Consider the following 56,216-nt stretch of genomic DNA (forward strand, 5'->3'; position numbering starts at 1 on the left):
AGTCAGACGGGCATTACGGTGGGACACGAAGGCCTCCGTGCGGTGAAGATTCGACACCTCCACCACACACGGAGGCCTTCGCCATGATCAAGACCTGTGAGTGTCAACAACGCTCATGAGCAATACAGCTAGGACGTGTCCGGCGCGGGGCGGCGGTGCCGCGTGGGCGGCACCACCCTCACTCCCCCACGGCTCCGTCGGCCAGTTCGCGGACGACGTCCAGCTGGCCGACGTGGCGTGCGTACTCCTGGAGCAGGTGCAGCAGGATCCAGCCGAGCGTCGGCGCGTCCTCCGCCGCCGGGAAGCGGCCGCCGACGGCGGCACGGTCCTCCAGCCCCGCCCCGGCGGCGATCGTCCGTGACCGTGCGCACTGGGCGGTGAACTCCGCCCGCAGCTGCTCTGCGGTGACGCCGTCCGGCACGTACCAGCGGCCGTCGGGCCCGTCGTCGGCCCAGGGGTCGGGGACCTGCTCGGCGGCGAAGCCCCAGCACAGCCAGCGGCGTTCGACGTGCGTGAGGTGGCGCAGCAGCTCCAGCGGCGTCCAGCCGGAGGGGAGCCGGGCGGCGCGCAGCTCCCCGTCCGGCATGCCGTCGAGCTTGTGCAGCAGCGTGGCCCGGTAGTAGTCGAGCTGGCCCGCGAGCAGTTCCCGCGGGTCGGCGAGGCGGTGCGACGGTTCGGCGCGGCCGCGGGCGTCCGTCACGTGTCCTCCTTCAGGGGGAGCGTCGGCACGTCGTCCCGGTCGATGCCGAACGTCTGGGCGTACAGGGAGAGTTCCGCCTCGACCGCGCGGACGATGGTGTCGGCTCGGCGGAAGCCGTGGCCCTCGCCCTCGAAGGCGAGGTAGGCGTGCGGGACACCCCGGCCGGCGATCCGCTCCAGGAAGCGCTCGCACTGCACGGGCGGGCAGATCACGTCGTCCAGCCCCTGGAGCAACAGGAACGGACGGTCGACGCGGTCGGCGTGGTGGACGGGCGAGCGGTCGTGGTAGCGGTCGGCGTCGGCCTCCGGGTCGCCGACGAGGGAACGCAGGTACTGCGACTCGAAGTCGTGGGTCTCGCCGGTGGCCCAGCCCTTCAGGTCGAGGATCGGGTAGGTGATGGTGGCGCAGGCGTACACCTCGCCGGCCGGCGAGGTGAGCGAGGCGGCGCTGGTCCAGCCGCCTGCGCTGCCGCCACGGATCGCCAGCCGCGCCGGGTCGGCCGTGCCCTCGTCGGCCAGCGCACGGGCGACGGCGGCGCAGTCCTCGACGTCCACCACGCCCCACTGGCCGCGCAGCCGGTTCCGGTACGCGCGCCCGTACCCGGTGGAGCCGCCGTAGTCGACCTCGGCGACGCCGATGCCGCGCGAGGTGAAGTAGGCGATCTCCAGGTCCAGGACCATGGGGACGCGGCTGGTGGGGCCGCCGTGCACCCAGATCACGTACGGCGGCAGTTCGCCGGGCGGACCCTGGTGGTCGGGGTGCCGGGGCGGGTAGACGTGCGCGTGCACGTCCCGCCCGCCGGGTCCGGTGAAGGTGCGCGCCTGCGGGTGCGGAAGGTGGGCGGGGTCGACGGCGGGCCGGTGCTCCTCGGCGACCACCCGGGCGTGTCCGCTGCCGGTGTCCAGTTCGACGATCTCGTACGCGCTGTGCGCGCCGGCGGCGATGCCCACGACGCGGGTGTCCGCGACGGCGAGCGCGGGCGCCCACTCCGTCCACGGCCCGGGTGCGTCGGCGAGTTCGCCGGTGGCGGGGTCGAGCAGGCCGAGCGCCTGGCCGCCCCGGCCGTGCAGGACGGCGACGAGTCCGCCGGGGAGCGGCGCGAACCAGCGGAGGCCGATCTTCCACAGGCCGCCGCCGAACTCCTCCTCGCGCGGGCAGAGGTTGACCGCCTCGCCGGTGGCGGGGTCCACGCGGTGCAGGTTCCACCAGCCGGTGCGGTCGGTGGCCGCCAGCAGGGTCCGCCCGTCGGCCGCCCACTCGACCTGCGCGACGGATTCCTCGGGGCCGCCGAGGACCGTGCGGGCTCCGGTGAAGGCGCCGTCGCCGGTGACGTCGGCGACGCGGACCAGGGTGCCGTCCCAGGGCATGGCGGGGTGGTCCCATGCGAGCCAGGCGACCCGGCGGCCGTCCGGGGAGAAGCGGGCGCCGGTGAGGAAACGGTGTGCGTCGTCGGTGAGTTCGCGCACGCGGGTCCGGTCGTCGGCGGCCGAGCCGTCCAGCGGGACGGAGGCCAGCGTGCGGCGGACGTCGGTGGGGCCGTCGCCGGTGAACTCCTCGAGCACGCAGACCACGTCCCCGTGGGCGGGCCGGACGACGGGGTCGCACCAGCGCAGGCCGCCGCCGGCTCCCGAGACGGGCGTCAGCGGCACCGGCTCGGCCCGTGCGCCGGGGCCGGCCGCGCCGGTGGCGTCGCCGTCGGGGGCCGAGTCGGGGCGCAGCAGGTGGAGGCGCTGGTCGGGGAAGTGGGTGAAGACCACGAGCGGGCCTTCGGTGCCGGGGGTGCCGGGAGCGCCGGCCCATGGCCGGCCGCCGTACTCGATGACCCGGTTGCGGACGTTCCACGGCGGCGGGAGGACGGATTCCGGCTCGGCGCCGGGGCGCTGCCGGATCAGCGCGCGACGGCCGCCCTCCTCGGGGCGGGGCGCGGTCCACCACAGTTCGTCGCCCACGGCGCCGAGGTATTCGGGGCGTCCGTCGTGGGCGGCGACGAGGCGCGCGTCCACGGGGGACGGCCAGCTGCCGTAGGGGGCGGTGCGGTGCGGCATGAGCAGCGGCCTTCCGTGCGTCGGGGGTGTCTGGCGCGGTGCGTCGCGGTGCGGGGTGCTGGGGTGGGGTGGGCGCGGGGCATCCCCCGGCCGGGGCCGAGGTGCGCGGACGGGGTCAGGGGGTCCGGTCGAGCGCCTCTACAGGGCGCGCAGGGCGCGGTCGAGGACGTGGACGCCGAAGTGAAGCGCCTCGACGGGCACCCGCTCGTCCACGCCGTGGAACATGGCCTGGTAGTCGAAGCCCTCCGGCAGTTTCAGCGGCGAGAAGCCGTAGCCCTGGATGCCCAGCCGGGAGAACTGCTTGGCGTCGGTGCCGCCGGACATGCAGTACGGCACCACTCGGGCGGTGGGGTCGAAGTGCTCCAGGGACTCGCGCAGCACGGCGAAGGCGGGCGCGTCGACGGGGGCCTGCAGCGGCACCTCGCGGTGCTGGAACTCCCAGTCGACGTGCGGGCCGGTGAGCCGGTCCATCGTGGCGGTGAACTCGTCCTCCGCGCCGGGCAGCATCCGGCCGTCGACCTGTGCGGTGGCCTGCTCGGGGATGACGTTGACCTTGTAACCGGCGTTCAGCATCGTCGGGTTGGCGCTGTTGCGGACGGTCGGGGCGACCAGGGCGGCGGACCGGCCGAGCCGTTCCAGCAGCGCGTCGACGTCGAAGTCGGCGGCGTCCAGGTCCGGGGGCTCCACTCCGGCGGCGAGGGAGAGTTCGATCAGCGCCGCGCGCACGGTCGGGGTCAGCCGCACCGGCCAGGCGTACTCGCCGATCCGGTGCACGGCGGCGGCGAGCCGGCTCACCGCGTTCTCCCGGTTCACCTTGGAGCCGTGGCCGGCGCGCCCGCGGGCGGTGAGGCGCATCCACGCGGTGCCCCGCTCGCCCGCCGCGACCGGGTAGAGCCGCAGGCCGTCGCCGGCGTGGAAGGTGAAGGCGCCGGACTCGCTGATGCCCTCGGTGCAGCCGTCGAACAGTTCGGCGTGCTTCTCGGTGAGGTAGTCGGCGCCGTACTCGGCGCTGTCCTCCTCGTCGGCGGTGAAGGCCAGCACGATGTCCCGCCGCGGCCGGACGCCGGCCCGAGCCCACGCCCGTACGACGGACAGCACCATCGCGTCCATGTTCTTCATGTCGATGGCGCCGCGGCCCCACACCACGCCGTCCCGCACCTCGCCGGAGAACGGGTGCACGGTCCAGTCGTCGGGCCGGGCGGGCACGACGTCGAGATGGCCGTGGACGAGCAGGGCGTCGGCGGAGGGGTCGGTGCCCTCGATGCGGGCCACGACGTTCGTCCGGTCCGGGGCCTTCTCCAGGAAGACCGGCTCCAGCCCGGCCTCGCTCAGCCGTTCCCCGACGTACTCGGCGGCCGGGCGTTCCACGCCGTCGCCGCCGCCGTGGTTGGTGGTGTCGATGCGGATGAGCTGGGAGGTGAACGTGACCGCCTCGTCCAGCGCCCGGGTGTCGATGTGTGCCTCAGCCATACTGCTCCTCCACTGCGGACGAGACGACGGTGGTGACCGCTTTGAAGCAGCGGATGCCCTCGTACATGGTCGGCGCGGTGTAGGCGACGCGCCGTTCGCCGGTCTGCTCGACACCGGGCACGACGGTCGCGGCACCGGCCAGGTGCTCGGCGTCGAACTCGAGCGCCACCTCGTGCGGCCCGGAGGTGACCGGTTCGTGGCGCACGGCCAGCTCCGCGGCCTCGCGCGCCGCCGCGTGGATGTCCCGGGCGGTGCGGGCGGGCGTGCGGCAGACGGCGGCGTAGCGGGAGACGTAGTCCTTCACGGCGACCGTACGGGCCTGTGGGGCGTAGCCCTTGGCGTCCTCGCAGGTGCGGTCGTCGCCGGTGACCAGGACGACGGGCACGCCGTACTCGGCGACGACCAGGGCGTTGAGCAGGCCCTCGCTCGCGCGGGTGCCGTCGACCCACACGCCGGTGAGCGAGTTGGCGAGGTAGGTGTGGGCGAGGACGCCCTCGGCGCCGGCGCCGGTGTGGTAGCCGACGAAGGCGATGCCGTCGACGTCGCCGTGCTGCACGCCCTCGACCATGCTGAGGGACTTGTGGCGCCCGGTGAGCATCTGGGCCCGGTCGTCGAGTCGTTCCAGCAGCAGGTTGCGCATGGTCCAGTGGGCCTCGTTGATGAGGACCTCGTCAGCGCCCCCCTCGAGGAAGCCGGTGACCGCGGCGTTCACGTCGGAGGTGAACATCGGTCGGCAGCGCTCCCACTGGGGGGTGCCCGGAAGCACGTCCGCGGGCCAGGTGACGCCGGTCGCGCCTTCCATGTCCGCGCTGATCAAGATCTTCATGAAGCGTCACGTTACGCCGTCGCGAACGGCGGAGAAAGCCCTGTGGACAGCCAGTGGTCTACACCACTCGACCGGACTCCGCGACACCCGGGACCACGCTTGCCCCTCGTACCCCGTAGGGGTATAAAGGAGAATGTGAGATACCCCCTACGGGTATAAACTCCGGGAGGGCCGGCCGCCCCGGATACCATGCACCCGAGGAGCACGCACATGACCACCACCACGCCCACGCCGCGCACCGCCGAGGTCGAACTCGCCATCGGCGGAATGACCTGCGCCGCGTGCGCCGCGCGTGTCGAGAAGAAGCTCAACCGCATGGGCGGCGTGCAGGCGAGCGTCAACTACGCCACCGAGAAGGCGCGGGTCAGCTACACCGAGGACCTGGCCGTGGCCGACCTGATCGCCACCGTCGAGGCCACCGGCTACACCGCCGCGCCTCCTCCGCCGCCGCGCTCCCCGTCCGCCCCGGAGCCGGGCGCACCGGCGGAGGCGGAACGCGACGAGCTGCGGCCGCTGCGCCTGCGGCTGCTCACCGCCGTGGTCCTCGCGGTACCCGTCGTCGCGATGGCGATGGTGCCGGCACTTCAGTTCACCTCGTGGCAGTGGCTCTCGCTCACCCTCGCCGCGCCCGTGGTCGTCTACGGCGGATGGCCCTTCCACCGCGCCGCCTGGACGAACCTGCGGCACGGCGCGGCCACCATGGACACGCTGGTCTCGGTCGGTACGGGCGCGGCCTTCCTCTGGTCGGTGTGGGCGCTGTTCCTCGGGACGGCCGGCATGCCGGGCATGACGCACCCCTTCGAGTTCACCGTCTCCCGCACGGACGGCGCCGGCACCATCTACCTCGAGGCCGCGGCGGGCGTCACCGCCTTCCTCCTCGCGGGCCGCTACTTCGAGGCCCGCGCCAAGCGGCGGGCCGGCGCGGCGCTGCGCGCACTGATGGAGCTGGGCGCGCAGGAGGTCACCGTCCTGCGGGACGGCCGTGAACAGCGCGTGCCCGTCGGTGAACTGGCCGTCGGCGACCGTTTCACCGTGCGCCCCGGCGAGAAGGTCGCCACCGACGGCACGGTGGTCGAGGGCTCCTCGGCCGTCGACGCCTCCCTGCTCACCGGCGAGTCGGTGCCGGTGGAGGTCGCCGCGGGCGACCCGGTGACCGGTGCGACCCTCAACGCGGGCGGGCGGCTGGTGGTCGAGGCCACCCGCGTCGGCTCCGAGACGCAGCTCGCACGCATGGCGAAGCTGGTGGAGGACGCGCAGAACGGCAAGGCGGCCGCGCAGCGGCTCGCCGACCGCATCTCCGCCGTGTTCGTGCCCGCGGTGATCCTTCTCGCCCTCGCGACACTGGGCGTCTGGCTGGCCGTCGGCGGGTCGGTGACGGCGGCTTTCACCGCCGGGGTGGCGGTCCTCATCATCGCCTGCCCCTGCGCGCTGGGACTGGCGACCCCGACCGCGCTGATGGTCGGCACCGGGCGCGGCGCACAACTCGGCATCCTCATCAAGGGGCCCGAGGTGCTGGAGAACACCCGCCGTGCGGACACGGTCGTGCTCGACAAGACCGGCACCGTGACCACCGGCCGGATGACCCTGCTGGCCGTGCGGACGGCCGGGGGCGAGGACGAGGAGGAGGTGCTGCGGCTGGCCGGCGGGCTGGAGCACGCCTCCGAACACCCCGTCGCCCGCGCCGTCGCGGCCGGCGCGGCCGCACGGGTGGGCGACCTCCCGTCTCCTGCGGAGTTCGCCAACATCCCCGGACTCGGCGTGCGGGGCGTCGTGGACGGCCGTGACGTGCTCGTCGGCCGCGCCCGGCTGCTCCGCGACCGGTCGGTGGCGCTGCCGGCCGAACTCGCCGCCGCCCGGGACGAGGCCGAGGGGGCGGGCCGTACGGTCGTGGCGGTCGCCTGGGACGGCCGGGCGCGCGCGCTGCTCGAAGTGGCGGACGCGGTCCGGGACACCAGCACCGAGGCGGTCCGCAGGCTCCGGGACCTGGGGCTGACCCCGGTACTCCTCACCGGTGACAACGCGGCGGTCGCCGAGGCGGTCGCGGCCGAGGTGGGCATCGACGAGGTCGTCGCGGAGGTCCTGCCCGAGGACAAGGTCGACGTCGTCAAGCGGCTTCAGGCCGAGGGGCGTTCGGTGGCGATGGTCGGCGACGGGGTGAACGACGCGGCAGCCCTCGCGCAGGCCGACCTGGGGCTGGCCATGGGCACGGGTACGGACGCGGCCATGGAGGCGGGCGACCTCACCCTGGTGCGCGGCGACCTCCGGGTGGCGGCCGACGCGATCCGCCTGTCCCGCCGCACCCTGGCGACCATCAAGGGCAACCTCTTCTGGGCGTTCGCCTACAACGTCGCGGCGCTTCCGCTGGCCGCGGCGGGCATGCTCAGCCCGATGATCGCCGGTGCGGCGATGGCCTTCTCCTCGGTCTTCGTCGTCGCCAACAGCCTGCGCCTGCGCCGCTTCCGGGCCGGCTGACGGGCCTTCGGGAGGTCACCGCAGGAACGCGGTGACGACGGCGGTGAACCGCTCCGGGTCGTCCAGCCACGGGAAGTGGGCCGCTCCGGGCTGCACCACGCACTCCGCCCCGGGGAAGAGCGCGGCGAGTTCGGCCATGGCGGGTGCCGGGGAGTTCAGGTCGAACTCCCCGGCGAGCACCAGCACCGGTGCGGTGAGGGCGGCGAACGCCGCGCGGGTGGCGTCGGGGTCGAACGCGCCCGCCTCGTTGTGGACGGCCGCGGCCTCCCGGTTGCGCTGCCGCTCGGCGGCCGCGGCGTGGGCACGGGCCGTCTCGTCCCAGCGCCCGTAGGCGAACGGGGCGATGGCCTGCCAGGTCTCGTCGGTCGCCCTGCCCGCGACGACCGCCTCCAGCGCGGCGTAGGCCTCGGGGAACCAGGGCTCGTCGCGGCGCAGTCGCGCGCGCTCCAGCCGCATCTCTCCCGTCACGGCGACGGCGGGGGCCACGACGCTCGGTGTGACGAGCGCCAGCCGGGAGACCCGTTCGGGATGGCGGGTGGTGTACAGGGCCGCGAGGTTGGCGCCCGCGGAATGCGCGAGCAGGTCCATCCGGTCCAGGCCGAGGTGTTCCCGCAGCGCCTCCACATCGCCCACGAGCCGGTCGCAGCGGTAGGACGCGGGGTCCTCCGGCACGGCGGACCCGCCGGTGCCGCGCAGGTCCGGCCGGATCAGCGTCCGGTGGGCGGCGAGTGAGCCGAGACCGCCGAGGTAGGCGGAGTCCTGCATCGGACCGCCGGGCAGGCAGACCAGGGGCGCGCCCGCCCCGGACACATGGTGCACGAGGGCGGTTCCGTCGGGAGCGGCGAAGGTGGGCATGGCGGGAGCCTGTCAGCGGCGCCGGGCACGGGCAACGGATTTCCGCCGGTGGGAGGCTCGCCCGTGGCCCCCGGGCGGGCGTCAGTCGCCGTGGCAGAGCTGGAGGTCGCGGTCGGTGCGGGTGCCGGGGGCGACCCGCAGGACGGTGGCGACGGGCGGGTAGCCCGCGGCGACGACCGTGTACTCGCCCGACGCGAGGTCGACGAACCGGAAGACGCCGTCCGGGCCGGTGACCGCGGTGTCGACGACGTTTCCGGCCGCGTCCATCAGCGTCACCCGGGCGTCCTCCACGGCACGGCCGCCTCCGGCGCGCACCGTCCCGCGCAGCACGGCGCTGCCGGCCAGCTCCACGTCCTGACAGGTCTCGCGGGACGCCTGGACCGTCAGCGGCATCGCGACCGGGCGGTACGCGGGGGAGCTCACCGCGAGGGTGTACTCGCCCGCCACGAGGTCGGGCATCGCGTACCGGCCCTCGCGGTCGCTGCGGCAGGCCGCGACGACCTCGCCGCGCGCGTCGGTGAGGGTGACCGCGGCGTCCCGCACCGGGGTGCCGTCGGCCGTGAGCACCGTGCCGACGAGCCGCCCGGCACCGCCGAGGACCAGGTCCAGTTCCACGGCCCGTTCGCCGACCGCGACGCTGACGGCCTGCGGCTGATGCCCGCCGGCGGCGGCGATCAGCACGTACGCCCCCGCGCCGGGCGTACTCAGCGCGTAGCGGCCGTCCTCGCCGGTGGCGCCGCGCCCGATCTGCCGCCCGGTGGTGTCGATGAGGGTGAGGGCGGCGCGCGGCACGGTGCTGCCGTCGGGGTGACGCACGCTGCCGCACACCGGTACCCCCGCGGGGTGCGGAAGCGGGTCGGCGGTACCCGTGGCGCGGGCCGGCGCCTCGGCGGCGGTGCGGGCTTCGGGGACGGAGAGCTCGGGGGTCACCAGGGGTTTCTCCTTGAGGAGCAGGGCGAGCAGGAAGCCGAGGACCAGCACCGGCACGAGGTGGAGGAAGATCCGCGGCATGGCGTCGGCGTACGCCAGCACGTAGCCGTCGCGGAGCGCGGCGGGCAGCGCGTACACGGCGTCGGGGGTGATCGCCTCGGGCGGCGGCAGCCGCACGCCGGGGGGCGGTTCGGGAACCTCGCGGGCCAGCGCGTCGGCGAGCCGGTGGGTGAACAGGGTGCCGAACACGGCGGCGCCGACGCTGCCGCCGATCTGCCGGAAGTAGTTTCCGGCGCTGGTGGCGGTGCCGAGGTCGGCGGGGCGCACGGAGTTCTGCACGGCGACGATGAGCACCGGCAGCACCATGCCGATGCCCGCCCCGAGCACGGCCATCCAGACGCTGTACGTCGCCCGGGCGGTGCCGGCGTCCAGGAGGGAGAGGAGCCACATGCCGACTGCGGAGACCAGGCAGCCGAGCACCGGGTACGCCTTGTACCGGCCGGTGCGGGAGACGAGTTGGCCGCAGACGACGGAGGTACAGACGATGCCGCCCATCATCGGCAGCATCAGGAGACCGGACTCGGTCGCGGTCGCCCCGTCGACCATCTGGAGGAAGCTCGGCAGGTAGCTCGCGGCGCCGAAGAGGGCGACGCCGACGACGGCCCCGACCAGGCCGGTGACGTTGAAGACGGAGTCGCGGAAGAGGTGCAGCGGCATCAGCGGCTCGACGGCGAACCGTTCGACCACCAGGAAGAGCACGGCCGAGGAGGCCGACCCGGCGCCGAGGGCGAGCACGACCGGGTCGTCCCAGTCGTACGTGGTGCCGCCCCAGGTCGTGAGGAGCACCAGGCAGGTGGAGAAGGCGGTGAGCAGCAGCGCCCCGAGCACGTCGAGTCGGCGGCGGCGGCGCGGTGGTGGGGGCAGGCGCAGGACGAACGCGGTGACCAGCAGGGTCAGCAGGCCGAACGGGACGTTGATCCAGAAGCACCAGCGCCAGGACAGCTCGTCGGTGAACCAGCCGCCGAGCAGCGGCCCCGCGACCGAGGCGAGGCCGAACGAGGCGCCGATCAGCCCCATGTACCGGCCGCGTTCGCGGGCCGGGACGAGGTCGGCGATGATCGCCTGAACGCCGATCATCAGCCCGCCCGCGCCGATGCCCTGGAGGGCGCGGAAGGCGATGAGTTCGTCCATCGAGCGCGACCAGCCGGCGAGTGCCGAGCCGGCGACGAAGACGACGATGGCGAAGAGGAAGACGCTCTTGCGGCCGTAGAGGTCGCCGAGTTTGCCGTAGACGGGGAGCCCGATGGTGGCGGCGAGGAGGTAGGAGGTCACGGCCCAGGCCATGCGGTCCAGGCCGTGCAGGTCGCCGACGATCTCGGGGAGCGCCGTGGCGACGATGGTCTGCTCCAGCGCCGCGAGCAGCAGGGCCAGCATCAGGCCGGTGAACACCAGGCGGACGCGCGCGGGGCCGAGCGGCGCCTGCCCCGTGCCGGGCGCCCCGGAACCGGGTGCTCCGGGAGGAGGCGGCGCCCCGTCGGCGGGCGGTGCGGGCGGCTCCGTGGCCTCGGCGGCGGAGGAGGCGGTGGCTTCGGCGGGAGCAGCTCCGGCGGCGAACGACGGGATCTCGACGGTGACTTCGACCCCGGCGGGCGCGCCGCCCCGACGGACGCCGCTCAGCGTCGACCCGCTCATCCCGTCCGCCTCTCGCCCGTTGCGCCGCCCGCGTTCCGGCCGTTGGCACGGCCCGGACGTCTCATGGGGAGCATTCTGTGCATTCGGCGACAAGGGTGGGCAAGTCGGCGCCACGCGCACACGGAGCAGCACCGGAGCCGCTCAACTCCGTTGCCCGGGGCATTCGTCGGCGCCCCATCAGGAGATTCGGCACCGGGGACGCCATACCCGAGGCCCGCCGGGCACATCCCGGCGGGCCTCGAAGTCCACTCTTTCCGGTGAGAGCGCGGCGGCGGCTACTTCTCCGTCGCGGCGGCGAGGTTGGCGAGCAGCGCGTCGTAGATCCGGCCGAGGCCCTTGGGGGCGAAGGTCTTCTCGAAGAAGCCCCCGATGCCGCCCGCGCCGTTCCACACGGTGCGCACCACGACGACGGCGGTGCCCTCACGGCCGCCGGGGGTGACCTTCCAGGTGGTGACCATGGAGGAGTTGCGGTCCGTTTCGACCAGCTCGTCGTCGGCGGGCTCGGTCACGTCCAGCAGGCAGTCGCGGACCCGCTTGCTGGTCGCCTGGAGCTTCCAGTGGACCAGCGTGCCCTCGCCGTCCCCGCCCTCGCGGACCTCGTACTCGCTGAAGTGCTCGGGCAGCAGCTTCTGCCGGGTGCCGCTGTAGTCGGCGAGCGCGTCGAACACGTCGTCCGGCTTCGCGGCGATCTCTCGCCGCGTCACGGCCTCGACCTGCGCCATGGGTCCTCCTGTGGTGTGCACTTCGGTCGCTTCGAGGAGCCGTCCGCGGGCGCCGCGGCGGTCTCCACGGCAAGCCAACCACCCTCGCGCCGGGGGCCCAAATCCAGGTTGACAGAACCGAAGGGAACAGGTGTTCTATTCTTAGGGAACGCGAGCTCCCGGCACGGCGGCGCGACGGAGGAGGACTTCATGCGGTGGGAGAACCTGAACGGGGACGGCCCGGCCGGCCTCTTCGGTACCGACGTCGTGACCAGGACGTTCGACACGCCCGAGTTCCGGGGGGTGACGTTCCACGAGGTGCGGGCGCGCTCGATCGTCAACCGCGTGCCCGGGGCGTCCCGGATGCCGTTCGAATGGACGGTGAACCCCTACCGCGGCTGCACGCACGCGTGCGTGTACTGCTTCGCCCGCAAGACGCACAGCTACCTCGACCTGGACACCGGGACCGGCTTCGACACCCAGATCGTCGTCAAGGTCAACGCCCCGGAGCTGCTGCGCCGCGAGCTGGGCGGACGCCGCTGGCACGGCGAGCACATCGCGATGGGCACGAACGTCGACTGCTACCAGCGCGCCGAGGGCCGCTACCGGCTGATGCCGGGCATCCTCACCGCCCTGCGCGACTACGCGAACCCGTTCTCGATCCTCACCAAGGGCACGCTGATCCTGCGCGACCTGGAGCTGCTGCGGTCCGCCGCGGCCGTCTCCGACGTCGGCGTCTCGGTCTCCGTCGGCTTCACCGACGAGGAGCTGTGGCGCACCGTCGAACCCGGCACGCCCGCGCCGCAGCGCCGGCTGGACGTGGTGCGGGCCCTGAGCGAGCACGGCATCCCGTGCGGCGTGCTGATGGCGCCGGTGATCCCGTTCCTGGGCGACTCCCCGGCACAGCTGCGCACCACCGTGCGGGCGATCGCCGCAGCCGGCGCCACGTCCGTCACGCCCCTCACGCTGCACCTGCGGCCGGGCGCCCGCGAGTGGTTCCTGCAGTGGCTGCAGGCCCACCACCCGCAGCTGGTGCGGCACTACGAGGCGCTGTACGCGGCGGGCGCCTACGCGCCGAAGTGGTACCAGCGCCGCATCACCGGACAGGTGCACGAACTGGCCGCGGAGTACGGGATAGGCCCCTCCTCCCCCGGCGCGCACCGGCTGCCGCCGGAGCACGCCGAGGAGGACCCGCCGGCGCCGGGCCCGGAGGCCACGCAGCTCACGCTGCTGTGACCACCGGGCAGGAGGGGGAGTGCGCCGGCGGGCGTCTCTCGCGGCAGGTGCTGCCCGGCAGGTGCTACCCGGCCGCCTGCGCGGCGTCGCGGACCTCGGTGAAGGCGCGCACGGCGCGCCGCACGTCCTCGGTGGAATGCGCGGCGGAGAGCTGGACCCGGATGCGGGCCTTGCCCTGCGGCACCACCGGGTAGGAGAACGCGATCACGTAGATCCCCTTCTCCAGCAGCGCGGCGGCCATCTCGGCGGCGAGCGCGGCGTCGCCGACCATCACCGGGGTGATGGGGTGGTCGCCCGGCAGGATGTCGAATCCGGCCGCGGTCATCTCGGAGCGGAACAGCGCGGTGTTCTCCCGCAGTGTGCGACGCCGGTCGCCCGAGGTCTCGAGCAGGTCCAGGATGCGCAGCGAGGCGCCGACGATGGACGGCGCGAGGGAGTTGGAGAACAGGTAAGGGCGGGAACGCTGCCGGAGCAGCTCCACGATCTCGGCGCGCGCGGCGACGTAGCCGCCGCTGGCGCCGCCGAGCGCCTTGCCGAGCGTTCCGGTGACGATGTCGACCCGGTCGGCGACACCGAAGAGTTCGGGCGTGCCGCGGCCGCCGTCGCCCATGAAGCCCACGGCGTGCGAGTCGTCGACCATGACCAGGGCGTCGTAGCGCTCGGCGAGGTCGCAGATCTCGTCCAGCGGCGCGACGTATCCGTCCATGGAGAACACGCCGTCGGTGACGATGAGGCGGTGCCGGGCGCTCGCCGACTCCTTCAGGCAGCGCTCCAGGTCCGCCATGTCGCGGTTCCGGTACCGGTGGCGGGCGGCCTTGGACAGCCGGATGCCGTCGATGATGCTCGCGTGGTTGAGCTCGTCGGAGATGACCGCGTCCTCGGCGGTCAGCAGGGTCTCGAACACGCCGCCGTTGGCGTCGAAGCAGGAGCTGTAGAGGATGGTGTCCTCGGTCCCCAGGAACTGCGAGAGGCGGCGCTCGAGCACCGTGTGCGGCTCCTGGGTGCCGCAGATGAACCGGACGGACGCCATGCCGAAGCCCCAGTCGTCCAGCGCCTGCTTGGCGGCGGCGATGACGTCCGGGTGGTCGGCGAGGTCGAGGTAGTTGTTGGAGCAGAAGTTGACGACCTGCTCGTCGCCGACGCGGATGCCGGACGACTGCGGGCTCGCGATCACCCGCTCCGACTTGTACAGGCCCGCTTCGCGGATCTCGTCGAGCGTCCTGCGCAGGTCGTCGCGCATGGTTCCGAACACTTCGGTGTCCTCCTGGGGTTCGTGGCGGGTCGGCGGCCGTGGGGGCAGAGGTCAGCGGCCGGCGGACTGCCCCGCGAGGGGCTGGGTCCAGTCGATGACGACCTTGCCGCACTGGCCGGAACGGGCGGCGGCGAACGCGTCCGCGTGCTCCTCGTAGCCGAACCGGTGGGTGACGACCGGGCCGATGTCGAGACCGCCCTGGAGCAGGACGGACATGGAGTACCAGGTCTCGTACATCTCACGACCGTAGATGCCGCGCAGGGTGAGCATGCGCTGCACGATGGTGGCCATGTCGACCGGCACGTCGCCGCTGCCGGTGGGCAGACCCAGCACCGCGATCCGGCCGCCGGGCCGCATCGCGGCGATCATGTCACGCAGCGCCTCGGTGCGGCCGGACATCTCCAGGCCGATGTCGAAGCCCTCGGTCATGGACAGTTCGGGCATGACGTCCTTGATCGAGGCGGTGCTCACGTCGAGGGCGAGCGTCGCGCCGATCTTCCGCGCGAGCTGGAGGCGGTACTCGCTGACGTCGGTGATGACGACGCTGCGGGCACCGGCGTGCCGGGCGACGGCGGCGGCCATGATGCCGATCGGGCCGGCGCCGGTGATGAGCACGTCCTCGCCGAGCACGGGAAAGGCGAGGGCGGTGTGCACGGCGTTGCCGAACGGGTCGAAGATCGCGGCGATGTCGAGGTCGACCTCGTGCCGGTGCACCCAGACGTTCTCCTCCGGCAGCACCACGTACTCGGCGAACGCGCCGTCCGTGTGCACGCCGAGACCGATGGTGCGGATGCACAGGTGGCGGCGGCCGGCCATGCAGTTGCGGCAGGTGCCGCACACCAGGTGGCCCTCTCCGCTGACCAGGTCGCCCACCTGCACGCCGGTCACGCCCGCGCCGAGCCCGGCGACCTCGCCGACGAACTCGTGGCCCAGCACGCGGGGCGGCTCGACGGAGCGGGCCGCCCACGCGTCCCAGCCGTCGATGTGCAGGTCGGTGCCGCAGATGCCGGTGCGCAGCACCTTGATCAGCACCTGGCCGTCCCCCGCCTCCGGGGTCGGCACGTCGGTCAGCTCCAGGCCGGGTGCGGCGGCCGTCTTCACCAATGCCCTCATGGCCGAATACTGTCCCTCGCCGAGGGCTGTGCAGTCCATCAGCGTTTTCGGAGGTTGATCGTGAAGGCGGGCTTCACGGTCGTGCGACACTGGCCGTGTGACCATCGATCCGCGCAGGTTGCGGGTGCTCCGGGCACTGGCCGACCACGGTACGGTCACCGCCGCCGCGCAGGCCCTGTACCTCTCCCCCTCCGCCGTCTCCCAGCAGCTCGCCGCACTGGAGACGGAGGCGGGCCAGCCACTGCTGGAACGGCACGGCCGGAACGTGCGGCTGACCGCGCCCGGCGCCGTGCTCGCCGCGCACGCCACCACGATCGCCGCACAGCTGGAGCGGGCCGAGGCCGACCTGGCCGCCTGCGCAGCGGGGCTGGTCGGCGAGGTGGTGCTCGCGGCCTACCCGACCGCGATCACCGAGATCGTCGCCCCTGCGGTCGCCGTGCTCCGGCGGCGGACGCCGCAGGTCGCGTTCCAGGTCAAGGACGCCGAGGGCCATGCGAGCCTGCGCCTGCTGAGCGACGGCGACGCGGACGTCGCGGTCGCGGTGGAGCACCGGGAGACGCTCGGCGACGGCGGCGCCTCCGGGGACGGCAGGCTGCTGCGCGAACCGCTCTACGCCGAGCCGTTCGACGCCGTGCTGCCGCCGGGGCACCGCCTCCTCGGCGCGGACCGGGTGCCGCTCACCGAGCTGGCCGACGACCCCTGGATCACCCCCTGGCCCGGCAACCCGGTGCACGACGTGGTGCTGCACGCCTGCGTGCAGGCCGGTTTCCAGCCACGTGTCGACTCGCTGTCCGACGACTTCCGCGCGGTGAGCGCCCTCGTCGCCAACGGGGCGGGGGTCGCGCTGGTGCCCCGTACGGCGCTGCGCGGTATCGAACTGGGCGGTGCGGTGATCCGGCCCCTGGAGGGCGACCGGCCCACGCGCCGGGTGTTCGCCGCGGTGCGGCGCGGCAGCCGCACCCACCCGCTGGTCGAGCTGGCGCTGGCGGCGCTGCACGAGGAGTCCCTCGACCTGGTGCGGCGGACCGGCCCGTAATCGCCTCGCGCGGGCACCGGCGTGTGCCGCACCATGCGGGCATGGCCGAACTCACGCACATCGCCGCGCCCGAGGGCGTCGCCCCCGCTTCCGGCTACGACCACGTGGTGTGGGGCGCCGGGCGCTTCGTCGCGGTCTCCGGGCAGATCGCGCTCGACGAACACGGCGCGCTCGTCGGCGCGGGCGACCCCGCCGCGCAGGCGCGGCAGGTCTTCGCGAACCTGCGCCGCTGTCTGGCGGCCGCGGGGGCGACCTTCGACGACGTGGTGAAGCTGACGTACTTCGTGACCGACGTCGCGCATCTGCCGGCCGTCCGGGAGGCGCGGGACGAGGCGCTGGGCGCCGGCCGGCGCCTGCCGGCGAGTTCGGCGGTCCAGGTGGCCGCGCTGGTCCGGCCCGACCTTCTGCTGGAGATCGAGGCGTTCGCGATCGTCTGACCCGCCGCCCGGTCCTGCCCGACGGCATGTCCCGTCAGCCGGCCGCGTCGTAGGCGGCCTGCAGGCCCTTGATGTCGAGCTTCTTCATCTCGAGCATCGCCGCGAACACGGCCTTCGACTTCGCCGGGTCCGGATCGCCCGTCAGCTCGGTCAGCTGCCGGGGCACGACCTGCCAGGAGAGGCCGTAGCGGTCCTTGAGCCAGCCGCACTGCACCTCCTGGCCGCCCTCTCCGAGCTTGTACCAGTAGTGGTCCACCTCGTCCTGCGTATCGCAGTCGATCTGCAACGAGATCGCCTCGCTGAAGGTGAACTCCGGGCCGCCGTTGAGAGCGATGAAGCGCTGGCCGGCGAGTTCGAAGGTGACGGTCATGACCGACCCCGGCTCCCGCGGCCCCGCCTCGGTGTAGTGCTGCACCTCGACGACGCGCGAGCCGTTCCCGAAGACGGACACGTAGTGCCGCGCGGCCTCCTCGGCCTCGGTGTCGAACCAGAGGAAAGTGGTGATCTTCTGCATGGCTGCGGCTCCTGCCTACCCGCGGGGACGCTGTCGTACGGGTAGACCGCCCCGGCCGGCGAAACTCATCGGCAGCGACGATCCCTCCCGGGTGTTCACGCGGCCGGGCCGTCGGGTAGCCGGGAGGCATGACCGACACGCGCGACGAGGTGGTCGTCTACTGGCGGCCCGGATGCCCGTTCTGCATCGCCCTGCGGCTGCGGCTGCGTCGCACCCGGCTGACGTACCGCGAGGTGAACATCTGGCAGGACCCCAAGGCCGCCGCCTTCGTACGGTCCCTCGCCGACGGCAACGAGACGGTCCCGACCGTCGACGTCGCGGGCCACCCGCTGGTCAACCCCTCCAAGCGTCGCCTGCTCGCCACCGTCCGCGACCACGCGCCCCACCTCCTGCCGGGCTGACACCGCCCGCACGCACGCGTGGGGCACGCCGCGTCTCCACGGAGCGGTCGCGCGTGAGGCGAGCCCCTGCCACGGCGTGCCCCCCGCGGACCTGCTCGCGGCTCACTGCGTGGGAGTACCGATGCGCAGGCGGTTGCCGTCGGGATCGCGGAGTTCGGCCTCCGGGCCCCACGGGGCGTGCTCGGTCGGCACGCCGAACTCCGCCGCGACGGCTTCGACATCACGCACCCGCAGGTACACCAGCGTGTCGGGCAGGGCGTCCCCCTCGTGCTCGGAGAGGAACAGGCGTACCCGCCCCCGGGCCACCTCGGTGAAGACGGGCAGCCCGGGCTCGAACCGGTGCTCCCACTGCTGCGTGAACCCCAGGCGGGCGTACCAGCGCACCGCCCGGCCGGCATCGGTGACCCGCAGGATGGGGATGGCCTCTTCGTCCATGCCGTGATCCTCCCTCAGCCCGGGCCGGGCGTCGCCGAATCGGTCCCGCCCGGATCACACGGTGCCGGCCGCCGCCGAAGGCGTCGTACCTCCCGCCCTCGATCGCCGGGCCCTGCGGCCACCGGATCGGCGGCCCGCAGCGCGGGCCCGTTCACGCAGACGACGCGACCGGGGGCCGCAACCCGAGCCACTGTTCGGCGTCCCAGGCGTGGAATCGCTCCACCTCGGTGAACCCCAGCTTCGCCGCGAGCCGCATCGAGCCGGCGTTGGCGGTCTGGGTGGCGAGCACCACGGGCTCGCCCGGAAGGACGCCGCCGAACCAGCGGAGTGCCGCCGCGCACGCCTCCGCGGCATACCCGAACCCCCACGCCCGCGGCAGGAACAGGTAGCCGAGATCGACCTTCCCCACGGCAGCCGGACGATGCTCCGTCGCCCTCCTGAGCAGGATCTGGCCGATCATCGCCCCGTCGAGATCGACGACGAAGCTCCCCGGCCACTGCCCGGGCACCTCGGGCATCTCGCGCTCCAGCTCGTCACGCGGGCGGGGGCCTCCGAGGTAGGTGTGCACCTCCGGCGAGGCGTGCAGCTCGATGAACGCCGCACGGTCCCGTGCCTCGGGTTCCCGGAGCACCAGCCGCTCGGTCTCGATCGGGGCGGGCGGCCAGGCGACGGGGCCCAGGTCAGCCATGCCGACCCACCGGTCGCGTCGCCGTTCGTGGGCCCGATCGGCTCACTCCCGCCTGCGCACGCCCTGCATGCTTCCGCATCCGCCCTCTCCCACGGGAGTCGGTGAGCACCTGTACATCGACTCACTGTAGGGGGCGCCGTCGGGCGGGCCCGAGGGACGTCGAGCCCGCCCGGGGCGCTGTGGTGCGGGACGGTCAGTACAGCGTGAGACCGAACGCCGACAGCACCTCGTTCAGGGGCTGGAAGAAGCTCGTGCCGCCGGATGAGCACGAACCCGAGCCGCCGGAAGCGATGCCCAGCGCCTGGTCGTTGGGGCCGAACAGCGGAGTGCCGCCCCCGGCGCCGACCGGGAGGCAGATGTTCGTCCGGATGAGGCCGTGGATGACGCCGTCGGGACCGTAGTCGATGGTGGCGTTGAGAGCGGTGATGGTGCCGCTGTGGATACCGGTCTGCGGCGTTTTGATGTACACCTGCTGGCCCACGTACGGGGTACCGAGGCTGTATCCGCCCTCGGGGGTCAGGTCGGGATTGTCGTAGCGGATGAGGCCGTAGTCGTTACCCGGGAACGACGAGGAGACCGTCGGGCCGATCGGAACGGTGAGCTGCGGGTCCGCGTACCAGGTGGAGCCCACCGAGGTGCAGTGGCCCGCGGTCACGATGAAGACGTCCGTGCCGTCGGTGACGTTGAAGCCTGCGGTGCAGCGGGCTCCGCCGCTGAAGATCGGGTCACCGGGCGCGATGGTCTGCGACGACGCGTCCGGGCCCCGGTCACCCCGTGGGGTGGCGGCGTCGGCAGCCGCCGTCCCGGCGGCCCCACCGCCTGCGAGTACGGGTCCGGGCTCCGCGACGGCGCCGGGAGCCCACACCGTGAGCGCGGCCAGCAGGCCCGCGAGGACGGCGACCAGCCGGCCCTTGCGTCGTGACGGGCTTCTTCGTGGGGTGGTGCGCGAGGTGGACATCGTCCTTCTCCTTCGTGTCCTGCTCCGGTCCCGCCATCCATGGCATGACCCTGACATGCAGTCAGGTTCGAGCATGGACAGTGCACGGCCCGTGCACAAGAGGACCCGTCCATGGCGCCACGCCGCGCCCCCGCACATCCCGCCTGCGACGGACTCACCCACCACGGAGGGGGAGCGACGCGCGCCGACGGGCGGCGGGTCATTCGGGGTCGAGCTGGTGGTCGGCCCAGACGTAGGTCTCCGGCAGCAGGTCGGCGACGGGGACCGTGCGGGTCCGGCCGCCTCCGCCGACGATCACCCGGAGCGCGGGGAAGTAGTCCAACAGGACCTGGCGGCACCGGCCGCACGGAGGCACCACCCCTCGTTCCCGGTCCCCCACGGCGACGATGGTGTCCAGCTCGTCGACGCCCTGGGCGGCCGCGGCACCGACGAGGACCAGCTCGGCACAGGGGCCGCCGGTGAAGTGGTAGGCGTTCACCGCCGTCACGATCCGGCCGTCCCGCGCGCGTGCCGCCGCCGCCATCGTGTGGTTGTCGCCGCGGCAGCGGGTGCGGGCCACGTGGGCCGCGGCCTCGACGAGTTCGTGGTCGACGTCGTCGGTCTGCGGGGTCATCCTCTTCTCCTCCGTCGGGTTTCCGGGAACGTCGCGCTGGAACCGCGAGGGAGCGCACGCGGGCATCGGCGCCTCGCCCCTCCCCCACCGAAGCATCTCAGGGGTTGACCGCAGGTCAGGGGTTGATGGCGAGGAAGAGGAACGCCGCGAGCAGGACGAGGTGGATGCCGCCCTGGAGGCGGGTGGCACGGCCGGGCACCACGGTGAGGCCGCTGACGAAGGCGGTCAGCAGGAGCAGGACGAGCTGGGTGGTGCCGAGACCCAGGAGCAGCGGGCCGTCGAGCCAGAGGGACGCGACCGCGATGGTGGGGATGGTCAGTCCGATGCTGGCCATCGCCGAGCCGTAGGCGAGGTTGAGGCTGATCTGGATGCGGCCGCGGAGTGCGGCGCGGGAGGCGGCGAGGGTCTCGGGGAGCAGCACGAGGAGGGCGATGACCACACCGACGAACGCGTGCGGGAAGCCCGCCGCCTCGACGCCGGACTCGATCGCGGGTGACTCCACCTTGGCCAGGCCGACCACCGCCACGAGGGCGACCAGCAGCAGGGCGAGGCTGCCGAGCGCCGCCCGGCGCGAGGGCGGGGGCGCGTGGTCGCCCTCCTCGGCGGCGCGTCCCTCGGAGGTGACGGGCAGGAAGAAGTCCCGGTGACGGCGGGTCTGGGTGAAGACGAAGAGGACGTAGAGCACGAGGGACGCGGCGGCGGCGAACCCCAGCTGGGCGGGGGAGAACTGCGGCCCCGGCTCGCTGGTGAAGGTCGGCAGCACCAGGCTGAGCGTGGCCAGCGTGGCGACGGTGGCCAGTGCGGCGCCGCTTCCCTCGGGGTTGAAGTGCGCGAGACCGTGACGCAGCGACCCCAGCAGGAACGCCAGGCCCGCGATGCCGTTGGTGCTGATCATGACCGCCGCGAACACCGTGTCACGGGCCAGCGTCTCCGTCTCGGAGCCGCCGGAGACCATGAGGGTGACGATCAGGGCGACCTCGATGACGGTGACGGCGACCGCCAGCACCAGCGAACCGTACGGTTCGCCGACCCGGTGCGCCACGACCTCCGCGTGGTGCACGGCCGCGAGCACCGCGCCGGCGAGGATGACGGCGACGACCACGACCCAGAAGACCGGCAGGTCGCGTCCCCAGGTGAGGGCCAGCACGGCGAGGGCGAGCAGGGGGACGACGCCGGTCCACGACAGGCGCAGCCGCAGGGAACGGCGAAGAGCGTGCACCGTCTCACGGTAGCCGCGGCAACGGGCCGTTCCGGGGAACGGCGGGGCACCCCGCGGGTCCTGCGGAGCCCGCTGGCGGAGCCGCGCGGCACGGCCGTACGCCGCACGCGCCGGCGCGCAGGCACGCAGGCATGTGACCGTCCCAGGATTCACTCGTTTGACGTGAGGACGAGGCCGGCAGGCCGCCACGTACGGGCGAGGGGACGGTCCCGCCATGCAGCACCACGACCACGACGAGCACGCACCGGGCGACGGGGGGTCCGGGCCGGTCGGCGCCCCCGCCGTCGCCGTGGCCGACGCCGAGGCGGCGCTCGTCGAGCACTACCCGCACCTGGTCCGGCTGGCGTACCTGGTGCTGCCCGCCGAGATGGGGCGGCACCGCCGGGTGCTGGCGGCGCACCGTGCCGTGCAGCGTGCCCTCCCCCGCGGGGCGCGCCGCCGCCGGTCGCGGGCGGTGCCGTCGTCCGGCCCCAGGGGCGGCGCAGCGGACAGGGCGTACGGAGAGGTGCGCGCCGCGGTGCTGCGCGGCGCGCTCCGCCAGGCCCGGCAGGCGCCCCGGGCCGGCCGCGCCGGGGAGGCCCGGCGGCGCGGACGGCGGCTCCGGCCGGGGCTGCCGCTGGTGTGGGGGCTGCGGCTGTTCCCCTCGGCGGCCGGGCCCGAGGAGGCCGCGCTGGACCGTGAACTGGCGAACCTGTCCCCCGGTGGCCGGGCTGCGTTCGTGCTGCGTCACCTGGAGGGACTGTCCGAGCCGGACGTACGCGCGCTGCTGCACGCCGCCGGGGACGCCGACGCGCAGGCCGCCTGCGCCGCCGCACACCGCCTCGGCCGGGAACGTGACGGGGCGTCGGCTCTGCTGGCGTCCGCGGAGTTCGACTCGCACGCCGTGCAGACCCGGCCGACCGATCTGCTGCGCCGCCGCGCGCTCGCCCGCACCGCGATGCTGGCGGCCGGGGCGCTGCTGCTCGCGCTCGTCGCCGTGCCGCTCACCGGCGACGGGACGTCCGGGCCGGGCACGGAGCCGGTCGCCGGGCCCGCCGCGCCGGGCAGGGAGGGGCCCGTCGGGGCGCGGATCGCCCCGGCGGAACTGCGGCGGACACCGGCGGAGTACTGGGCGGACACCTCCCGCGTCGACTTCGGCGCCTGGCCCGCCCGTGGCGACCGCACCGGGGACGCCGCCCTGCTCGGCAGGGCGCTCGACGCCTGGGCCGTGGCGGGGGCCGGCGACAAGGGCTCGGGGACCGGCGAAGACGGAGACGTACGGGTCGCGGTCACGCCCGGCACGTCCGCCGCCGCACCGCCGGACCCGCCCCAACTCCTCTTCGCCGGGGAGGTGGAGGGCGCGGCGGTGGTGCTGCTGCACGACGGCCGGCGGCTGGCCCGCTACACCGAAGGGCCGGACGCGTCCCGTCCGATGCTGACCATCGCCCGCGCCGACGACGCGGACGTCACGACCGCCGCGGCCGTCGTCGTCCACCGCACGGCGACCTCGCTGCGCTACCTCACCGCGCCCTGGATCGCCGGGACGGCGACCCTCGACCTGCTCGACCCGGACGGCGCGCCCGAGCGGCTGGCGCGCTCGGAGGCGGGCGTCACCGGCTCCCTGCCGGTGCCCCGGGCCGGCGGATGCACACGCCGGCCGGTGCTGTGGCTGCGGTCCTCCGAACGGATCGTCGAGAGCCACGCCTTCCTGGTCACGGACCTCGGCGAGGTGACGCCCGCACACCTCACCTACACGCCGCCACCGGAGAGCGGTCAGCCGGCCCGGGCGCCGCGCGAGGCGGTGAGCGCGGAGGCGCGGCGGGTGTGGGCGCGCGGCGCGTGCGCCCTGGGGGACCTGCGGGACAGCGGGGTGCGGGCCGTCTACAACTGGGAGTTCGGCCGCCAGGAGCTGCCGCGGGGAGCGGGACGGGCGGCCTGGGTGTGCCGGCGCACGGACACCTGGGCCGGGCGGGCGTCGGTCTCGGTGCGCTTCCTGCCGCCCGCACGCGAGGTGTCGGACCCCGGCCGGGAGGTCGCCGTGGCCGAGGACACCGCGCTGTGCAGCCGCTTCGGCCAGCATCTCGTGGCCCGGACGACGTGGCGGGCGCCGGACGACGAGCCCTACCTGCTCGTCGCGGGGAGCCGGGAGGTGACCGGCCTGCGCGTGACGGGCGAGGTGCGCGCCGCACGGGACGGCCGCTACCTCGCCGTGCCCCTCGACGGCGACGACACGCCGTCCGGGACCCGGGTGACCGCACGCCTGACGGACGGCACCACGCTGCGCCCGCTGCCGTGACCTGCCCAGGAGTCGGCCGTCGGCTACGCCTCCTCCTCCCTCGGCGGTGCGTCGTCGTTGCCCCGCCGGATCGTCCGGACCGGGACGCCGGGGCGCCAGACCTCCATGCACATGTCGGGCACGTCGAGGTAGGTGCGCACCACCTCCGTCAGGTCGACGCGGAAGAGGTGGAAGACCTCCGGCACCTCTCCCTCGGGCTGCTCGCCGGCGTAGTCGGCGAGCTTCGCCGGGTCGGTCACCTCCACCGCGCGTCCGGAGACGCGCGCGTCGCCGTGCTCCATCTCCGCTCCCTCCCCCGGGTTGGCGTGCAGCGCGAAGCGCGGGTCGCGCAACAGGTCGCGCGCCTTGCGCGAGTTCGGCATCATGCCGAGCCACAGCTCGCCGTGCCCGAAGCCGGCCTCCAGGCCGGTCACGCGCGGCGCGCCGTCCGCCCGCAGCGTGGCCAGCACGTGGTGCCGGTACATCCCGAAGCGCTCCCGCACCGTCGCCGCCAGCGCCGGCGCCTCTCCTTCGAAATCTCCCCAACTCGTCGTCATCCCCTCATCGTGACCGGTGGGTCCGACAATCCCCGCGACGCGGGGCGCGCGCGGTGCGACCATGGCGCGATGCGGATTCGGGAGACGGCTCAGGCCGATGCCGGGGCGGTGGCGGCCCTGCGGATCGCCGGCTGGCGGTACGCCTACGCGGGACTGATGCCCCCGGCACACCTGTCCGCCATGGACGCGGCCGAGGACGCCGTCCGCCACCGCGCACGCCTGGCCTCGCCCGCCCCCGGTCTCTGGGATCTGGTCGCCGAGGACCCCGGGGGCGAGGTCGTCGGCTGGGTGGCGGGCGGCCCGTACCGGGACGGTGAGCGGCGTACGTCCGACGCGGAGCTCTACGCCCTGTACGCACGACCGGACGTGATCGGCACGGGAGTCGGCCGGGCGCTGACCGCGGCGGCGCGCGAGCGCGCCCTGAGGTCGGCGGCTCCGCGGCTGTACGTGTGGGTGGTGGAGGGGAACGCCCGGGCACGCCGCTTCTACGAGCGGGCGGGGTTCGTCCCGGACGGCGGGCGGGAGGAGTCCGACGCGGGCGGCTGGACCCTGACCGACCTGCGGTACGTGCGCGCGCCCGTCTGAGGAGGCGCCAGGATGCCGCCCTCGGCGGACGAGTCGTTGCCTCATGCATTCAAGAAGTGGCGAGAACCGGGCCATTGACGCGTTCCCCGGCTCCATCTATAAGACTCTGAGAGCGCTCTCACATTCGTCATGGCCCCCACTCCGCAGGAGGTGCTCCCTCATGAGCACGACCAGCAGTACCGCCCCACCGCTCTCCGCAAGATCAGGGCCCGGCCGCCCCCGCGCCGCGCTGTACGCCGCGCTCGGCGCCGTCGCCCTCGTCTGCGCCCTGCTCGCCTCCGCGTTCGGCGCGCAACCCGCCCGGGGCGACGTCCCCGGCGCGCCCGGCTGGGACCTGGCGTGGAGCGACGACTTCGACGGGGCCGCGGGCTCCCTTCCGTCGTCGCAGAACTGGCAGCTGGACCTCGGCCACGGCTACCCCGGCGGCCCGGCCAACTGGGGCACCGGCGAGATACAGAACTACACGGACTCCACCGACAACATCGCCCTGGACGGCGGCGGCAACCTGCGCATCACGCCGCTGCGCGACGGCGCGGGCAACTGGACCTCGGCCCGCATCGAGACCAAGCGCGCCGACTTCAAGGCGCCCGAGGGCGGCACGCTGCGCATCGAGGGACGCGTGCGGATGCCGGACGTGACGGGCGAGAAGGCCCTGGGGTACTGGCCCGCCTTCTGGGCCCTGGGCGCACCGTACCGGGGGAACTACTGGAACTGGCCGGCCATCGGCGAGTTCGACGTCATGGAGAACGTCAACGGGATGAACCGCGTGTGGGGCGTGCTGCACTGCGGCGTGAACCCCGGTGGTCCGTGCAACGAGACCAACGGCCTCGGTGCCAGCCGGGTCTGCCCGGGTCCGGCCTGCCAGGCCGACTTCCACACCTACCGCTTCGAGTGGGACCGCAGCGGCGCCGAGGAGGAGCTGCGCTGGTACGTGGACGGGCAGGAGTACCACAGCGTGACGGAGGGCCAGATCGGCGCGTCGGCCTGGTCGGACATGACCAGCCACGCCGGCTACTTCATTCTGCTGAACGTGGCGATGGGCGGCGCGTTCCCCGACGGCGTGGCCGGTCACGCCACCCCGACCGCGGCGACCGAGCCGGGGCACTCGATGCTGGTCGACTACGTCGCGGTGTGGACCCGCGGCGGCGACGGCGGCGACCCCGGCGACCCGACGGACCCTCCCGGCGGTGACGCCTCCACCGTCTACCTGGGCGCCGACGGCGGGCTGAACTCCGGGACGACCTCCCCCGGCACGGTCACCCTGGACCCGGCGGGCGGCGGTAACCACGACGGGAACCCGCACCGGCAGCAGACGTTCACTCTCGAAGGCGTGGACGGGAGCTACGACGGCGGGGAGACCCGGTTCGACCTGTTCGTGGACGCGGGCGAGGCGGTCGGCAACGGCCAGCAGGTCCGGATCTCCTACGACCGGACCGGCGACGGCAGTTGGGACCGCAGCGAGACCTACCACTACTTCGCCACCGACCCGGTCCCCGGCTTCGAGCACTACACCGAGGGCCGCGGGCTGAAGTCGTCGAGCGGGGCCCACGGCGCCATGGACGGCGGCACGGTACGCGTGGAGGTGTGGAACGCCATCGGCAACGGCTCCAGCACCCTGGGCACCGGCGACCGCTCCGTGCTGCACCTGCCCTTCGGCTGACCCGGGTCCGGCCGGCGTCCTGCGCGCCGGCCGGGCTCGCGACCGGCGCGGCCGCCCTCCCGGTAGGGAACGGCGGTCGCGCCGTTCACGCTCTCGCACGCGAACCGCCCCCGTATCGCTCGCACATGTGCACGCCCCCCACACCGCCGTCCGCAGTGGCCTGTGCCATACTCGCCCGACGCCCGCCGGGAAGCGCCCGCCGCCGGCGACGCATCGCGAGCAGGGGAACGGGGACACGCAGTCATGGGAGCCGAGGCCGGACCGAGACCTCGCGAGGGCGGCGACGCGTGACCGGCATACCCCTCGCGGCTCCGTATCTGGACACCAGCGCCGACGAACTCTCCTTCGCCCTGGGCCTCTCCGCGCACGACGCGCTCGCGGTCACCGAAGTCGAGACGACCGCCGGACTCACGGTGGAGCTGCGGCTGCTGGGCGCCTCGCACCAGGTCTTCGCCGGACCGGTGCGCGAGACGGTGGCCTGCCTGCCGGGCGGCTCGCGACGACTCCCGGAGACCGTGACCGAGGAGTTCCCCGGCTGGGTCTACCGCTTCACCGCCCGCGTCGAGCACCACCCGCAGACGGAGTTCGCGCGCCGCGTCGCCGAGGTGCGTGCGACGGCGCAGGGACGGGCCGACGCGCTGTGCGGCGTGTTCCCCGGCGACGCCGACGCGGTCACCGCGCTGGCGATGGACCGGGGCCCCGGCGTCGGCTGGCGCACCTGGCACACGTACCCCCATACCGGCCACGTGGTGGCCACGCACACCCGGATGGAGAAGAGATGAAGCGGATCGGGCCGGCCTCGGTGGCGATGGCGGCGGCCGTCGGCATCCTCGCGACGGGCTGCTCCAGCAGCGCCCCGAACGAGGTGCCGGACCAGTGGATCTCCAGCACGTACGAGTACGAGCTGGGCGACTACGTCGACCCCTCCGACGCCCCGCGGAAGGTCGCCGACGAGATCGACGGGCACACCGCGGCCGCCGACCGCCTGAGCGACGACGGCATGGTGTTCCTCCGCTACGAGGACGACATGGTCGCGATCAGCCCCCGGACCTCCGGTTCCGGCAGCGTCATCGACATCGACGACTACGACGACGGCTACGACCGCTGGGGCAGCCACGTGCGCAGCAAGTGGCCGGCCCCGGGCAGCGGCAGCTTCCGCGGCGGCGGCCCCGGCCTCGGCAAGTGACCGCGCGGCGCACGACCGCCCCGCACGCAGAGCCCCGCACCACCCCGCACCACCCGTAAACGCCCGGTAGGACACCCGGAAGGAAAGCAGAACAGTGGGATTCATCTTCGAGTCGGCCGGTATCGCGTTGCTGTACGGCCTGGTGGGCTTCGTCGTCATGCTGGCGGGCTTCGTCGTCCTCGACCTGCTGACGCCCGGCAAGCTGGCCGCCGTGGTGTGGACCGACCGCAACAAGGGTGCGGCCGTGGTGCTCGGCGGCCAGATGCTCGGCCTGGGCTGGGTCATCGCGCAGGCGATAGGCGCCAGCGAGTCCGAGGCGGGTCTCGCCGAGGGTCTGTTCAGCACCTTCCTGTACGGCGCCGCGGGCGTCGTGATGATGACGCTGGTGTTCGTCATGGTCGCCGTCCTCACGCCCGGCAGGCTCGGCGCGACGGTGTTCGACGACGAGGGCGGCCGTCCGCACCCGGCGGCGTGGGTGCAGGCGACCATGTACCTCGGGACCGCCCTGATGATCGGCGCGGCGCTGACCTGACACGCGCGCACGAGACCCGGCCCCGCCCGATCCGTACGACCGATTCGAAGCCCGTGGACGCACAACCTCCCGTCGCCACCTCCCGCCTGCCGCGCTTCCTGCTGCTGTTCGCGGTGTTCCTCTGCGCCGCCTGCGGGCTGGTGTACGAGCTCGCGCTCACCGCGCTGGGCAGCTACCTCATCGGCAACTCGGTGCTGCAGACCTCGATCGTGCTCTCGGTCATGGTCTTCGCGATGGGCGTGGGCTCACTCGCGGCCAAGCCGCTGCGGCGGCGCGCCGCGGGCGCCTTCGCCCTGGTCGAGGGCCTGCTGGCGCTGGTCGGCGGGCTCTCGGTGCTGATCCTGTACATCGCCTACGCCTGGCTGCGGATCTACACGCCGGGCGTGGTGGTCATCGCCTTCGTGGTCGGCGTGCTCATCGGCGCGGAGATCCCGCTGCTGATGACGCTGCTGCAGCGCATCCGCAAGCAGGAGGCGGGCAGCGCGGTCGCCGACATGTTCGCCGTGGACTACATCGGCGCGCTGATCGGCGGTCTGTGCTTCCCCCTGCTGCTGCTGCCGACTTTCGGGCAGATCAAGGGCGCCCTGGTGGTCGGCTGCGTCAACGCGCTGGCCGGCATGGTGGTCGTGCTGTGGATCTTCCGCAGACAGCTCCGGCGGGTGGTGCAGACCGGGCTGCTGGCCGGCATGGCCGCGGTGCTGGCGGTGCTCGGCGGCGCGTACGCGCTGGCCGACGACATCGAGGTGACGGCCCGGCAGCAGCTCTACCGCGACCCGGTCGTGCACGCCGAACGGACGCCGTACCAGCAGATCGTGGTCACCGAGTCGCCGACGCTCTCCGGCGACGGCGACATGCGGCTGTTCCTCAACGGCGACCTGCAGTTCTCCTCCGTCGACGAGTACCGCTACCACGAGGCGCTGGTCCACCCGGCACTGTCGGGGAAGCGTTCCTCCGTGCTGGTGCTCGGCGGCGGCGACGCGCTCGCCCTGCGCGAGGTGCTGCGGTACGACGACGTGGAGAAGGTCACCCTGGTCGACCTCGACCGCGCGATGACGCGCCTGGCGCGCGACTTCGAGCCGCTGCGCCACCTCAACGACGGGTCTCTGTCCGACCCGCGCGTCACGGCGGTCAACGCCGACGCCTTCAACTGGCTGCGGGACACGCGTCAGCGGTTCGACGCGATCGTCATCGACTTTCCCGACCCGGACACCGCGGCGCTGGCCAAGCTGTACTCGGTGGAGTTCTACAGCCTGGTCTCGCGGGCCCTCGCCCCGCACGGCAACCTGGTGGTGCAGGGCGGCTCGCCGTTCTTCGCACCGAAGACCTTCTGGGCCGTGGACGAGACGCTGAAGGCGGCCGGGTTCGCCACCACGCCGTACAACGTCGACGTGCCGAGCTTCGGCAACTGGGGCTTCCTGCTGGCCCGGCCGGCCGCCGAGGCGCACGGCGAGGCACCGGAACTGCGCCTGGCGCCGGACGCACCGGAACTGCGTTTCCTGGACGAGGCGGTGCTGCGGGCGTCCGAGGTCTTCCCCGTCGACCGCCGTTCCCGGGACGTGCGTCCCAGCACCCTGATGGACCCCACCGTCCTGGAGTACCAGCGCCACGAGTGGAACGCGTACTAGCCTCCGGCGGGTGACCGGCGGAACGGGCCTCCGGGGGCGGGCGGCTTGCCTGCCGTTGACACCCCCTCTCCCGCAGCCGTGCAGGGCCCGGCGCGGGCCTCCGCATGCGGGCCGGCGCTCCCACGCAACGCAGCGTCGGGCCCGTCGGTGCCCGTCACGTGAGGGCGCGGTCCGGTGCCGCCTGTGTGCACGACGCCCGGACGGACGACGGGGACGGCGCTTCAGCCGCCGGTGCGGGCGAGGGCCGCTTCGGCGGCGGGCCGGAGGCGGTGCTGCGCGGCGGCACGGGCGAGGACCGGCCGGGCACGGGGGTCGCCGATGCGGCCGAGTCCCTCGACGCAGGCCAGCGCCACCGGCCAGTGCGGATCCGGCAGCTCCAGCAGGCGGTCCAGCACCGCGACCAGCGTCGGCACCGACTCGGGGGCACGCAGTGCCACCAGCAACCGGACCGGATGCAGCGCGTAGGCGGTGCGCAGCTCGTTCGTGGCGAGCGCGGCGGCGGCGCGTGCGGTCCTGGGGTCGCCGAGCCGGACCAGGGCGTGGGCGGCGGTGCCTCCGCGCACCGGGTCCCGGTAGTTGAGCAGGAAGACGAGCGTCTCGAAAGCCCGGCGGTCCCGTGCGCAGCCGAGGGCGAAGGCGGCGATCTCCAGCGCCCACAGCGGGCGTCCCGTCTCACCGAGGACCCGCGCGAGTGCGTCGCCGGCCTCCGGCGGCCCCTCGCCCGCCCCGGTACCGGCCGCCCGCGCGCCGGGCACGGCCGCGCGGGCGAGCCGCAGCAGCCGTTCGCACTCGCCGGCCGCGTCCGGTCCCCGCGCCTCCGCCCTGGCCCGCCGTTCGAGGTCGGTGAAAGGGGCGTCGTCCCGGAGACGTGTCACTGCGGCCGTTCCTCCCGCCGGTCGGTGCGGTCCAGGCCGGGGCCGGCGGACCTGCCGGAAGCCTTGACCGGCGGCACCCGCGGCAACCCTCCGGAACCGGCCGAATCCTGGTGGCACTCAGTGCCAAATTTTTGCCGTTCCCCTCTGGCGTTCTTGTTACCGGCGAGTTAGCCTGCTCATCAGAGCGGCACCCCCGCTCAGGCGGCCTGGTGACGCAGCCGCCGAGAGTGCAGTCGGTTCGGCAACCTTCCTCCAGCCGGCGCGGCCCCGGGACAGGGCCGCCGGCTCCCTTCCTCCGCTGCGCGCGCGTTCCTGCGCGGCGGCACCCTCATCAGTCGTCACCTGGGAGTCCGTCATGGACCGTCCATCTCTGCACACCATCGCCGTCGTCGGCCTGGGAACCATGGGCACCGGCATCTCCGACGTGCTGACCCGCGCCGGCCGCGAGGTCGTGGGCATCGACACCGACGAGGCGGCCGCCCGCCGTGCGGTGGCCGCCCTGGAATCCTCCACCGCGCGCGCCGTCGAGCGCGGACGCATGACCGCCGAAGAGCGGCGCGACGCGCTGTCCCGCTTCCGCACCTTCCCCGACCTCCAGGCGGCCGCGCAGGCCGACCTGGTCATCGAGGTCGTGCCCGAGGACTACGACACCAAGTGCCAGGTCTTCGCCGCCCTGGACGCCGTGGTGCGGCCGGACACCATCCTGGCGACCGGTACGAACGCGCTGTCCGTGACACGGCTCGCGGCGGACTCCGACCGGCCCGAACGGGTCCTGGGGCTGCACTTCTTCAACCCGGCCCCGGCGATGAAGCTGGTCGAGGTGGTCTCCTCGGTTCTCACCTCCCCCGCGGCCGTCGCCGCCGTCACCCAGCTCGCCCGGGACCTGGGCAAGGACCCGATCGCCGTCGGCGACCGTCCCGGGTTCGTCGCGGACGGCCTGCTCTTCGGCTACCTCAACCAGGCCGCAGCCATGTACGAGTCGCACTACGCCGGCCGCGAGGACATCGACGCAGCGATGCGGCTCGGCTGCGGCCTGCCCATGGGGCCGCTCGCGCTGCTGGACCTGATCGGCATCGACACGGCGCGCACCGTGCTGGACGCCATGTACGCGCAGTCCCGCGACCGCCTGCACGCCCCGGCGCCGATCCTGCGCCAGCTGAGCGAGGCGGGCCTGACGGGCCGCAAGTCCGGAGCAGGCTTCTACACCTACGAGGCCCCGGGCTCGGCCGCCGTCGTCCCGGACGCCCGTACGCCCGACCCCGGCGCGGGCCAGGGCGCCGGCCGGCCGGTGCACGGCGTCGGTGTGATCGGATCCGGCACCATGGCGGCCGGCATCGCGGAGGTGTTCGCCAAGGCCGGGTACCCGACGGTGCTCGCCGCCCGCAGCGAGGAGAAGGCGGAGCGGGCCAAGGCACGGGTCGCCACGTCCCTGGGGCGCTCGGTGTCCAAGGGACGGCTCGGCGAGGCGGACCGCGACGCGGCGCTGGCCCGCATCACCCCGGCCGGCACGCTGGACGCACTCGCCGACGTGGACCTGGCGGTGGAGGCGGTCGCCGAGGACCTGGACGTCAAGCGGGAGCTGTTCGGCGCCCTGGACAAGGTGTGCAAGCCGGGGGCGGTGCTGGCGACGACCACCTCGTCGCTGCCGGTGGTCGCCTGCGCACGGGCCACCGAACGCCCGCAGGACGTGGTCGGCATGCACTTCTTCAACCCGGCCCCGGCGATGAAGCTGGTCGAGGTCGTGCGCACCGTCCTGACCGCGGACGACGTGCACGCGACCGTGCGGGAGGTGTGCACGAAGGTGCGCAAGCACCCCGTCGACTGCGGCGACCGGGCGGGCTTCATCGTGAACGCCCTGCTGTTCCCGTACCTGAACAACGCGGTGAAGATGCTGGAGGAGCACTACGCGTCGCTGGACGACATCGACGCCGCGATGAGGCTGGGCGGCGGCTACCCGATGGGACCGTTCGAACTGCTGGACGTCGTCGGGCTGGACGTCTCGCTCGCCATCGAGCGGGTGCTGCACGACGAGTTCCGCGACCCGGGACTGGCACCCGCGCCGCTGCTGGAGCACCTGGTCGCGGCGGGCTGCCTGGGGCGGAAGTCCGGTCGCGGCTTCCGTGAGTACGCGTCACGGTGAGCCCGGGCTGGGGCGGCCTCCTGGAACCCCCGGGAGGCCCGCCTTCCGCGCAGGTCACACCGTGTAACGTGCACCACATGCCGGAGTCCGTGAAGCCCGCCCGCACCCCCGCCGCGTCGACGCAGCGGCTGAAGATCCGACGCGAACTCGCCGCAGCGGCGATGGAGCTGTTCGCGACCAAGGGATACGAGGCGACGACCGTCGACGAGATCGCCGCCACTGCCGGGGTCGCCCGGCGGACCTTCTTCCGGCACTTCCGTTCCAAGGAAGAGGCGATCTTCCCGGACCACGACGACACCCTGGTGCGCGCGCAGGCGGTGCTGGAGGCCGCGCCGGCGCACGAGCACCCGCTGGACACGGTGTGCCGCGGCATCAAGGAGGTCATGAAGATGTACGCGGCCTCCCCCCAGGGGAGCGTCGAGCGGTACAAGCTGACGCGCGAGGTGCCCGCGCTGCGCGAACGGGAGATCGCCTCCGTCGCGCGGTACGAGCGGCTGTTCACGCGCTACCTGCTCGGCCACTTCGACGAGGCGGCGCACCGCGACGCGGGGGACGGCGCGACGAGTTTCGACGAGCCGCTGCTGGCCGAGGTCGCGGCGTCGGCCGTCGTCACCGCGCACAACCACGTGCTGCGGCGGTGGCTGCGGGGCGGGGCCGTGGGAGACGTGGAGGCGCAGCTGGACCACGCCTTCGCGATCGTCCGGCGGACGTTCGGCACCGGGTTCGCGGCGGACCGCCCGACGGCGACGGCGACGGTGCGGCCCGCGGCCGGAGGCCCGGGGCGGGGCGACGTGCTGGTCACCGTCGCCCGAACGGACGCATCGCCGGCGGAGATCATGACGTCGATCGAGGCGGCGCTGCGCGACCGCCGCTGAGTCCTCCGCTCCCCACGGCTCCCACCGCAGACGGCCCCCGGTTTCGGGAGAGGCCGGGACCGGGGACACATTCCGGCGCACGACCCGGAGTCCCGCTCAGGTGTGCGCCGGAGGTGACACGTGAGAGAAAATCATGGCACCTAGTGCCTTGTGCGCTGGCACTGGGTGTCATACGGTGAAGGAGTCCGGGCGCGCTGTCCCGTACGGCGCACCCGCCACGCGCTCCCGGACGCCTGCGTCACAGGCACCCCCGCGCCCACCACGGCGCACCGCCGAACATCCGCCGAACCGACGGCACTGCCTCAGCACCGACGTTCCCTCAAGCGTTCTCCCGTTACGCGCTTCGCCGGAGGCATTACCGTGAACAAGATCCTCGACGCGATCCTCGCATCCGACTCGACGCCCGAAGACTTCGCGGCACTCGAGCTTCCGGAGTCCTACCGCGCGGTCACCGTGCACAAGGAGGACGAAGGGATGTTCGAGGGGCTGCCCAGCGGGGAGAAGGACCCCCGCAAGTCCCTCCACCTCGACGAGGTGCCCGTTCCCGAGCTCGGTCCGGGCGAGGCCCTGGTCGCCGTGATGGCGTCCTCGGTCAACTACAACTCGGTGTGGACCTCGATCTTCGAGCCGGTCTCCACCTTCGCCTTCCTCGAGCGCTACGGGCGCCTGTCGCCGCTGACCGAGCGGCACGACCTGCCGTACCACATCATCGGCTCCGACCTGGCCGGCGTCGTGCTGCGTACCGGCCCCGGGGTCAACAAGTGGCACCCCGGCGACGAGGTCGTCGCCCACTGCCTCTCCGTCGAGCTGGAGAGCGCGGACGGCCACAACGACACGATGCTCGATCCCGAGCAGCGCATCTGGGGCTTCGAGACCAACTTCGGCGGCCTGGCCGAGATCGCCCTGGTCAAGACGAACCAGCTGATGCCCAAGCCGGACCACCTCTCCTGGGAGGAGGCCGCCGCACCGGGCCTGGTCAACTCCACCGCCTACCGCCAGCTGGTCTCGCAGAACGGCGCGGGGATGAAGCAGGGCGACAACGTGCTGATCTGGGGCGCGAGCGGCGGTCTGGGCTCCTACGCCACCCAGTTCGCGCTCGCCGGCGGCGCCAACCCGATCTGCGTCGTCTCCAGCGAGGACAAGGCCGAGATCTGCCGGAAGATGGGCGCCGAGGCGATCATCGACCGCAAGGCGGAGGGCTACCGGTTCTGGAAGGACGAGCACCACCAGGATCCGCGCGAGTGGAAGCGCTTCGGCAAGCGCATCCGCGAACTGACCGGCGGCGAGGACGTCGACATCGTCTTCGAGCACCCGGGCCGGGAGACGTTCGGCGCGAGCGTGTACGTCACGCGCAAGGGCGGCACGATCGTCACCTGCGCCTCCACCTCGGGTTACGAGCACACCTACGACAACCGCTACCTGTGGATGTCGCTGAAGCGGATCGTCGGTTCGCACTTCGCCAACTACCGGGAGGCGTGGGAGGCCAACCGCCTGATCGCCAAGGGGAAGATCCACCCCACGCTCTCCCGGAGCTACGCGCTGGAGGACACCGGCCAGGCCGCGTACGACGTGCACAAGAACCTGCACCAGGGCAAGGTCGGCGTGCTCTGCCTGGCCCCCGAGGAGGGCATGGGCGTCCGCGACCAGGAGAAGCGGGCACGGCACGAGGAGGCCATCAACCTGTTCCGCGACGCCGAAGGCGAGCGAACCGACGGCCGCAGCCGGAACGTGTGACGGAGGTCCGCACATGACGGAGCGGAAGAAGGACCGGCCGTGGCTGATGCGCACGTACGCCGGCCACTCCACGGCGGAGGCGTCCAACGAGCTGTACCGCCGCAACCTGGACAAGGGACAGACCGGCCTGTCGGTGGCGTTCGACCTGCCGACGCAGACCGGCTACGACCCGGACCACGTCCTGGCCCGCGGAGAGGTGGGCCGGGTCGGCGTACCGGTCTCCCACGTCGGTGACATGCGGCGGCTGTTCCAGGACATCCCGCTGGAGCAGATGAACACCTCCATGACCATCAACGCCACCGCCATGTGGCTGCTGGCGCTCTACCAGGTGGTCGCGGAGGAACAGGGCGCGGACGTCTCGAAACTGTCCGGCACGACGCAGAACGACATCGTCAAGGAGTACCTGTCCCGCGGGACGCACGTGTTCCCGCCGGTGCCGAGCCTGCGGCTGACGACCGACATGATCGCGTACACGGTCAACCACATGCCGAAGTGGAACCCGATCAACATCTGCAGCTACCACCTGCAGGAGGCCGGGGCCACGCCGGTGCAGGAGGTCGCGTACGCGCTGAGCACCGCGGTCGCCGTGCTGGACTCGGTGCGCGACTCCGGTCAGATCCCGGCCGAACGGTTCGGGGACGTCGTCGGCCGCATCTCCTTCTTCGTCAACGCGGGCGTCCGGTTCGTCGAGGAGATGTGCAAGATGCGGGCGTTCACCCGGCTGTGGGACCGCATCACCCGCGAGCGGTACGGCATCGAGGACCCCAAGCAGCGCCGCTTCCGGTACGGCGTGCAGGTCAACTCTCTCGGACTGACCGAGGCGCAGCCGGAGAACAACGTGCAGCGGATCGTGCTGGAGATGCTCGCCGTCACACTCTCCAAGGACGCCCGCGCACGGGCCGTGCAGCTGCCCGCCTGGAACGAGGCGCTGGGGCTCCCCCGGCCCTGGGACCAGCAGTGGTCGCTGCGCATCCAGCAGGTCCTCGCCCACGAGAGCGACCTGCTGGAGTACGACGACCTCTTCGCCGGCTCCCACGTCGTCGAGGCGAAGGTCGGGTCGCTGGTCTCCGACGCGCTGACCGAGATGGAACGCATCGAGGAGATGGGCGGCGTGATGGCGGCCGTGGAGTCCGGCTACCTGAAGTCGCAGCTGGTCTCCTCGCACGCGGAGCGGCGGGCGAAGATCGAGTCCGGTGCGGAGCGGATCGTCGGCGTCAACTGCTACGAGGGCACCGAACCCTCCCCGCTCACGGCGGACCTGGACGCCGCGATCCTCACCATCGACCCGGCGACCGAGGCCCGCACCGTCCAGGCGGTCAAGGACTGGCGGCGGACGCGGGACGAGCCCGGGGGCACCTCCCGGGCCCCCGGGCCGAGGGGGAACGTGTGGCCGCCGTCGGCGACCGCGCTGGAGCTGCTCAAGAAGGCCGCCACCACGGACGCCAACCTGATGGAGGCGACCCTGGAGTGCGCCCGCGCCGGGGTGACCACCGGCGAGTGGGCGGGCGCACTGCGGGAGGTCTTCGGCGAGTTCCGCGCCCCCACCGGCGTGTCCGGCGCGCCGGTCGCGGTGACCGCCGAGGAGGGCTCGACGCTCGCCGAGGTGCGTCGCCGGGTGAGCCGCACGGCCGACGACCTGGGCGGCGGGCGGCTGCGGCTGCTGGTCGGCAAGCCGGGGCTGGACGGCCACAGCAACGGCGCCGAGCAGATCGCCGTACGCGCCCGGGACGCCGGCTTCGAGGTGGTCTACCAGGGCATCCGGCTCACCCCGGAGCAGATCGTCTCCGCCGCGGTCGCCGAGGACGTGCACTGCGTCGGCCTGTCCATCCTGTCCGGCTCGCACGCCGAGCTGGTGCCGGACGTGCTCCGGCGGCTGCGCGAGGCCGGCGCCGACGACGTCCCGGTGGTCGTCGGCGGCATCATCCCCTCGGCCGACGCCGCCGCTCTGAAGGCCGCCGGAGTGGCCGCCGTCTTCACACCCAAGGACTTCGGGATCACGGAGATCATCGGCCGTATCGTCGACGAGATCCGGTCCGCGAACACGCTCGAACCACTGGAGGTCCCCGCATGACAGCCCCCGCCGGTCCCCCGGAGACCGCTGCGAAGCCGCTCCGCCCTCGCCGCTCCTGCCTCGCGGTGCCGGGCTCCAACCCGCGCTTCCTGGAGAAGGCCCAGGGCCTCCCGGCCGACCAGGTCTTCCTCGATCTGGAGGACGCCTGCGCGCCGCTGGCGAAGCCGGACGCACGGCACACCATCGTGAAGTTCCTCAACGAGGGCGACTGGACGGGGAAGACCCGGGTGGTGCGGGTCAACGACTGGACGACGCACTGGACCTACCGGGACGTCATCACGGTCGTCGAGGGCGCCGGCGCGAACCTGGACTGCATCATGCTGCCCAAGGTGCAGGACGCTCAGCAGGTGCAGGCGCTGGACATGCTGCTCACCCAGATCGAGAAGACCGTCGGCCTGGAAGTCGGCCGCATCGGCATCGAGGCGCAGATCGAGAACGCACGCGGACTGGTGAACGTCGACGAGATCGCGGCCGCCTCGTCACGGCTGGAGACGATCATCTTCGGCCCGGCTGACTTCATGGCGTCCATCAACATGAAGTCCCTCGTGGTGGGCGAGCAGCCGCCCGGCTACCCGGCCGACGCCTACCACTACATCCTGATGCGCATCCTGATGGCGGCGCGCGCCAACGACCTCCAGGCGATCGACGGCCCCTACCTCCAGATCAAGAACGTCGACGGCTACCGCGAGGTCGCCGGCCGTGCGGCGGCACTGGGCTTCGACGGCAAGTGGGTGCTGCACCCGGGCCAGGTGGAGGCGTCGAACGAGATCTTCTCCCCGTCCCAGGACGACTACGACCATGCGGAGCTGATCCTCGACGCCTACGAGTGGTTCACCTCCGAGGAAGGCGGCAAGAAGGGCTCGGCGATGCTCGGCGACGAGATGATCGACGAGGCCAGCCGGAAGATGGCGCTGGTCGTCGCGGGCAAGGGCCGCGCAGCCGGCATGACCCGTACGTCCGCCTTCCAGCCCCCGGAGGCCTGATCATGCAGTTCGGGCGCACCTACGAGGAGTTCGAGGTCGGCGACGTCTACAAGCACTGGCCGGGGAAGACGGTCACCGAGTACGACGACCACCTCTTCTGCCTGCTGACCATGAACCACCACCCGCTCCACATGGACGCCCACTACGCGGAGCGGACCACCGATTTCGGCCGGAACGTCGTCGTCGGCAACTACGTCTACTCGCTGCTGCTGGGCATGTCCGTGCCGGACGTCTCGGGCAAGGCGATCGCCAACCTGGAGATCGAGTCGCTCCGGCACGTCGCGCCGACGTTCCACGGCGACACGCTCTACGGCGAGACGACCGTGCTGGACAAGACGCCGTCGAGGTCAAAGAACGACCGCGGCATCGTGCACGTGGAGACGAAGGGCTACAACCAGGACGGCACGCTGGTCTGCACCTTCCGCCGCAAGGTGATGGTGCCGACCGCGACCTACGTCGAGGCGCGCGGCGGCGAACAGCCCGGACGTCCCGAACTGCGGGAGCCGGCATCGAAGGGGGCGAAGTGACATGGGACGGCTCGCACAGACCGAGGGCCTGACGGACGTCCAGCGGGAGATCGTCTCCACCGTCCGGGGATTTGTCGACAAGGAGATCCTTCCGGTCGCCACCGAACTGGAGCACCGGGACGAGTACCCGACCGAGATCGTCGAGGGCCTCAAGGACCTGGGCGTCTTCGGCCTGATGATCCCCGAGGAGTACGGCGGGCTCGGCGAGTCGCTGCTGACCTACGCGCTGTGCGTGGAGGAGATCGCGCGCGGCTGGATGAGCGTCTCCGGCATCATCAACACCCACTTCATCGTGGCGTACATGCTCAAGCAGCACGGCACCCGGGAGCAGAAGGACCACTTCCTGCCGAAGATGGCCACCGGCGAGGTCCGCGGCGCCTTCTCCATGTCGGAACCCGGACTGGGCTCCGACGTCTCGGCGATCTCCTCCAAGGGGGTCCGCGACGGCGAGGAGTACGTGCTGACCGGCCAGAAGATGTGGCTGACCAACGGCGGCTCGTCCACGCTGGTCGCGGTGCTGTGCCGGACCGACGAGGGCCACCCGGAGGGGACGGCGCCGCATCGGTCGATGACAACGTTCCTGGTGGAGAAGGAGCCGGGGTTCGGCGAGGTCCGGCCGGGCCTCACCGTCCCGGGCAAGATCGACAAGATGGGCTACAAGGGTGTCGACACCACCGAGTTGATCATGGATGGCCTGCGCATTCCGGCCGATCGCGTACTGGGCGGGCAGACCGGACGCGGCTTCTACCAGATGATGGACGGCGTCGAGGTCGGCCGCGTCAACGTCGCCGCGCGTGGCTGCGGAGTCGCCCAGCGCGCCTTCGAGCTGGGCATCGACTACGCGCAGCAGCGGCACACCTTCGGCAAGCCGATCGCACAGCACCAGGCCATTCAGTTCAAACTGGCCGAAATGGGCACGAAGGTGGAGGCGGCACACGCCCTCATGGTCGGCGCGGCGCGCAGGAAGGACTCCGGTGAACGCAACGACCTGGAGGCGGGGATGGCCAAATATCTCGCCTCCGAGTACTGCAAGGAGGTCGTGGAGGACGCTTTCCGCATCCATGGCGGGTACGGTTTCTCCAAGGAGTACGAGATCGAGCGCCTGTACCGGGAGGCGCCGATGCTCCTGATCGGTGAAGGAACCGCCGAGATCCAGAAGATGATCGTCGGACGCCGGCTGCTGGAGGAGTACCGCCTCCAGGGCTGACGCGTCCACGGAGCCGCTGGTCCGGGTACTCCCCGGTGTGCGTCCGGCACGCCCGGGGAAGTATCCGGACCAGGGGTTCCGGCTCCGACTGGCGCTCTGGCTTGCCCAGTTGCCCCCAGTAACCGGTAGCATCCCGGAAAGCCGCCGTCCCCCGAACCGAACGCGGCACCTAGAGAAGCTACGAAGGTCTTCCATGCCCCACAGCCAGTCCTCTGCACCCAGCGGTCGAGTCCGCCTCGCGCGCGGAGCGTCGCCGTGGCTCCTGCCGACCGTGGCCACCGCGGCGGTCAGCCTCCTCCGCTCCCGCCGCTCCGGCCGGGCCCGCGCGGTCGCCGTGCCGGCCACCGCGCTCGCCGCCGGAATGCTGTGGTTCTTCCGCGACCCGGAGCGCGAGATCACCCAGGGCAGGGTGATCTCCCCGGCCGACGGCGTGGTGCAGAGCATCATGCCGTGGAAGGACGGCCGCACCAGAGTGGCGATCTTCATGAGCCCGCTCAACGTGCACGTGAACCGTGCACCACTGGCCGGCACGGTGACCTCCGTGGAGCACGTACCCGGCGGCTTCGTCCCGGCGTTCAACAAGGAAAGCGAACACAACGAGCGCGTCGTCTGGCACTTCGACACCGAGATCGGCGACATCGAGATGATCCAGATCGCCGGCACGGTCGCGCGCCGCATCATCCCCTACGTGCCGGAGGGCACGAAGGTGGAGCAGGGCGAGCGCATCGGTCTCATCCGCTTCGGTTCGCGGGTGGACGTCTACCTCCCGGAGGGCATCGAGCCCGCCGTCGAGGTGGGCCAGGCGACTACCGCGGGGGTGACACGTCTTGACCGTGATTGATCCCGACACCCAGGCCGCCTGGGTGCCCGAGGCCGACGAGGACGACGACGAGATGCCGCTGTCGATGCGGCTGTCGATAGCGGACACGCTGACGCTGGGGAATGCCACCTGCGGCTTCCTCGCGGTGTACTTCACCACCACCGGCGTGCTCATCCCCCACCTGATGGGGAACGACGACGGCGGGATGGCCCGTCACTCGGCCGCGACCGCCGTCATCCTGATGCTGCTGGCCTCGGTCTTCGACCTCTTCGACGGCCTCGTCGCGCGGAAGCTGCGCAGCTCGGCGATGGGTGCGGAGCTGGACAACCTCTCCGACCTGATCAGCTTCGGCCTGGCCCCCGCCTACTTCGTCGCCGTCTGGGGCATGGTCGCCTCCGACGCGCACCAGCGGGTCTCCGTGGTGGCCGCGGTCGTGGTGATGCTGGCCGTCGTGCTGCGGCTCGCCCGCTTCTCCTGCGTCACCCTGCGGGACGGCATCTTCCAGGGCATGCCCAGCCCCTTCGGGGCGCTGACGGTGGTGTCCATCGTGCTGCTCGGGCTGCCGTTCATCCCGACGCTGCTGGCCATCTTCGGCGTGGCGTGGCTGATGGTGAGCCGCGTGGAGTACCCGAAGCCGCGGGGGCGCCTCGCGGTGGCGATGCTCGGCTGGATCGTGCTCAGCATGGGCCTGCTGGCCGCGTGGGCGTTCGACGCCCCGGGAGGCGAGCTGCTGCTCCAGACCGGCTGCGCCCTCCAGGTCGTGCTCGGCGCGGTGATCCCGCTGTTCGCGACCGCCCGGCGGGTGCACGCCTTCCGCGACAACCGGCGCGAGGCGCGGGCCGCCGCGCAGAACTAGGGGCCTGTCCGGTTCGGGACACGCCAGCACGGACGGCACGCGCCGCGAAGGCCCGGGGCTCGCAGCCCCGGGCCTTCGCGCTGCCCACGGCGCCGTGGGCGAGGTGCGGCCGTCGTCCGCCCCCGGCCGCGCGGACGGCCCCGGCTGCACCACCGTGGACACCGCCGGACGGGGACGGGCCTGCGCCGCGGGACGGGCGCCGGCGCCGGCGTCCCGGGCGGCTGATGCGCGCGGCGGCATACCCGCCGGGGCCGCACCGAGGAACCGGCACGCCGTCGAAGCGCCCGGCGCGGACCGGACGTGCTACAGGTGGTCGGCGGCCAGGCGTTCCGCGACGCGCTCGAGCAGGGGGCCCGCCTCCGCCATGCAGCGGGCCGGGTCGGGCTCCAGGGCGGTGAGGGGGTACGCCGCCTCGATGCCGGCGCCGCGCAACGCCGCGTCGTCGATCGTCAGACGCCCGCACACGGCGACCACGGGCCTCCCCGCCGCCCGCGCCGCCGCAGCGACTCCGGCCGGAGCCTTCCCGTGCAGGGTCTGCGCGTCCAGCGACCCCTCCCCCGTGATCACCAGGTCGGCGCGTCCCAGTGCGGGCGCGAAGCCCAGCACGTCCAGCAGGACCTCGATGCCGGGACGGAAGGCCGCGCCCAGGCCGACCAGCGCGGCGAAGCCGATGCCGCCGGCAGCGCCCGCGCCGGGGGCCTGGGCCGCGGCGGTGACGTCCCGGCCCGCGTCGGGTCCGGCCGCCTCCGCCAGCACGTGCGCGAGGCGGGCCAGTCCCGCGTCGAGCGCCGCCACGTCGTTCTCCGAGGCACCCTTCTGCGGCCCGTAGACGGCGGCCGCGCCCTGGGGGCCGGTGAGCGGGTTGTCGACGTCGCTGGCGAGCACCACCTCGACGTCCCGCAGCCGCGGGTCGAGGCGGGACAGGTCGGCGGTGTCCAGTTCCCGCAGCGGCCCGCCGCCGGGCGGGAGCGGGTCGCCGTCCAGGTCGAGGAAGCGGGCCCCCAGGGCTTCGAGCATGCCCGCGCCGCCGTCCGTGGTGGCGGAGCCGCCGACGCCGAGAACGACGGTCCGCGCACCGGCCTCGATCGCCGCGAGCAGCACCTCGCCGGTGCCGTACGTGGTGGCGGTCAGCGGCGCGAGAACGCCGTCGGGCAGCCGTTGCAGGCCGGATGCCTCGGCCATCTCGACCACGGCGGTGCCGTCGCGCAGCGCGTAGGCGGCCGTGACCGGGGTGCCGAGCGGCCCGGTCACGCGGACCTCGCGCCGCGCGAAGCCGCCCGCGACGGCCGCGGCGACGGTGCCGTCGCCTCCGTCGGCCACGGGGAGTGCCTCCACCTCGAGGCCGGGCCGCGCCCGGCGCAGCCCGGCGGTGACGTGCTCGGCGACCTGCACGGCCGTGAGGGAGCCCTTGAACTTGTCGGCAGCGATCAGCACGCGCCCTGCTGGAGCCATTGAGTGTCGTCCCTTGCTTCTCGAACCGGGCAGTCGCGCCGTCCCCGACCCTATCCGGCACCGCCCTCCGCCGACCAGGCATGTCAACCGATATTGACAGAGGGTCCCGCGTCATCCTACGTTGACACCATGACCGAGGGAACGGAGGCGCGGAACGCGCCCGATGGGCAGGAGGCCCGCAGCGCGCTCGACGCGGCCCAGGCCGCGAGCGACCGCGACCCGCGCGTCGGCCTGCGGGCCGTCGCCGCACTGCGGCGGCTGGTGGAGCGCCTGGAGGCGCTCCAGGTGGACAGCGCCCGCACCCGGGGCTGGTCCTGGGAGGAGATCGGGACCGCCCTCGGCGTCAGCAGGCAGGCCGTGCACAAGAAGCACTCAGGGAGGTAGGCGGCAGATGTTCGAGAGGTTCACCCGGCAGGCCCGCGAGGTGGTCGTACGGGCCCAGGAAGAGGCACGCGGCCTCGACCACGACTGGATCGGCACCGAGCACCTGCTGCTCGCCGTGCTGCACCGCCCGCAGGAGCCCGGCGCGGCGACGCTGAACCGGCTGGGCGTGACGGCCGAGAGCTGCCGGGAAGCCGTGCGCGCACTCGTGGTGCGCGACGCGGACGCGCTCGGGCCCGAGGACGCCGACGCGCTGCGGACGCTCGGCATCGACCTGGAGGCCGTCCGGCGGCACACGGACGCGGCGTTCGGGAAGGGAGCACTGGACCGGCCCGCCGATCCGGGCGAGGGACGGGCGCGGCGGGGCTTCCTCCTCGGCCGGACACGGCGCCGCGGGCGCCCGGCGGACGCCGCAGGGCACATCGCCTTCACGCCGCGCGCCAAGAAGGCGCTGGAGCTGTCGCTGCGCGAGGCGATCACGGCGGAGGACAAGCACATCGGCGTCGCGCACATCCTGCTGGGGCTGCTCCGCTCCGACGACCGGCTCACCCGCGAGCTGTTCGAGCGCCTGGGCGTCGAACCGGGAGCCACGCGCGACCTGGTGCGGGCGGACGCGCGCAGCGGGAAGGCCGCCTGAGGCTCGGCTCTCGGGCGGGACGGGACGGTACGGGACTCAGTTTGACGCGTACATGTCTTGGATAGTCCGTGTCCGGGGGTCGCCGAGGTGACGGCCCCCGGACACGGACAGAGGAGTCCCCATGCCCCGAAGATCCCGCCCGACCCCGTCGATCCTGTCCCTGGCCGCGCTTGCCCTCGCCGCCCTGCTGACGCTGCTGGTCTCTTCCCCCGCCGGGGCGTGGGGCTACGGCGTCAACCGCGTGCAGAGCGCCGCCGAGGACAGCCATGCGCAGACCGGCATGGGGCCCGGCTGGGTGCTGCTCAGCTACAAGGCCAACGGCCCGATGGTGGGCTACCTGTTCGGGGAGGACTTCCGCTTCGCGGACGGCAGCATCAAGCCCGGCCCCGACCACATGGACATCCGCGACACCGGCGACGGCAGCGCGGGCAACCCCAGCATCGACCGCTGGCCGTGGGGCTTCGCCGGCGGCAGCTTCGACGGCTGCGCCTACGCGTACGGCACCAGCAAGTTCGCCATCAAGCGCAGCGGCTTCATGTCCGGCAGCTGCGCGGGCGGCCCGAACGTGGTGGGCTCCAGCCACGGCGACGGCACCCCCGACCAGCTGCGCTGGTGGCACTCCGAACGGGTCTTCTGCCAGGAGAACGCGGTAGACCACCTGTGCAGCCCGTACGGCGTCTGGAGCACCAACAAGGGCGGCGGACTGAAGGTCACCCATTCCACCGCCGCATGCACCGTCTACGGCAACATCGGCGCGGCCGCCGCATACGGTTCGGGCGCCGCCGTCCCGCGCCACGTCCTCGGCACGGTCCCGGCCGGAGCGCAGATCGACGTCCGCTACACCACGAAGGACCGCCAGTGGGTGATGGCCAAGTGGCACGGCCAGCGCTTCGCCGGCGGCATCGCCTGGGCGTTCATCCCGCGCGGCTGCGTGGCCTGAGCCCCGCGGACCACTCCCGGGCCCGTGTGCGGTGTGCGGAGGCGGCGCCTCCGCACACCGCAGCGCTCCGGCGCCTCACACCGCTCCCGACACCCGGGCCAGGGCGGGCAGCAGGAGAGCCGCTACCCCCACCGGCCAGGCCACGCGCATCCGGGAACGCTCCGGAGGGGCGGCGCAGACGAGCGCGGCGGCCGGAGCGCCGAACAGCGCCGCGAGCCCCGCGTGCGGCACGTCTCCGGACACCGTCGCGAAGTACGCGGTGGTCCACCACACGAGCAGCGTGCACACCGGAACGGTGACCCACAGGGGCCTCACCCCCGCCCGGCGCAGCCCCAGGCCGAACACGACGAGCGCCAGCGCGATCCACGCCGCGAACGTCCCGAGCGGGTACAGGGACAGGCAGAAGCCCGGCGAGTCCGAGCACGCGGCCTCACCCCGCCGTACTCCGTGGGCCCAGAGGGCGGCGGCCGTCCAGCCCACCACCGCTCCCGTCGCTGCGGCGCCGGCGATTCTCCCGACGTCTGTCCGGCTCATGACGCTCCCCCTCGTGGCATCCCGAGCGGTCACGGTAGAGGCGCAGCACCCCCGTGCGCCTGAGTACGGCTACTCAGAAGGAGCGGAGCTCCGGTACCCCGGCGTCTCAGCGGCCCAGCGCCAGGCGGCGCCAGACGGCGCGGGCGGCGTGGTGCCCGGACATGCCGTGGACGCCGGGTCCCGGCGGGGTGGCGGAGGAGCAGAGGTAGACGGCCGGGTGCGCGGTGGCGTACGGGACGCGCGCGAGCTTCGGCCTCAGCAGCAGTTGCAGGCCCGCCGCCGAGCCGCACGCGATGTCGCCGCCGACGTAGTTCGCGTTGCGCGCGGCGAGTTCCGGCGGGCCGGCCGTGGCACGGGCGAGGACCCGGTCGCGGAAGCCGGGCGCGAAGCGCTCCAGCTGCTCCTCGACGACCTCGGTGGCGTCGCCGTCCCAGCCGTTCGGGACGTGGCCGTAGACCCAGAAGACCTGCCGGCCCTCCGGTGCGCGTGACGGATCGACGAGGCCGGGCTGGGCGGTGATCAGGAAGGGCCGCTCCGGGTCCTGGCCCCGCGTGGCGCGCCGCAGCGCGTCGTCGATCATTCCGGCGGTGTGCCCGACGTGCACGGTGGTGGCGCGGCGGGCCTCGGGAGAGGTCCACGGGACCGGGCCGTCCAGGGCATAGTCGATCTTGAACGCGCCGGCTCCGTACGTGTAGCCGGCGTAGGCGTGGCCCAGACCGGCGATGCGGGCCAGGGCGGTCGGCGAGGTGTCGAAGACGTACGCGCGCGCGGGAGGCAACTCGTCCAGCCGCTTCACCTCGGAGCCGGTGTGGATCACACCGCCCAGCTCCCGCAGGTAGGCGGCGAGGGCGTCGGAGACGGACTGCGAGCCCCCGCGCGGGACGGGCCAGCCGCGGGCGTGCGCGGCCAGGGCGAAGACCAGCGCGATGCCGCCGGTCGCGAACGTGGTCGTGGGCGCGATGACGTGTCCGGCCATGCCGGCCACCAGGGCCCGGGCCTTCTCGTCGCGGAAGCGGCGGCTCAGCCAGGCCGCAGGCTGCAGCCCGGCCATGCCGAAGCGGGCGAGATCGAACGGGGCGCTCGGCAGACGTCCGTTGAGGGCCGAGCCGAGGCCGAGGAAGTCGGCGGCGAGGGTGTCCCAGCGGGGCAGCAGCGGTGCGACCAGCCTGCGGTACGCGCCGGCGTCGCGGCTGCCCAGGGACGCGGCGGTCTCCCCCACCGAACGGGCCAGCACCGCAGCCGTGCCGTCCGGGAAGGGGTGCGCCATCGCCAGATCGGACTCCAGCCACTCCAGACCGTGGCGGGCGAGCGGCATGTCGCGGAAGGCCGGGGAGTTGACGCCGAGCGGATGCACCGCCGAGCACGGGTCGTGCCGGAAACCCGGAAGGGTCAGCTCCTCGGTGCGCGCGCCTCCACCGACGGTGTCCAGCGCCTCGAACAACTCCACGGAGAAGCCCCGACGGGCCAGCTCCACCGCCGCGGTCAGTCCGTTGGGGCCGGCACCCACCACCACCGCGTCCCGGATCGACGGCATTTCGGCTCTCCCCTCGCCCCTGTGCGTCAGCTGCCGGTCTGCAGCAGCTCGACGATACGCCGTGCGGTCGTCGCGTCGCGCGCCGCGGTGAAGGGAAGCGCGTTGTTCCCGGCGAGTGTGAAAGAGTCCCCAGCGATCGTGCTGCTCGCGCCGCCCGCCTCCGCCACCAGCAGCAGGCCCGCCGCGTGGTCCCAGGCGCTCTCCCAGGAGAAGGCGACGGCGTCCAGCTCGCCACGCGCCACCCGCAGGTACTCCAGACCCGCGGAACCGCACGGTCGCGGCGCGACGCCGTCCGTACGCAGCCCGAGCAGGGCGCGCTTCTGGTCCTCGGTGGTGAAGTCCGGGTGCGAGGTGGCGACTTCGAGGACTGCTCCCGGCGCGGGCGAACCGGCCGTCACGGCTTCGCCGTTGAGCAGCGCGCCGCCGCGGCGGCGCGCGATGGCCATGTCCCCCCGGGCGGGCACGTACGTCCAGGACGCGAGCAGTTCGCCGTGCTGGGCGAGGGCGAGCAGGGTGCAGAAGCCGTCCTCGCCGCGCACGAACTGCCGGGTGCCGTCGACCGGGTCGATGATCCACACCGGGTCGGGGCCGCGCAGCGCCTCGTACCGCACGGGGTCGTCGTGGACGGCTTCCTCGCCGACGACCACCGAGCCGGGCAGCAGGGCGGTGAGGGTGCGGGTGAGGTGCTCCTCCGCCTTCCGGTCGGCGATGGTCACCAGGTCGTGCGGGCCGCTCTTCTCCAGCACCTCGTGCGTGGCGAGCCGGCGCCACCGCGGCATGACCTCCTCCGCCACCGCTTCGCGTACCGCCTCTTCGGCTCCGGACACCAGGGCATCGTCGATCATGCCTCCATGGAAGCACGCCCTGCCGCCGGGGGCGCCCCGCCCCGCACGCCGTCCCTCCTGCGGGGGCCGCCCGTTCACCGGCCCACCGCGTAACCCTGCATGCCGCGCGGGTTGGCGGCGGCGGAGAGCACGCCGGTCTCGGGGTCGCGGGCCACGGCGCTGAGCCGGCCCTCGGACCAGGGCGGGCCGACGGTGACCCGGTGGCCGCGGGCGCGCAGCGCGGCGACGGCCTCTTCGCCGATCCGGGACTCCACCACGAGGGAGCCCGGCCGCATCGTGCGCGGGTAGAAGGAGCCGGGGAAGCTCTCGGTGTGCCAGTTGGGAGCGTCGATGGATCCTTGCAGGTCGAGGCCGCCGCGCACCGGTGCGCGCAGGGCGGCGGCGAGCAGCAGGTGCAGCTGCCACTGGTCCTGCTGGTCGCCGCCGGGGGTGCCGAACGCCAGCACGGGGCGCCCGTCGCGGAGCGCGAGCGAGGGCGACAGCGTGGTGCGCGGGCGGCGGCCGGGCGCGAGGGTGTTGGGCAGTCCGGGCTCCAGCCAGGCCATCTGGAGGCGGGTGCCGAGCGGGAAGCCCAGTTCGGGGATGACCGGGTTGGACTGCAGCCAGCCGCCGCTGGGCGTGGCGCTGACCATGTTGCCCCAGCGGTCCACGACGTCGATGTGGCAGGTGTCGCCGCGGGTGAGGCCGTTCCGGTCGACGTGGGGGCCGCCGGCGTGCCGGGCGGCGTCGGCCGGGAGAGCGTCGGCCGGGAAGGCCTCGGTCCCCTTCCCCACCCGGTCGTCCGCCGGGGCGACGGGCGACGGCACGGTCGGCTCGCCGGTGCCCGCCGCGACGGCGCGCCCGCGTCCGGCGGCGGCGAGCGCGGCGGCGGGCAGCCGGGGCGTGCGGCCGCCGGGGCTGCCGGGGCGCAAGGCGTGGGAGGCGGTGTCGCCGACGAGGCGGCGGCGCCCGGCGCTGTACGCGGGCGACAGCAGGTCCGCGAGCGGCACGTGCTCCGCGCCGTCGGCGTCGCCGTACCAGGCCTCCCGGTCGGCCATCGCGAGCTTGGTGCCCTCCACGAGACGGTGCACGGAGTCGGGGCTGCCGTACGCCTCGGGCAGGTCGTCGGGGAGCAGAGCGAGTTGCTGGAGGAGGCTGGGGCCCTGCGACCAGGGCCCGGGCTTGCAGACCGTCCAGCCGTTCCAGGTGTAGGTGGCAGGCTCCTCGTACGTGGCGTGCCAGCCGGCGAGGTCGTCGCCGGTGAGGGTGCCGGTGTGGCGTTCGCCGGAGGTGTCCATGGTGGGGCGGGCGGCGGCCGCGGCCAGGGCCTCGGCGACGAAGCCCTCGCGCCAGGCGCGCCGCGCGGCGTCGATCTGCTGCTCGCGGCCCGGCCCGGCGGCTTCGGCCTCGTCCAGCAGCCGCCGCCAGGTGCGGGCGAGCGCGGGGTTGCGCAGCAGCGCGCCGGGGCGCGGGGCGCGGCCGTCGGGCAGGTAGACCGCCGCGGAGTCCGTCCACTCCGTCTCGAAGAGTCCGCGGACCGTCTCCACGGTCTCGCCGATCCGCTCGACGGCCGGGTGGCCGCGTTCGGCGTACCCGACGGCGTAGGTCAGCACCTCGCGCAGCGACCGGGTGCCGTGGTCGCGGAGCAGCGTGAGCCAGGCGTCGAAGGAGCCGGGCACGGCGGCGGCGAGGGGGCCGGTGCCGGGGACGAGGTCCAGGCCGAGTCCGGTGTAGTGCGCGACGGTCGCCCCGGCGGGGGCGACGCCCTGACCGCACAGGACCCGCACGGGTCCCCCGGCGGGTGCGAGGAGGATCGGCACCTCGCCGGCCGGGCCGTTCAGGTGCGGCTCGACGACCTGGAGGACGAATCCCGCGGCGACGGCCGCGTCGAAGGCGTTGCCGTCGTCCTCGAGGACGGCCATGGCGGTCTGGGCGGCGAGCCAGTGGGTTCCGGCGGCCATGCCGAAGGTGCCCTGGAGCGTGGGCCGGGTGGTGAACATGCCCGGAGCGTACGCTTCCGGTATGAGCGCGGACGAGAGCACGGAGCAGGGGAAACGCCCGCTGGTGGCGCTCCTCAGCGGGGCGGGGATCTCCACCGACTCGGGGATTCCGGACTACCGGGGGCCGCAGGGGCTGTGGAAGCGGGACCCGGAGGCGGAGAAGCTCGTCACCTACGGCCACTACATGGCCGACGCGGACGTGCGGCGCCGCTCCTGGCGGATGCGGCGGGACAGCCCGGTGTGGGCGGCGAAGCCGAACGGGGCGCACGAGGCGGTGGCCCGGCTGGAGCGCTCGGGCACGCCGGTGCGGGTCATCACGCAGAACGTGGACGGGCTGCACCAGTTGGCCGGCGTTCCGGAGCGGAAGGTGCTGGAGCTGCACGGCACGTCGCGGACGGTGGTGTGCACCGGATGCGACGCGCGCGGCACGATGGCGGACGCGCTGGCACGGGTCGAGGCGGGCGAGGCCGACCCGGCGTGCGAGAGCTGCGGCGGCATCCTCAAGTCGGCGACGGTGATGTTCGGTCAGGCCCTGGACCCGGAGGTGCTGTCGCAGGCGATCGCCGTGGCGAAGGCGTGCGACGTGTTCGTCGCGGTCGGCACGAGCCTCCAGGTGCAGCCCGCCGCGTCGCTGGCCGGGCTGGCCGCCGAGCACGGCGCCCGGCTGATCATCGTCAACGCGGAGCCGACGCCGTACGACGCGCTGGCGACCGAGGTCGTCCGCGACCCGATCGGCATCGCCCTGCCCGCCCTGCTGGACGCGCTCGCCGGGGGCTGACGGGCGGCACCGCGGCCTCCCCGGCGTGCTCGACCCAACGGCTACTGAGGTCCCGCAGCCGTCTTCCGTCCGGCACCGCGCGGACGGAAGGCGGCCGTCAGCACGAGGTAGAGCAGGGCGGAGCTGCTGAGGCCGACGGCCCAGCCGTAGTCGACGAGCGGCTCCAGCACGGGGATCAGGCCGTCCGCGGGGAAGGGGCCGGAGCCCGGGGCGGAGGAGGAGCCGCCCACCGCGAGCGTGCCGCCGGCCGCGAAGGCGACGAGGGCACGCCAGTTCCAGCCGCCGCTGTACCAGTACACGCCGTCCGGGCGGTAGAGGTCGGCCAGTTCGAGCCGGGTGCGGCGCACCAGCCAGTAGTCGGCGATGAGGATGCCGCCGACCGTGCCGAGCAGTCCGCCGACGGTGCCGAGCCAGGTGAAGATGTAGACCGACGGGTTCTCGATCAGCTTCCACGGGAAGATGACCACGCCGATGACGCAGGCCAGCAGCGCGCCGGTGCGGAAGGTGATCAGGCGCGGCGCGAGGTTGGACAGGTCGTACGCGGGACTGACCAGGTTGGCGGCGATGTTGGTGCTCAGCGTGGCCATCAGGACGACGAACAGCGCGAAGAGCACGCCGACCGTGCTGTCCATCCGCGCGGCCAACTGGCTGGGGTCCCAGACGGGTTCGCCGTAGACGGCCTGCGAGCCCGAGGTGACCAGGACGGAGAGCAGGGCGAACGCCGCCATGGTGGTCGGCAGTCCGAGGGTCTGGCCCCAGACCTGGGAACGCTGGCCGGCGCCGAAGCGGGTGAAGTCGGGGATGTTGAGCGACAGGGTGGACCAGAAGCCGATCATGCCCATCAGGGCGGGGAAGAAGACCGGCCAGAAGTCGGCACCCCAGCCGAGCTGCGAGGGCTGGTCGAGCAGCGGTCCGAACCCGCCGGCCTTGTCGGCGATCCACCACAGCAGCGCCAGTGCGCCGAGCAGCATCAGCGGCGCCGCCCAGTTCTCCAGGTGGCGGACGGCATCCATGCCGCGGACGATGACCACGACCTCGATGAGGAAGAACAGCAGGAACGACAGCCACTGCGTCCACGGGTAGCCGAAGGTCTCCCCCGCCAGCACCCACCAGCTGCCCTCGCCGAAGATCTTCCCGGCGAGGAAGAAGATGGACTGGCCGCCGATCCAGGTCTGGATGCCGAACCAGGCGCAGGCGACGAGGCCGCGCAGCAACGCGGGCAGGTTCGCGCCGACCACGCCGAACGAGGCGCGGGCCAGGACGGGGAAGGGGATGCCGTACTTCGGTCCGGCGTGACCGGTGAGCAGCATCGGCAGCAGCACGATGACGTTGGCCAGCGCGATGGTGAGCACGGCCTGTTTCCAGTCCATGCCGAGCGCGATGAGGCCGGAGGCGAGCGTCCAGGAGGGGATGTTGACGGCCATGCCGACCCACAGGGCGGCGAAGTTGTACGTCGTCCAGCGGCGTTCGGCGACCGGCACGGGGTACAGGTCGGCGTTGGCGAAGCGGCTGTCCGCGGGTATCGCGCCGGGCGGCAGCTCCACCCGGCCGTCCGGCGTGGCGGTACCGCCGTCGGACGGCCGGTCTGACTTCGCGGGGGCGGTGCCGGTCATGCGTTCACCTCACGAGGTCGCGGGTCCGTCGTGCAGGACGGGGACGATGTGCTCGCCGTAGGCGTCGACGACCGCTTCCCGGGCGTCGTGCATGGCGTACACGGCGAACTGGTCGACGCCGAGTTCCCGCAGGGCCCGCAGCCGTTCCAGGTGCGTCTCCACGGGGCCGACGAGACAGAAGCGGTCGACGATCTCGTCCGGCACGAACTCGGTGTCGGGGTTGCCGGCCCGCCCGTGGTGGGCGTAGTCGTAGCCGTGCCGCGCCTTGATGTAGGAGGTCAGCGCGGCGGGGACGAGGGAGGACTCCTCGCCGTAGCGGGCGACGAGGTCGGCGACGTGGTTGCCCACCATGCCGCCGAACCAGCGGCACTGTTCGCGGGCGTGGGCCATCGCCGCGTCGCTCGCGTCCTCGGTGACGTAGGCGGGGGCGGCGACGCACACGGTGACCTCGTCGGGGTCGCGTCCGGCGTCGGCCGCGGCCTGCCGTACGGCCTTGACCATCCACTCGGTGAGGTAGGGGTCGGCGAGCTGCAGGATGAAGCCGTCGGCCTCGCGTCCGGCCATCGCGAGCGCCTTGGGGCCGTAGGCGGCCATCCAGACCGGAAGCCGGGAGCCGGCCACCCAGGGCAGCCGGAGCGGGGTGCCGTCGACGACGGCCTCGCGGCCCTCGGCCAGGTCGCGGATGACGGACATGGCCTCGCTGAGCCGCGCGAGGGTGTTGGGCTTGCGCCCGGCGACGCGCATCGCGGAGTCGCCGCGGCCGATGCCGCAGACGGTGCGGTTGCCGTACATCTCGTTGAGCGTGGCGAAGGTGGAGGCGGTGACCTCCCAGGTGCGGGTGCCCGGGTTGGTCACCATGGGGCCGACGATCAGCCGCTGGGTGTTGGCCAGGATGCGGCTGTGGATGACGTACGGCTCCTGCCAGAGAACGGCGGAGTCGAACGTCCAGCCGTAGCGGAAGCCGTTGCGCTCGGCGCGGCGCATCAGGCCGACGGTCGCGGCGCCGGGCGGGTCGGTCTGCAGGACGAGGCCGAAGTCCATGGTCGGTGGTCTCCTGTCGGGTGCCGGGCCCCGGGGATTCCCGGGGCCGTTCCGGGTCAGGCGAGGAACTGGCAGGTGCCGCGCGGGGTGTACTGGCCGTGGCCGGCGTGGCCGGTGTACTCCCGCCGGTCGATCACGGTGTGGCCGCGGGAGAGCACCGTCTCGACCCGTCCGGTGACGTGCTTGCCCTCGTAGGCGGAGTAGTCGACGTTCATGTGGTGGGTCTCGACCGAGAGGGTCTGCTCGGCGGTGGGGTCGTAGAGGACGATGTCGGCGTCCGAGCCGGGGGCGATGGTGCCCTTCTTCGGGTAGAGGCCGAACATCCGCGCCGGGGTCGCGCAGGCGATGTCGATCCAGCGGCGCCGGCTGATGTGGCCGTCCAGCACCGCCTGGTGCAGCAGGTCCATACGGTGCTCGACGCCCGGCATGCCGTTGGGGATCTTGGAGAAGTCGCCGCGGCCCAGTTCCTTCTGGCCGTTGAAGCAGAACGGGCAGTGGTCGGTGGAGACCACCTGGAGGTCGTCGGTGCGCAGGCCCCGCCACAGCGCGGCCTGGTGCTCGCGGGGCCGCAGCGGGGTGCTGCACACGTACTTGGCACCCTCGAAGTCGGGTTCCGCCAGGTTGTCGGTGGACAGGAAGAGGTACTGCGGACAGGTCTCCCCGAAGACGGGGAGGTTCTTGTCCCGGGCTGCGGCGAGTTCGGCGACGGCCTCCGCCGCCGAGACGTGCACCACGTACAGCGGTGCGCCGGCGACGCGGGCGAGCTGGATGGCGCGGTGGGTGGCCTCCGCCTCCAGCAGCACCTTGCGGACCTCGCCGTGGTGACGCGGGTCGGTACGACCGGCGTCCAGGGCCTGCTGCACCAGGACGTCGATGGCGATGCCGTTCTCGGCGTGGATCATCGTGAGCGCGCCGTTGTCGGCGCCGCGCTGCATGGCGCGCAGGATCTGGCCGTCGTCGCTGTAGAAGACGCCGGGGTAGGCCATGAACAGCTTGAAGGAGGTGATGCCCTCCTCCACGAGCAGGTCCATCTCCTTGAGCGTCGCGTCGTTGACGTCGGAGACGATCATGTGGAACGCGTAGTCGATCGCGCACTTGGCGTCGGCCTTGGCGTGCCACTGGTCCAGCCCCTCGCGCAGCGCGTGCCCCTGGGTCTGGACGGCGAAGTCGACGATGGTGGTGGTGCCGCCCCAGGCGGCGGCGCGGGTGCCGGTCTCGAAGGTGTCGGAGGCGAAGGTGCCGCCGAACGGCAGCTCCATGTGGGTGTGCACGTCGACGCCGCCCGGCAGCACGTACCTGCCCGTCGCGTCGATGACGTTCCCGGCCGTCCAGCCGGCGGCGGCCTCGCTGCCGTGTGCGGCGAGCGCGGCGACGCGGCCGTCCTCGATCAGCACGTCGGCGTGGAGTTCGTCGGCGGCGGTGACGACCAGCCCGCCCCGGACGACGGTGCGGTTGCTGCTGCTCATGCGCGTGCGTTCCCTTCGAGTCGGGTCTGCGCCGTCTCCAGGGCGCGCTGCAGGATTCCGGCGCCCTCCTCCGCCTCGGCGACGGTCAGTGACAGCGGCGGGGCGATGCGCAGCACGCTGCCGAGGTGGCTGCCGCCCTTGCCGATGAGCAGTCCGCCTTCACGGGCGGCCTCCAGGACCAGGGAGGCGGCCTCCGGCGAGGGCTCGTCGGTGCCGGGGCGGACCAGTTCGAGGCCGATCATCAGGCCGCGGCCGCGTACCTCGCGGACGACGTCCAGGCCGGCGACGGCGGCACGGAGTCGTTCGAGCAGCAGGCCGCCGACGCGGCGGGCGTTGCCCTGGAGGTCGTGTTCGAGGAGGTGGTTGAGGTTGGCCTGCGCGGCGGCCATGGTGACCGGGCTGCCGCCGAAGGTGGAGATGGAGTTGGCGTCCAGGCAGTTCATCACCTCGGCACGGGCGACGACGCCGCCGACGGACATGCCGTTGCCGATGCCCTTGGCGAACGTCAGCATGTCGGGCGGCCCCGCGCGGTCGTGGGCCTGCCAGCCCCAGAAGTGATCCCCGGTGCGGCCCCAGCCGGTCTGCACCTCGTCGGAGATCCACAGGATGCCGTGCGCGTCGAGCACCTCGCGGAACGCGGCGAGCAACCCGTCCGGGCCGGAGGTGAAGCCGCCGACCCCCTGCACGGGCTCGGCGATCAGCGCCGCCACGCCCCCGCGCGTCTGCCCCAGCATGTCCCGCAGGTCCGCCACGCAGGCGGCGGTGAACGCGTCGTCGTCCAGGTGCGCGTACGGGCCGCGGCTGCGCACGCCGCCGTGCACGTAGAGCGTCTGGAGCGGGGAGAGGCTGGTGGGCGACCAGGCGCTGTTGCCGGTGATGCCGACGGCGGAGAAGGAACGGCCGTGGTAGCTGTTGCGCAGCGCCAGCACCTGGTTG

General features: G+C 73.2%; 51 protein-coding genes and 1 pseudogene (1 of these 52 running past the window's edge). 26 read left to right on the forward strand and 26 right to left on the reverse strand.

Annotated features, from left to right (window positions below; translation table 11 throughout):
* Positions 1-178 precede the first annotated feature (178 nt).
* From RM572_RS16220 to RM572_RS16235, 4 genes are all read right to left on the reverse strand, one after another.
* On the reverse strand, positions 179-700 hold the full coding sequence (locus RM572_RS16220) for a DinB family protein (RefSeq protein ID WP_311674066.1): 522 nt from the start codon (positions 698-700) through the stop codon (positions 179-181).
* Positions 697-2,745: a dipeptidyl-peptidase 5 gene (locus RM572_RS16225; protein ID WP_311674067.1), complete on the reverse strand. Its 2,049-nt coding sequence runs from the start codon at positions 2,743-2,745 to the stop codon at positions 697-699. Before RM572_RS16225 ends, RM572_RS16220 begins: the two co-directional genes overlap by 4 nt.
* A 138-nt stretch (positions 2,746-2,883) precedes the next feature.
* Entirely contained in the window at positions 2,884-4,215 is a 1,332-nt protein-coding gene (locus tag RM572_RS16230) for a M20/M25/M40 family metallo-hydrolase (RefSeq protein ID WP_027762128.1), read from the reverse strand.
* Positions 4,208-5,041, reverse strand: a complete 834-nt coding sequence (locus RM572_RS16235) for a M55 family metallopeptidase (protein WP_311674068.1) — start codon at positions 5,039-5,041, stop codon at positions 4,208-4,210. Before RM572_RS16235 ends, RM572_RS16230 begins: the two co-directional genes overlap by 8 nt.
* Positions 5,042-5,251: 210 nt before the next feature.
* Between RM572_RS16235 and RM572_RS16240 the strand changes: the two genes are divergently transcribed.
* Positions 5,252-7,513, forward strand: coding sequence for a heavy metal translocating P-type ATPase (locus RM572_RS16240; RefSeq protein WP_311674069.1), 2,262 nt, complete (start codon positions 5,252-5,254; stop codon positions 7,511-7,513).
* Between the two features lie 15 nt (positions 7,514-7,528).
* Here RM572_RS16240 and RM572_RS16245 read toward each other — a convergent pair whose 3' ends face one another.
* The 3 genes from RM572_RS16245 to RM572_RS16255 form a co-directional block, all read right to left on the reverse strand.
* The gene (locus RM572_RS16245; protein ID WP_311674070.1) at positions 7,529-8,368 is read right to left on the reverse strand and encodes an alpha/beta fold hydrolase; all 840 of its coding nucleotides are present in this window, start codon (positions 8,366-8,368) and stop codon (positions 7,529-7,531) included.
* Between the two features lie 81 nt (positions 8,369-8,449).
* Positions 8,450-10,990, reverse strand: coding sequence for an MFS transporter (locus RM572_RS16250; protein ID WP_311674071.1), 2,541 nt, complete (start codon positions 10,988-10,990; stop codon positions 8,450-8,452).
* A 275-nt stretch (positions 10,991-11,265) separates the two neighbouring features.
* The gene (locus RM572_RS16255) at positions 11,266-11,712 is read right to left on the reverse strand and encodes an SRPBCC family protein (protein ID WP_311674072.1); all 447 of its coding nucleotides are present in this window, start codon (positions 11,710-11,712) and stop codon (positions 11,266-11,268) included.
* Positions 11,713-11,901: 189 nt separating this feature from the next.
* On the opposite strand from RM572_RS16255, the gene RM572_RS16260 reads away from it, so the two are divergent.
* Positions 11,902-12,927, forward strand: coding sequence for an Rv2578c family radical SAM protein (locus RM572_RS16260; protein WP_027762122.1), 1,026 nt, complete (start codon positions 11,902-11,904; stop codon positions 12,925-12,927).
* A 64-nt stretch (positions 12,928-12,991) separates the two neighbouring features.
* Here RM572_RS16260 and RM572_RS16265 read toward each other — a convergent pair whose 3' ends face one another.
* Entirely contained in the window at positions 12,992-14,179 is a 1,188-nt protein-coding gene (locus RM572_RS16265) for a glycine C-acetyltransferase (RefSeq protein ID WP_311674073.1), read from the reverse strand.
* A gap of 51 nt (positions 14,180-14,230) precedes the next feature.
* Positions 14,231-15,292, reverse strand: coding sequence for an L-threonine 3-dehydrogenase (tdh, locus tag RM572_RS16270; protein ID WP_311674074.1), 1,062 nt, complete (start codon positions 15,290-15,292; stop codon positions 14,231-14,233).
* A 97-nt stretch (positions 15,293-15,389) separates the two neighbouring features.
* On the opposite strand from tdh, the gene RM572_RS16275 reads away from it, so the two are divergent.
* Together RM572_RS16275 and RM572_RS16280 are read left to right on the forward strand one after the other, a co-directional pair.
* Entirely contained in the window at positions 15,390-16,328 is a 939-nt protein-coding gene (locus RM572_RS16275) for a LysR family transcriptional regulator (RefSeq protein ID WP_311674075.1), read from the forward strand.
* Between the two features lie 41 nt (positions 16,329-16,369).
* A complete protein-coding gene (locus RM572_RS16280) occupies positions 16,370-16,765 on the forward strand; it encodes a RidA family protein (RefSeq protein WP_311674077.1) in 396 nt (131 codons plus the stop codon).
* Positions 16,766-16,799: 34 nt separating this feature from the next.
* On the opposite strand, the gene RM572_RS16285 is transcribed toward RM572_RS16280, so the two are convergent.
* A complete protein-coding gene (locus RM572_RS16285) occupies positions 16,800-17,279 on the reverse strand; it encodes a VOC family protein (RefSeq protein ID WP_311674078.1) in 480 nt (159 codons plus the stop codon).
* Between the two features lie 128 nt (positions 17,280-17,407).
* Here RM572_RS16285 and RM572_RS16290 point away from each other — a divergent pair, with 128 nt between their 5' ends.
* Positions 17,408-17,680 carry a glutaredoxin domain-containing protein gene (locus tag RM572_RS16290; protein ID WP_311674079.1) on the forward strand — a complete coding sequence of 91 codons (273 nt, stop codon included), beginning with the start codon at positions 17,408-17,410 and terminating at the stop codon, positions 17,678-17,680.
* Between the two features lie 102 nt (positions 17,681-17,782).
* Here RM572_RS16290 and RM572_RS16295 read toward each other — a convergent pair whose 3' ends face one another.
* The 5 genes from RM572_RS16295 to RM572_RS16315 form a co-directional block, all read right to left on the reverse strand.
* Positions 17,783-18,115 (reverse strand): glyoxalase superfamily protein, encoded by a 333-nt coding sequence (locus RM572_RS16295; protein WP_311674080.1) that lies wholly within the window; start codon positions 18,113-18,115, stop codon positions 17,783-17,785.
* A gap of 151 nt (positions 18,116-18,266) precedes the next feature.
* Positions 18,267-18,803, reverse strand: coding sequence for a GNAT family N-acetyltransferase (locus RM572_RS16300; RefSeq protein WP_311674081.1), 537 nt, complete (start codon positions 18,801-18,803; stop codon positions 18,267-18,269).
* A 193-nt stretch (positions 18,804-18,996) separates the two neighbouring features.
* On the reverse strand, positions 18,997-19,761 hold the full coding sequence (locus tag RM572_RS16305; RefSeq protein ID WP_311674082.1) for a S1 family peptidase: 765 nt from the start codon (positions 19,759-19,761) through the stop codon (positions 18,997-18,999).
* Between the two features lie 199 nt (positions 19,762-19,960).
* Positions 19,961-20,374 (reverse strand): cytidine/deoxycytidylate deaminase family protein, encoded by a 414-nt coding sequence (locus RM572_RS16310; protein WP_311674083.1) that lies wholly within the window; start codon positions 20,372-20,374, stop codon positions 19,961-19,963.
* Positions 20,375-20,489: 115 nt separating this feature from the next.
* Positions 20,490-21,593, reverse strand: coding sequence for a calcium:proton antiporter (locus RM572_RS16315; RefSeq protein ID WP_311674084.1), 1,104 nt, complete (start codon positions 21,591-21,593; stop codon positions 20,490-20,492).
* 214 nt (positions 21,594-21,807) lie between these two features.
* Between RM572_RS16315 and RM572_RS16320 the strand changes: the two genes are divergently transcribed.
* Positions 21,808-23,868: a hypothetical protein gene (locus RM572_RS16320; RefSeq protein ID WP_311674085.1), complete on the forward strand. Its 2,061-nt coding sequence runs from the start codon at positions 21,808-21,810 to the stop codon at positions 23,866-23,868.
* Between the two features lie 23 nt (positions 23,869-23,891).
* On the opposite strand, the gene RM572_RS16325 is transcribed toward RM572_RS16320, so the two are convergent.
* Positions 23,892-24,404 carry a pyridoxamine 5'-phosphate oxidase family protein gene (locus RM572_RS16325; protein ID WP_311674086.1) on the reverse strand — a complete coding sequence of 171 codons (513 nt, stop codon included), beginning with the start codon at positions 24,402-24,404 and terminating at the stop codon, positions 23,892-23,894.
* Positions 24,405-24,473: 69 nt separating this feature from the next.
* Between RM572_RS16325 and RM572_RS16330 the strand changes: the two genes are divergently transcribed.
* From RM572_RS16330 to RM572_RS16355, 6 genes are all read left to right on the forward strand, one after another.
* A complete protein-coding gene (locus RM572_RS16330) occupies positions 24,474-24,989 on the forward strand; it encodes a GNAT family N-acetyltransferase (RefSeq protein ID WP_311674087.1) in 516 nt (171 codons plus the stop codon).
* 160 nt (positions 24,990-25,149) lie between these two features.
* Entirely contained in the window at positions 25,150-26,649 is a 1,500-nt protein-coding gene (locus RM572_RS16335) for a glycoside hydrolase family 16 protein (protein ID WP_311674089.1), read from the forward strand.
* 287 nt (positions 26,650-26,936) lie between these two features.
* On the forward strand, positions 26,937-27,431 hold the full coding sequence (locus tag RM572_RS16340; RefSeq protein ID WP_311674090.1) for a DUF2617 family protein: 495 nt from the start codon (positions 26,937-26,939) through the stop codon (positions 27,429-27,431).
* The gene (locus tag RM572_RS16345; protein ID WP_311674091.1) at positions 27,428-27,835 is read left to right on the forward strand and encodes a DUF4247 domain-containing protein; all 408 of its coding nucleotides are present in this window, start codon (positions 27,428-27,430) and stop codon (positions 27,833-27,835) included. The genes RM572_RS16340 and RM572_RS16345 overlap by 4 nt, the downstream gene beginning before the upstream one ends.
* 94 nt (positions 27,836-27,929) lie before the next feature.
* The gene (locus RM572_RS16350) at positions 27,930-28,367 is read left to right on the forward strand and encodes a DUF350 domain-containing protein (RefSeq protein ID WP_311674092.1); all 438 of its coding nucleotides are present in this window, start codon (positions 27,930-27,932) and stop codon (positions 28,365-28,367) included.
* A gap of 29 nt (positions 28,368-28,396) precedes the next feature.
* Positions 28,397-29,992: a polyamine aminopropyltransferase gene (locus tag RM572_RS16355; protein WP_394813625.1), complete on the forward strand. Its 1,596-nt coding sequence runs from the start codon at positions 28,397-28,399 to the stop codon at positions 29,990-29,992.
* Positions 29,993-30,213: 221 nt separating this feature from the next.
* Here RM572_RS16355 and RM572_RS16360 read toward each other — a convergent pair whose 3' ends face one another.
* Positions 30,214-30,867, reverse strand: a complete 654-nt coding sequence (locus RM572_RS16360; RefSeq protein ID WP_394813620.1) for a HEAT repeat domain-containing protein — start codon at positions 30,865-30,867, stop codon at positions 30,214-30,216.
* A gap of 355 nt (positions 30,868-31,222) precedes the next feature.
* Here RM572_RS16360 and RM572_RS16365 point away from each other — a divergent pair, with 355 nt between their 5' ends.
* The 9 genes from RM572_RS16365 (at position 31,223) to pssA (ending at position 42,080) form a co-directional block, all read left to right on the forward strand.
* Entirely contained in the window at positions 31,223-33,007 is a 1,785-nt protein-coding gene (locus RM572_RS16365) for a 3-hydroxyacyl-CoA dehydrogenase family protein (protein WP_311674094.1), read from the forward strand.
* 77 nt (positions 33,008-33,084) lie between these two features.
* Positions 33,085-33,882, forward strand: coding sequence for a TetR family transcriptional regulator (locus RM572_RS16370; RefSeq protein ID WP_311674095.1), 798 nt, complete (start codon positions 33,085-33,087; stop codon positions 33,880-33,882).
* Positions 33,883-34,242: 360 nt separating this feature from the next.
* Positions 34,243-35,616: a crotonyl-CoA carboxylase/reductase gene (ccrA, locus tag RM572_RS16375; RefSeq protein WP_311674096.1), complete on the forward strand. Its 1,374-nt coding sequence runs from the start codon at positions 34,243-34,245 to the stop codon at positions 35,614-35,616.
* Positions 35,617-35,629: 13 nt separating this feature from the next.
* A complete protein-coding gene (locus RM572_RS16380; RefSeq protein WP_311674097.1) occupies positions 35,630-37,687 on the forward strand; it encodes a protein meaA in 2,058 nt (685 codons plus the stop codon).
* A complete protein-coding gene (locus RM572_RS16385; protein WP_311674098.1) occupies positions 37,684-38,670 on the forward strand; it encodes an HpcH/HpaI aldolase/citrate lyase family protein in 987 nt (328 codons plus the stop codon). The genes RM572_RS16380 and RM572_RS16385 overlap by 4 nt, the downstream gene beginning before the upstream one ends.
* A 2-nt stretch (positions 38,671-38,672) precedes the next feature.
* Positions 38,673-39,197: a MaoC family dehydratase gene (locus tag RM572_RS16390; RefSeq protein WP_311674099.1), complete on the forward strand. Its 525-nt coding sequence runs from the start codon at positions 38,673-38,675 to the stop codon at positions 39,195-39,197.
* A gap of 1 nt (position 39,198) precedes the next feature.
* Complete coding sequence (locus RM572_RS16395) at positions 39,199-40,404, forward strand: acyl-CoA dehydrogenase family protein (protein ID WP_311674100.1); 1,206 nt, start codon at positions 39,199-39,201, stop codon at positions 40,402-40,404.
* Between the two features lie 193 nt (positions 40,405-40,597).
* On the forward strand, positions 40,598-41,245 hold the full coding sequence (locus RM572_RS16400; protein WP_027762097.1) for a phosphatidylserine decarboxylase: 648 nt from the start codon (positions 40,598-40,600) through the stop codon (positions 41,243-41,245).
* The gene (gene pssA, locus RM572_RS16405) at positions 41,232-42,080 is read left to right on the forward strand and encodes a CDP-diacylglycerol--serine O-phosphatidyltransferase (protein ID WP_311674101.1); all 849 of its coding nucleotides are present in this window, start codon (positions 41,232-41,234) and stop codon (positions 42,078-42,080) included. The genes RM572_RS16400 and pssA overlap by 14 nt, the downstream gene beginning before the upstream one ends.
* A 303-nt stretch (positions 42,081-42,383) precedes the next feature.
* On the opposite strand, the gene RM572_RS16410 is transcribed toward pssA, so the two are convergent.
* The gene (locus RM572_RS16410; RefSeq protein ID WP_311674102.1) at positions 42,384-43,532 is read right to left on the reverse strand and encodes a glycerate kinase; all 1,149 of its coding nucleotides are present in this window, start codon (positions 43,530-43,532) and stop codon (positions 42,384-42,386) included.
* A gap of 129 nt (positions 43,533-43,661) precedes the next feature.
* On the opposite strand from RM572_RS16410, the gene RM572_RS16415 reads away from it, so the two are divergent.
* The 4 genes and pseudogenes from RM572_RS16415 to RM572_RS16425 all read left to right on the forward strand — a co-directional run bounded on the left by RM572_RS16415 (position 43,662) and on the right by RM572_RS16425 (position 45,490).
* Positions 43,662-43,916 (forward strand): hypothetical protein, encoded by a 255-nt coding sequence (locus tag RM572_RS16415; RefSeq protein ID WP_311674103.1) that lies wholly within the window; start codon positions 43,662-43,664, stop codon positions 43,914-43,916.
* A 7-nt stretch (positions 43,917-43,923) separates the two neighbouring features.
* Positions 43,924-44,058 (forward strand): annotated as a pseudogene (locus RM572_RS29860) (Clp protease N-terminal domain-containing protein); the annotation flags it as partial.
* 66 nt (positions 44,059-44,124) lie between these two features.
* On the forward strand, positions 44,125-44,550 hold the full coding sequence (locus RM572_RS16420; protein ID WP_449657221.1) for a Clp protease N-terminal domain-containing protein: 426 nt from the start codon (positions 44,125-44,127) through the stop codon (positions 44,548-44,550).
* 121 nt (positions 44,551-44,671) lie between these two features.
* Positions 44,672-45,490, forward strand: coding sequence for a hypothetical protein (locus RM572_RS16425; protein ID WP_311674105.1), 819 nt, complete (start codon positions 44,672-44,674; stop codon positions 45,488-45,490).
* Between the two features lie 75 nt (positions 45,491-45,565).
* On the opposite strand, the gene RM572_RS16430 is transcribed toward RM572_RS16425, so the two are convergent.
* The 4 genes from RM572_RS16430 to RM572_RS16445 all read right to left on the reverse strand — a co-directional run bounded on the left by RM572_RS16430 (position 45,566) and on the right by RM572_RS16445 (position 50,382).
* The gene (locus RM572_RS16430; protein WP_311674106.1) at positions 45,566-46,024 is read right to left on the reverse strand and encodes a hypothetical protein; all 459 of its coding nucleotides are present in this window, start codon (positions 46,022-46,024) and stop codon (positions 45,566-45,568) included.
* Positions 46,025-46,130: 106 nt separating this feature from the next.
* Positions 46,131-47,558, reverse strand: a complete 1,428-nt coding sequence (locus RM572_RS16435) for a phytoene desaturase family protein (RefSeq protein ID WP_311674107.1) — start codon at positions 47,556-47,558, stop codon at positions 46,131-46,133.
* 26 nt (positions 47,559-47,584) lie between these two features.
* On the reverse strand, positions 47,585-48,403 hold the full coding sequence (locus RM572_RS16440; protein ID WP_311674108.1) for an inositol monophosphatase family protein: 819 nt from the start codon (positions 48,401-48,403) through the stop codon (positions 47,585-47,587).
* Between the two features lie 74 nt (positions 48,404-48,477).
* A complete protein-coding gene (locus RM572_RS16445) occupies positions 48,478-50,382 on the reverse strand; it encodes a gamma-glutamyltransferase family protein (protein WP_311674109.1) in 1,905 nt (634 codons plus the stop codon).
* Positions 50,383-50,404: 22 nt separating this feature from the next.
* Between RM572_RS16445 and RM572_RS16450 the strand changes: the two genes are divergently transcribed.
* Positions 50,405-51,160, forward strand: a complete 756-nt coding sequence (locus RM572_RS16450) for an SIR2 family NAD-dependent protein deacylase (RefSeq protein WP_311674110.1) — start codon at positions 50,405-50,407, stop codon at positions 51,158-51,160.
* A 41-nt stretch (positions 51,161-51,201) separates the two neighbouring features.
* On the opposite strand, the gene RM572_RS16455 is transcribed toward RM572_RS16450, so the two are convergent.
* The 4 genes in view from RM572_RS16455 to RM572_RS16470 are tightly spaced (at most 56 nt apart) and all read right to left on the reverse strand, a layout consistent with a single transcriptional unit that may run on beyond the window.
* The gene (locus tag RM572_RS16455; protein ID WP_311674111.1) at positions 51,202-52,773 is read right to left on the reverse strand and encodes an NCS1 family nucleobase:cation symporter-1; all 1,572 of its coding nucleotides are present in this window, start codon (positions 52,771-52,773) and stop codon (positions 51,202-51,204) included.
* A gap of 9 nt (positions 52,774-52,782) precedes the next feature.
* The gene (locus tag RM572_RS16460; protein ID WP_027762086.1) at positions 52,783-53,814 is read right to left on the reverse strand and encodes a TIGR03842 family LLM class F420-dependent oxidoreductase; all 1,032 of its coding nucleotides are present in this window, start codon (positions 53,812-53,814) and stop codon (positions 52,783-52,785) included.
* Positions 53,815-53,870: 56 nt separating this feature from the next.
* Positions 53,871-55,280 carry a dihydropyrimidinase gene (hydA, locus tag RM572_RS16465; RefSeq protein ID WP_311674112.1) on the reverse strand — a complete coding sequence of 470 codons (1,410 nt, stop codon included), beginning with the start codon at positions 55,278-55,280 and terminating at the stop codon, positions 53,871-53,873.
* Positions 55,277-56,216: the 3' portion of an aspartate aminotransferase family protein gene (locus tag RM572_RS16470; protein ID WP_051307681.1), read on the reverse strand. Its footprint extends 341 nt past the window's final position; the window shows 940 of its 1,281 coding nt (coding positions 342-1,281); its start codon lies beyond the right edge, outside the window — the gene reads right to left on this strand; the stop codon is at positions 55,277-55,279. Before RM572_RS16470 ends, hydA begins: the two co-directional genes overlap by 4 nt.

It is taken from the genome of Streptomyces hazeniae, assembly GCF_031845485.1.
GTDB lineage: Bacteria > Actinomycetota > Actinomycetes > Streptomycetales > Streptomycetaceae > Streptomyces > Streptomyces hazeniae.

What these genes read in the sequence shown, in the direction of transcription:
- tdh (WP_311674074.1), bottom strand. Translation starts at nt 15,292, where the DNA reads ATGAGGGCATTGGTGAAGACGGCCGCCGCACCCGGCCTGGAGCTGACC.
- RM572_RS16435 (WP_311674107.1), bottom strand. Translation starts at nt 47,558, where the DNA reads ATGCCGTCGATCCGGGACGCGGTGGTGGTGGGTGCCGGCCCCAACGGA.
- RM572_RS16295 (WP_311674080.1), bottom strand. Translation starts at nt 18,115, where the DNA reads ATGGACGAAGAGGCCATCCCCATCCTGCGGGTCACCGATGCCGGCCGG.
- RM572_RS16290 (WP_311674079.1), top strand. Translation starts at nt 17,408, where the DNA reads ATGACCGACACGCGCGACGAGGTGGTCGTCTACTGGCGGCCCGGATGC.
- RM572_RS16345 (WP_311674091.1), top strand. Translation starts at nt 27,428, where the DNA reads ATGAAGCGGATCGGGCCGGCCTCGGTGGCGATGGCGGCGGCCGTCGGC.
- RM572_RS16320 (WP_311674085.1), top strand. Translation starts at nt 21,808, where the DNA reads ATGCAGCACCACGACCACGACGAGCACGCACCGGGCGACGGGGGGTCC.
- RM572_RS16250 (WP_311674071.1), bottom strand. Translation starts at nt 10,990, where the DNA reads ATGAGCGGGTCGACGCTGAGCGGCGTCCGTCGGGGCGGCGCGCCCGCC.
- RM572_RS16285 (WP_311674078.1), bottom strand. Translation starts at nt 17,279, where the DNA reads ATGCAGAAGATCACCACTTTCCTCTGGTTCGACACCGAGGCCGAGGAG.
- RM572_RS16245 (WP_311674070.1), bottom strand. Translation starts at nt 8,368, where the DNA reads ATGCCCACCTTCGCCGCTCCCGACGGAACCGCCCTCGTGCACCATGTG.
- RM572_RS16300 (WP_311674081.1), bottom strand. Translation starts at nt 18,803, where the DNA reads ATGGCTGACCTGGGCCCCGTCGCCTGGCCGCCCGCCCCGATCGAGACC.
- RM572_RS16330 (WP_311674087.1), top strand. Translation starts at nt 24,474, where the DNA reads ATGCGGATTCGGGAGACGGCTCAGGCCGATGCCGGGGCGGTGGCGGCC.
- RM572_RS16255 (WP_311674072.1), bottom strand. Translation starts at nt 11,712, where the DNA reads ATGGCGCAGGTCGAGGCCGTGACGCGGCGAGAGATCGCCGCGAAGCCG.
- RM572_RS16305 (WP_311674082.1), bottom strand. Translation starts at nt 19,761, where the DNA reads ATGTCCACCTCGCGCACCACCCCACGAAGAAGCCCGTCACGACGCAAG.
- RM572_RS16410 (WP_311674102.1), bottom strand. Translation starts at nt 43,532, where the DNA reads ATGGCTCCAGCAGGGCGCGTGCTGATCGCTGCCGACAAGTTCAAGGGC.
- RM572_RS16395 (WP_311674100.1), top strand. Translation starts at nt 39,199, where the DNA reads ATGGGACGGCTCGCACAGACCGAGGGCCTGACGGACGTCCAGCGGGAG.
- RM572_RS16430 (WP_311674106.1), bottom strand. Translation starts at nt 46,024, where the DNA reads ATGAGCCGGACAGACGTCGGGAGAATCGCCGGCGCCGCAGCGACGGGA.
- RM572_RS16415 (WP_311674103.1), top strand. Translation starts at nt 43,662, where the DNA reads ATGACCGAGGGAACGGAGGCGCGGAACGCGCCCGATGGGCAGGAGGCC.
- RM572_RS16225 (WP_311674067.1), bottom strand. Translation starts at nt 2,745, where the DNA reads ATGCCGCACCGCACCGCCCCCTACGGCAGCTGGCCGTCCCCCGTGGAC.
- RM572_RS16365 (WP_311674094.1), top strand. Translation starts at nt 31,223, where the DNA reads ATGGACCGTCCATCTCTGCACACCATCGCCGTCGTCGGCCTGGGAACC.
- RM572_RS16445 (WP_311674109.1), bottom strand. Translation starts at nt 50,382, where the DNA reads ATGTTCACCACCCGGCCCACGCTCCAGGGCACCTTCGGCATGGCCGCC.
- RM572_RS16370 (WP_311674095.1), top strand. Translation starts at nt 33,085, where the DNA reads ATGCCGGAGTCCGTGAAGCCCGCCCGCACCCCCGCCGCGTCGACGCAG.
- RM572_RS16280 (WP_311674077.1), top strand. Translation starts at nt 16,370, where the DNA reads ATGGCCGAACTCACGCACATCGCCGCGCCCGAGGGCGTCGCCCCCGCT.
- RM572_RS16230 (WP_027762128.1), bottom strand. Translation starts at nt 4,215, where the DNA reads ATGGCTGAGGCACACATCGACACCCGGGCGCTGGACGAGGCGGTCACG.
- RM572_RS16325 (WP_311674086.1), bottom strand. Translation starts at nt 24,404, where the DNA reads ATGACGACGAGTTGGGGAGATTTCGAAGGAGAGGCGCCGGCGCTGGCG.
- RM572_RS16260 (WP_027762122.1), top strand. Translation starts at nt 11,902, where the DNA reads ATGCGGTGGGAGAACCTGAACGGGGACGGCCCGGCCGGCCTCTTCGGT.
- RM572_RS16240 (WP_311674069.1), top strand. Translation starts at nt 5,252, where the DNA reads ATGACCACCACCACGCCCACGCCGCGCACCGCCGAGGTCGAACTCGCC.
- RM572_RS16450 (WP_311674110.1), top strand. Translation starts at nt 50,405, where the DNA reads ATGAGCGCGGACGAGAGCACGGAGCAGGGGAAACGCCCGCTGGTGGCG.
- RM572_RS16440 (WP_311674108.1), bottom strand. Translation starts at nt 48,403, where the DNA reads ATGATCGACGATGCCCTGGTGTCCGGAGCCGAAGAGGCGGTACGCGAA.
- RM572_RS16400 (WP_027762097.1), top strand. Translation starts at nt 40,598, where the DNA reads ATGCCCCACAGCCAGTCCTCTGCACCCAGCGGTCGAGTCCGCCTCGCG.
- RM572_RS16235 (WP_311674068.1), bottom strand. Translation starts at nt 5,041, where the DNA reads ATGAAGATCTTGATCAGCGCGGACATGGAAGGCGCGACCGGCGTCACC.
- RM572_RS16390 (WP_311674099.1), top strand. Translation starts at nt 38,673, where the DNA reads ATGCAGTTCGGGCGCACCTACGAGGAGTTCGAGGTCGGCGACGTCTAC.
- RM572_RS16310 (WP_311674083.1), bottom strand. Translation starts at nt 20,374, where the DNA reads ATGACCCCGCAGACCGACGACGTCGACCACGAACTCGTCGAGGCCGCG.
- RM572_RS16380 (WP_311674097.1), top strand. Translation starts at nt 35,630, where the DNA reads ATGACGGAGCGGAAGAAGGACCGGCCGTGGCTGATGCGCACGTACGCC.
- RM572_RS16455 (WP_311674111.1), bottom strand. Translation starts at nt 52,773, where the DNA reads ATGACCGGCACCGCCCCCGCGAAGTCAGACCGGCCGTCCGACGGCGGT.
- RM572_RS16425 (WP_311674105.1), top strand. Translation starts at nt 44,672, where the DNA reads ATGCCCCGAAGATCCCGCCCGACCCCGTCGATCCTGTCCCTGGCCGCG.
- hydA (WP_311674112.1), bottom strand. Translation starts at nt 55,280, where the DNA reads ATGAGCAGCAGCAACCGCACCGTCGTCCGGGGCGGGCTGGTCGTCACC.
- RM572_RS16460 (WP_027762086.1), bottom strand. Translation starts at nt 53,814, where the DNA reads ATGGACTTCGGCCTCGTCCTGCAGACCGACCCGCCCGGCGCCGCGACC.
- RM572_RS16335 (WP_311674089.1), top strand. Translation starts at nt 25,150, where the DNA reads ATGAGCACGACCAGCAGTACCGCCCCACCGCTCTCCGCAAGATCAGGG.
- RM572_RS16385 (WP_311674098.1), top strand. Translation starts at nt 37,684, where the DNA reads ATGACAGCCCCCGCCGGTCCCCCGGAGACCGCTGCGAAGCCGCTCCGC.